46 protein-coding genes and 1 pseudogene (2 of these 47 cut by a window edge) are annotated in these 57671 nt (G+C 54.6%); 29 read left to right on the top strand and 18 right to left on the bottom strand.

The genetic code is table 11. The annotated features are described in order from the left end of the window. A protein-coding gene (gene gntU / locus VSR74_RS17470) for a gluconate transporter (RefSeq protein ID WP_347795886.1) crosses the window boundary here: on the top strand, positions 1 to 209 show its final stretch. It extends 1132 nt beyond the left edge of the window; only the last 209 of its 1341 coding nucleotides appear in the window; the start codon falls outside the window, past its left edge; it ends in the stop codon at positions 207 to 209. A gap of 83 nt (positions 210 to 292) precedes the next feature. On the opposite strand, the gene VSR74_RS17475 is transcribed toward gntU, so the two are convergent. After that, positions 293 to 886 (bottom strand): YhgN family NAAT transporter, encoded by a 594-nt coding sequence (locus VSR74_RS17475; protein ID WP_347795887.1) that lies wholly within the window; start codon positions 884 to 886, stop codon positions 293 to 295. Positions 887 to 1117: 231 nt separating this feature from the next. On the opposite strand from VSR74_RS17475, the gene asd reads away from it, so the two are divergent. The 9 genes and pseudogenes from asd to VSR74_RS17520 all read left to right on the top strand — a co-directional run bounded on the left by asd (position 1118) and on the right by VSR74_RS17520 (position 14744). Beyond that, positions 1118 to 2224: an aspartate-semialdehyde dehydrogenase gene (gene asd, locus VSR74_RS17480; protein WP_347795888.1), complete on the top strand. Its 1107-nt coding sequence runs from the start codon at positions 1118 to 1120 to the stop codon at positions 2222 to 2224. A 259-nt stretch (positions 2225 to 2483) separates the two neighbouring features. Continuing rightward, entirely contained in the window at positions 2484 to 4670 is a 2187-nt protein-coding gene (gene glgB / locus VSR74_RS17485) for a 1,4-alpha-glucan branching enzyme (RefSeq protein ID WP_347795889.1), read from the top strand. Beyond that, the gene (glgX, locus tag VSR74_RS17490) at positions 4667 to 6643 is read left to right on the top strand and encodes a glycogen debranching protein GlgX (protein ID WP_347795890.1); all 1977 of its coding nucleotides are present in this window, start codon (positions 4667 to 4669) and stop codon (positions 6641 to 6643) included. The genes glgB and glgX overlap by 4 nt, the downstream gene beginning before the upstream one ends. A gap of 55 nt (positions 6644 to 6698) precedes the next feature. Further along, entirely contained in the window at positions 6699 to 7994 is a 1296-nt protein-coding gene (gene glgC, locus VSR74_RS17495; RefSeq protein WP_347795891.1) for a glucose-1-phosphate adenylyltransferase, read from the top strand. Next, positions 7994 to 9427 carry a glycogen synthase GlgA gene (glgA, locus tag VSR74_RS17500; RefSeq protein ID WP_347795892.1) on the top strand — a complete coding sequence of 478 codons (1434 nt, stop codon included), beginning with the start codon at positions 7994 to 7996 and terminating at the stop codon, positions 9425 to 9427. The genes glgC and glgA overlap by 1 nt, the downstream gene beginning before the upstream one ends. A 17-nt stretch (positions 9428 to 9444) precedes the next feature. Then, positions 9445 to 11892: a glycogen phosphorylase gene (gene glgP / locus VSR74_RS17505; RefSeq protein WP_347795893.1), complete on the top strand. Its 2448-nt coding sequence runs from the start codon at positions 9445 to 9447 to the stop codon at positions 11890 to 11892. Positions 11893 to 12085: 193 nt separating this feature from the next. Next, entirely contained in the window at positions 12086 to 13090 is a 1005-nt protein-coding gene (locus VSR74_RS17510; RefSeq protein WP_347795894.1) for a PstS family phosphate ABC transporter substrate-binding protein, read from the top strand. A gap of 923 nt (positions 13091 to 14013) precedes the next feature. Continuing rightward, positions 14014 to 14142, top strand: a pseudogene (locus VSR74_RS23265) (PstS family phosphate ABC transporter substrate-binding protein); the annotation flags it as partial. 173 nt (positions 14143 to 14315) lie between these two features. Further along, positions 14316 to 14744, top strand: coding sequence for a hypothetical protein (locus tag VSR74_RS17520; RefSeq protein WP_347795896.1), 429 nt, complete (start codon positions 14316 to 14318; stop codon positions 14742 to 14744). Positions 14745 to 14788: 44 nt separating this feature from the next. On the opposite strand, the gene glpD is transcribed toward VSR74_RS17520, so the two are convergent. Continuing rightward, entirely contained in the window at positions 14789 to 16294 is a 1506-nt protein-coding gene (gene glpD / locus VSR74_RS17525; protein WP_347795897.1) for a glycerol-3-phosphate dehydrogenase, read from the bottom strand. Between the two features lie 201 nt (positions 16295 to 16495). Here glpD and glpE point away from each other — a divergent pair, with 201 nt between their 5' ends. The 3 genes from glpE to VSR74_RS17540 are packed head-to-tail and all read left to right on the top strand — an operon-like array spanning position 16496 to position 18495. Next, positions 16496 to 16825, top strand: coding sequence for a thiosulfate sulfurtransferase GlpE (glpE, locus tag VSR74_RS17530; RefSeq protein ID WP_347795898.1), 330 nt, complete (start codon positions 16496 to 16498; stop codon positions 16823 to 16825). 56 nt (positions 16826 to 16881) lie between these two features. Further along, a complete protein-coding gene (glpG, locus tag VSR74_RS17535; RefSeq protein ID WP_347795899.1) occupies positions 16882 to 17712 on the top strand; it encodes a rhomboid family intramembrane serine protease GlpG in 831 nt (276 codons plus the stop codon). A gap of 18 nt (positions 17713 to 17730) precedes the next feature. Beyond that, positions 17731 to 18495 carry a DeoR/GlpR family transcriptional regulator gene (locus VSR74_RS17540; RefSeq protein WP_347795900.1) on the top strand — a complete coding sequence of 255 codons (765 nt, stop codon included), beginning with the start codon at positions 17731 to 17733 and terminating at the stop codon, positions 18493 to 18495. Positions 18496 to 18539: 44 nt separating this feature from the next. On the opposite strand, the gene VSR74_RS17545 is transcribed toward VSR74_RS17540, so the two are convergent. Together VSR74_RS17545 and malT are read right to left on the bottom strand one after the other, a co-directional pair. Continuing rightward, positions 18540 to 19898 (bottom strand): glycoside-pentoside-hexuronide (GPH):cation symporter, encoded by a 1359-nt coding sequence (locus tag VSR74_RS17545; RefSeq protein WP_347795901.1) that lies wholly within the window; start codon positions 19896 to 19898, stop codon positions 18540 to 18542. A 144-nt stretch (positions 19899 to 20042) separates the two neighbouring features. Then, positions 20043 to 22748: an HTH-type transcriptional regulator MalT gene (gene malT / locus VSR74_RS17550; RefSeq protein ID WP_347795902.1), complete on the bottom strand. Its 2706-nt coding sequence runs from the start codon at positions 22746 to 22748 to the stop codon at positions 20043 to 20045. Between the two features lie 627 nt (positions 22749 to 23375). Between malT and malP the strand changes: the two genes are divergently transcribed. Continuing rightward, positions 23376 to 25766, top strand: a complete 2391-nt coding sequence (gene malP / locus VSR74_RS17555) for a maltodextrin phosphorylase (protein WP_347795903.1) — start codon at positions 23376 to 23378, stop codon at positions 25764 to 25766. Positions 25767 to 25776: 10 nt separating this feature from the next. Beyond that, positions 25777 to 27858 carry a 4-alpha-glucanotransferase gene (gene malQ / locus VSR74_RS17560; RefSeq protein ID WP_347795904.1) on the top strand — a complete coding sequence of 694 codons (2082 nt, stop codon included), beginning with the start codon at positions 25777 to 25779 and terminating at the stop codon, positions 27856 to 27858. Between the two features lie 134 nt (positions 27859 to 27992). On the opposite strand, the gene gntT is transcribed toward malQ, so the two are convergent. The 3 genes from gntT to gntX form a co-directional block, all read right to left on the bottom strand. Next, complete coding sequence (gene gntT / locus VSR74_RS17565; protein ID WP_149464137.1) at positions 27993 to 29309, bottom strand: gluconate transporter; 1317 nt, start codon at positions 29307 to 29309, stop codon at positions 27993 to 27995. A 394-nt stretch (positions 29310 to 29703) separates the two neighbouring features. Next, entirely contained in the window at positions 29704 to 30279 is a 576-nt protein-coding gene (gene nfuA, locus VSR74_RS17570) for a Fe-S biogenesis protein NfuA (RefSeq protein ID WP_015962666.1), read from the bottom strand. Positions 30280 to 30337: 58 nt separating this feature from the next. Further along, positions 30338 to 31009, bottom strand: coding sequence for a DNA utilization protein GntX (gene gntX, locus VSR74_RS17575; RefSeq protein ID WP_347795905.1), 672 nt, complete (start codon positions 31007 to 31009; stop codon positions 30338 to 30340). Between the two features lie 37 nt (positions 31010 to 31046). Here gntX and bioH point away from each other — a divergent pair, with 37 nt between their 5' ends. Beyond that, the gene (bioH, locus tag VSR74_RS17580) at positions 31047 to 31820 is read left to right on the top strand and encodes a pimeloyl-ACP methyl ester esterase BioH (RefSeq protein WP_347795906.1); all 774 of its coding nucleotides are present in this window, start codon (positions 31047 to 31049) and stop codon (positions 31818 to 31820) included. A gap of 120 nt (positions 31821 to 31940) precedes the next feature. Continuing rightward, positions 31941 to 32210, top strand: a complete 270-nt coding sequence (locus tag VSR74_RS17585; protein WP_347795907.1) for a YdgH/BhsA/McbA-like domain containing protein — start codon at positions 31941 to 31943, stop codon at positions 32208 to 32210. Between the two features lie 35 nt (positions 32211 to 32245). Here the strand turns inward: VSR74_RS17585 and feoC are convergent, their stop codons facing one another. The 5 genes from feoC to greB all read right to left on the bottom strand — a co-directional run bounded on the left by feoC (position 32246) and on the right by greB (position 38357). Further along, entirely contained in the window at positions 32246 to 32482 is a 237-nt protein-coding gene (gene feoC, locus VSR74_RS17590) for a [Fe-S]-dependent transcriptional repressor FeoC (protein ID WP_347795908.1), read from the bottom strand. Positions 32483 to 32492: 10 nt separating this feature from the next. Beyond that, complete coding sequence (feoB, locus tag VSR74_RS17595) at positions 32493 to 34808, bottom strand: Fe(2+) transporter permease subunit FeoB (protein WP_347795909.1); 2316 nt, start codon at positions 34806 to 34808, stop codon at positions 32493 to 32495. Positions 34809 to 34838: 30 nt separating this feature from the next. Beyond that, the gene (gene feoA / locus VSR74_RS17600; protein ID WP_347795910.1) at positions 34839 to 35066 is read right to left on the bottom strand and encodes a ferrous iron transporter A; all 228 of its coding nucleotides are present in this window, start codon (positions 35064 to 35066) and stop codon (positions 34839 to 34841) included. Positions 35067 to 35446: 380 nt separating this feature from the next. After that, positions 35447 to 37780 carry a Tex family protein gene (locus VSR74_RS17605; RefSeq protein ID WP_347795911.1) on the bottom strand — a complete coding sequence of 778 codons (2334 nt, stop codon included), beginning with the start codon at positions 37778 to 37780 and terminating at the stop codon, positions 35447 to 35449. A gap of 103 nt (positions 37781 to 37883) precedes the next feature. Next, positions 37884 to 38357: a transcription elongation factor GreB gene (greB, locus tag VSR74_RS17610; RefSeq protein WP_015962674.1), complete on the bottom strand. Its 474-nt coding sequence runs from the start codon at positions 38355 to 38357 to the stop codon at positions 37884 to 37886. A gap of 215 nt (positions 38358 to 38572) precedes the next feature. Between greB and ompR the strand changes: the two genes are divergently transcribed. Genes ompR through VSR74_RS17625 form a run of 3 tightly spaced genes read left to right on the top strand, consistent with a single transcriptional unit; the run spans position 38573 to position 41135 of the window. Continuing rightward, positions 38573 to 39292, top strand: a complete 720-nt coding sequence (gene ompR / locus VSR74_RS17615) for an osmolarity response regulator transcription factor OmpR (RefSeq protein ID WP_001157751.1) — start codon at positions 38573 to 38575, stop codon at positions 39290 to 39292. Continuing rightward, positions 39289 to 40641, top strand: a complete 1353-nt coding sequence (envZ, locus tag VSR74_RS17620; RefSeq protein ID WP_347795912.1) for a two-component system sensor histidine kinase EnvZ — start codon at positions 39289 to 39291, stop codon at positions 40639 to 40641. The genes ompR and envZ overlap by 4 nt, the downstream gene beginning before the upstream one ends. A 17-nt stretch (positions 40642 to 40658) precedes the next feature. Then, positions 40659 to 41135, top strand: a complete 477-nt coding sequence (locus VSR74_RS17625) for a hypothetical protein (protein WP_347795913.1) — start codon at positions 40659 to 40661, stop codon at positions 41133 to 41135. A gap of 11 nt (positions 41136 to 41146) precedes the next feature. Here VSR74_RS17625 and pckA read toward each other — a convergent pair whose 3' ends face one another. Then, the gene (gene pckA / locus VSR74_RS17630) at positions 41147 to 42763 is read right to left on the bottom strand and encodes a phosphoenolpyruvate carboxykinase (ATP) (RefSeq protein WP_347795914.1); all 1617 of its coding nucleotides are present in this window, start codon (positions 42761 to 42763) and stop codon (positions 41147 to 41149) included. A gap of 378 nt (positions 42764 to 43141) precedes the next feature. On the opposite strand from pckA, the gene VSR74_RS17635 reads away from it, so the two are divergent. Next, positions 43142 to 44869: a DUF4153 domain-containing protein gene (locus VSR74_RS17635; protein ID WP_347795915.1), complete on the top strand. Its 1728-nt coding sequence runs from the start codon at positions 43142 to 43144 to the stop codon at positions 44867 to 44869. 51 nt (positions 44870 to 44920) lie between these two features. On the opposite strand, the gene hslO is transcribed toward VSR74_RS17635, so the two are convergent. The 4 genes from hslO to VSR74_RS17655 all read right to left on the bottom strand — a co-directional run bounded on the left by hslO (position 44921) and on the right by VSR74_RS17655 (position 49124). After that, entirely contained in the window at positions 44921 to 45799 is an 879-nt protein-coding gene (gene hslO / locus VSR74_RS17640; protein WP_347795916.1) for an Hsp33 family molecular chaperone HslO, read from the bottom strand. Between the two features lie 23 nt (positions 45800 to 45822). Next, positions 45823 to 46224 (bottom strand): ribosome-associated heat shock protein Hsp15, encoded by a 402-nt coding sequence (gene hslR, locus VSR74_RS17645; RefSeq protein WP_347795917.1) that lies wholly within the window; start codon positions 46222 to 46224, stop codon positions 45823 to 45825. 10 nt (positions 46225 to 46234) lie between these two features. After that, positions 46235 to 46903, bottom strand: a complete 669-nt coding sequence (yrfG, locus tag VSR74_RS17650) for a GMP/IMP nucleotidase (protein WP_347795918.1) — start codon at positions 46901 to 46903, stop codon at positions 46235 to 46237. A 73-nt stretch (positions 46904 to 46976) separates the two neighbouring features. Next, positions 46977 to 49124, bottom strand: a complete 2148-nt coding sequence (locus VSR74_RS17655; protein WP_347795919.1) for an intracellular growth attenuator family protein — start codon at positions 49122 to 49124, stop codon at positions 46977 to 46979. Positions 49125 to 49429: 305 nt separating this feature from the next. Between VSR74_RS17655 and nudE the strand changes: the two genes are divergently transcribed. Then, positions 49430 to 49990 (top strand): ADP compounds hydrolase NudE, encoded by a 561-nt coding sequence (gene nudE / locus VSR74_RS17660; protein ID WP_347795920.1) that lies wholly within the window; start codon positions 49430 to 49432, stop codon positions 49988 to 49990. A gap of 108 nt (positions 49991 to 50098) precedes the next feature. On the opposite strand, the gene mrcA is transcribed toward nudE, so the two are convergent. After that, positions 50099 to 52651: a peptidoglycan glycosyltransferase/peptidoglycan DD-transpeptidase MrcA gene (gene mrcA, locus VSR74_RS17665; protein WP_347795921.1), complete on the bottom strand. Its 2553-nt coding sequence runs from the start codon at positions 52649 to 52651 to the stop codon at positions 50099 to 50101. A 119-nt stretch (positions 52652 to 52770) separates the two neighbouring features. Here mrcA and VSR74_RS17670 point away from each other — a divergent pair, with 119 nt between their 5' ends. From VSR74_RS17670 to aroB, 7 genes are all read left to right on the top strand, one after another. Beyond that, positions 52771 to 53559, top strand: coding sequence for a pilus assembly protein (locus VSR74_RS17670; RefSeq protein ID WP_347795922.1), 789 nt, complete (start codon positions 52771 to 52773; stop codon positions 53557 to 53559). Continuing rightward, positions 53556 to 54092 carry a PilN domain-containing protein gene (locus VSR74_RS17675; RefSeq protein WP_347795923.1) on the top strand — a complete coding sequence of 179 codons (537 nt, stop codon included), beginning with the start codon at positions 53556 to 53558 and terminating at the stop codon, positions 54090 to 54092. The genes VSR74_RS17670 and VSR74_RS17675 overlap by 4 nt, the downstream gene beginning before the upstream one ends. Next, entirely contained in the window at positions 54079 to 54519 is a 441-nt protein-coding gene (locus VSR74_RS17680) for a HofO family protein (RefSeq protein ID WP_347795924.1), read from the top strand. The genes VSR74_RS17675 and VSR74_RS17680 overlap by 14 nt, the downstream gene beginning before the upstream one ends. Beyond that, the gene (locus tag VSR74_RS17685; RefSeq protein WP_347795925.1) at positions 54506 to 54907 is read left to right on the top strand and encodes a HofP DNA utilization family protein; all 402 of its coding nucleotides are present in this window, start codon (positions 54506 to 54508) and stop codon (positions 54905 to 54907) included. Before VSR74_RS17680 ends, VSR74_RS17685 begins: the two co-directional genes overlap by 14 nt. Then, positions 54825 to 56057 (top strand): DNA uptake porin HofQ, encoded by a 1233-nt coding sequence (gene hofQ, locus VSR74_RS17690; RefSeq protein ID WP_347795926.1) that lies wholly within the window; start codon positions 54825 to 54827, stop codon positions 56055 to 56057. Before VSR74_RS17685 ends, hofQ begins: the two co-directional genes overlap by 83 nt. Before the next feature lie 270 nt (positions 56058 to 56327). Continuing rightward, the gene (gene aroK, locus VSR74_RS17695) at positions 56328 to 56849 is read left to right on the top strand and encodes a shikimate kinase AroK (RefSeq protein ID WP_015962691.1); all 522 of its coding nucleotides are present in this window, start codon (positions 56328 to 56330) and stop codon (positions 56847 to 56849) included. A gap of 72 nt (positions 56850 to 56921) precedes the next feature. Next, positions 56922 to 57671 carry the 5' portion of a 3-dehydroquinate synthase gene (gene aroB, locus VSR74_RS17700; protein ID WP_347795927.1) on the top strand. 345 nt of this gene lie beyond the right edge of the window, so the window shows 750 of its 1095 coding nt (coding positions 1–750); its start codon is at positions 56922 to 56924; the stop codon falls past the right edge of the window.

The following is a 57671-nucleotide window of genomic DNA, read 5'->3' on the forward strand; positions in this document are numbered from 1 at the left end:
ACAACGGCGCGCAGATGGCGGCACTCTCTATCTGTATCGCGGGCGGCTCGATTGTGGTCAGCCACGTGAACGACGCCGGTTTCTGGTTATTCGGTAAGTTTACCAACGCTACCGAAGCGCAAACCCTGAAAACCTGGACCATGATGGAAACCATCCTCGGTACCGTGGGCGCGATTGTCGGTATGATTGCGTTTACCCTGCTGAGCTAGGTTTTACAGAACGCTATTGCGAAAGGGCTTCCTGATGGAAGCCCTTTTTTATTGGCGAAATCACCCGGTGGCGCTACAGGACATCACCCCTTCATCCACATCCGAATCCCGTCCAGGAACATCTGCGTCGCCATCATCACCAGTATCAGCCCCATCAGGCGTTCCAGCGCGTTAACGCCTTTCTCGCCCAGCAGTCGCAAAAATAGCGACGATTGCAGCAGAATGGCCACTGTGCCGCCCCAGGCGATCAGCAGGGCGATAACGAGATGGCTCATATTGTTGGGATATTGATGTGACAGCAGCATCAGGGTTGCCAGCAGCGTTGGCCCGGCTACCAGCGGGATCGCCAGCGGCACAATAAATGGCTCTTCGCCCGCGGGTAAACCGGAACTGTTCTCCGTGCTGCTGGGGAAAATCATTTTAATGGCAATCAAAAACAGAATGATGCCGCCGGAGATGGAAACTGTCTCGGCGCGCAGGTTTAAAAAGGCCAAAATCTTTTCGCCGGCAAACAAAAAAATCAGCATGACCAGAAGTGCGATTAAAAGCTCACGTATCATGATCGCTTTGCGGCGCCTGGGTTCCGTGTGTTTTAGCACCGACATAAAAATCGGCAGGTTTCCCAGTGGATCCATAATCAGGATCAACAAAACGGATGCAGAAAAGATTTCATTCATAACTCAAATTCCCTGATAATCACTAAGGATTTTCTGATGAGCACGAGACCAATGGAATGGTGACGTAAGTGGTTCGTGCTGACTCCCAAATAGGGAGTAATAAGTTGCGTTTCTGATTGCATAGCAATCATTGATTAATTTCACTTGCGACTTTGGCTGCTTTTTGTAATGTGAGGGATGTCGCACCGGAACTGGTGGCATTCACAGCACATCTCTGCAGGAAAAAACGTTATGAAAAATGTTGGTTTTATCGGCTGGCGCGGTATGGTCGGCTCTGTACTCATGCAACGCATGGTTGAAGAGCGCGATTTCGACGCCATTCGCCCGGTCTTCTTCTCCACCTCCCAGCTTGGGCAGGCCGCGCCATCTTTTGGCACAACCAGCGGTGGTACGCTTCAGGATGCTTATGATCTTGACGCGCTGAAGGCTTTAGACATTATTGTCACCTGTCAGGGCGGCGATTATACCAACGAAATCTATCCAAAGCTTCGTGAAAGCGGTTGGCAGGGCTACTGGATTGACGCTGCCTCTTCGCTGCGCATGAAAGATGACGCCATTATCATTCTTGACCCGGTTAATCAGAAAGTCATCACCGATGGCCTGAATAAGGGTATCAAAACCTTTGTCGGCGGTAACTGTACCGTCAGCCTGATGCTGATGTCTCTCGGCGGTCTGTTTGCCAATGACCTGGTGGAGTGGGCATCTGTTGCGACTTATCAGGCGGCTTCCGGTGGTGGCGCACGTCATATGCGCGAACTGCTGACCCAGATGGGCCTGTTGCACAATCACGTCGCTGATGGCCTGGCGAACCCGGCTTCCGCTATTCTCGATATTGAACGCAAAGTTACCGCATTGACCCGTAGCGGCGATCTGCCGGTAGACAACTTTGGCGTACCGCTGGCCGGTGGCCTGATTCCGTGGATCGATAAACAGCTTGATAACGGCCAGAGCCGTGAAGAGTGGAAAGGCCAGGCCGAAACCAACAAAATTCTCGCCACCTCATCTGTCATTCCGGTGGATGGTTTGTGCGTGCGCATCGGCGCGCTGCGCTGCCACAGCCAGGCATTCACCCTGAAGCTGAAAAAAGACATTTCCATTGCGACCGTCGAAGAGTTGCTGGCTGCACACAACCCGTGGGCGAAAGTGATTCCGAACGAGCGCGAGATAACCATGCGTGAGCTGACCCCAGCGGCTGTGACGGGCACGCTGACTACGCCGGTCGGGCGCTTGCGTAAGCTGAATATGGGGCCGGAGTACCTCTCTGCCTTTACTGTCGGCGACCAGCTCCTGTGGGGGGCGGCGGAACCGCTACGCCGCATGCTGCGTCAGTTGGCTTAATATTCTCAGGGGGGCTTTATGTCCCCCTGTTTGTATCTGATAGGTTTTGCGTACTACAAGGAGTAAAACGCGTTGTTTCAATTATTCACAGAGGTTAAATAGAGCTTTGGCTATGCTGTAAGCAAGGTACAAATTTTGCAGCCTTGACTGAAGGTTGGATGGAGCAGAGAGGAAGCACATTGTGCTGCACCATTCAGGTCAAAAAATGTCGCCCAATGCACTGGAACGAGGCGACACACATACAACAGGATGATGAACCATGTCTGATCGTATTGATAGAGACGTGATTAACGCGCTGATTGCGGGCCATTTTGCGGATCCCTTTTCCGTTCTTGGTATGCACAGCACCGAATCCGGGCTGGAAGTCCGGGCACTGTTACCCGATGCCACCGATGTCTGGGTTATTGAACCCAAAACCGGGCGTAAGGTCGGTAAGCTCGAGTGCTTAGACTCGCGCGGTTTCTTTTGCGGCGTTCTGCCGCGTCGTAAAAATCCTTTTCGTTACCAACTGGCGGTCATCTGGCATGGCCAGCAAAATCTGATCGACGATCCGTATCGCTTCGGCCCGCTGCTGCAGGAGATGGATGCGTGGCTGTTGTCGGAAGGTACCCACTTGCGTCCCTATGAAACGCTGGGCGCGCATGCCGACACGATGGATGGCGTCACCGGGACGCGCTTCTCGGTGTGGGCGCCAAACGCGCGCCGCGTCTCCGTGGTGGGGCAGTTCAACTACTGGGATGGTCGCCGTCATCCGATGCGTCTGCGCAAAGAGTCGGGTATCTGGGAACTGTTTGTTCCAGGCGCTCATAACGGACAGCTCTACAAATTTGAGATGGTCGATGCGCACGGCAACCTGCGCATCAAAGCGGATCCTTACGCCTTCGAAGCCCAGATGCGTCCGGAAACGGCCTCGCTGATTTGCGGCCTGCCAGAGAAAGTCGTGCAGACGGAAGAGCGCAAAAAAGCGAATGACTTCGATAAACCTATCTCCATCTATGAAGTGCATCTCGGCTCCTGGCGTCGTCATACGGATAACAACTTCTGGTTGAGCTACCGCGAGCTGGCAGACCAGTTAGTGCCATACGCTAAATGGATGGGCTTCACGCATCTGGAATTGCTGCCGGTTAACGAGCATCCCTTCGACGGTAGCTGGGGTTATCAGCCAACCGGGCTTTACGCGCCAACCCGTCGTTTCGGCACACGCGAAGATTTCCGCTACTTCATTAATGCCGCGCACGCCGCCGGGCTGAATGTGATCCTCGACTGGGTGCCAGGACACTTCCCCTCTGATGATTTTGCGCTGGCAGAGTTCGACGGCACCAAACTCTACGAACATAATGACCCGCGTGAAGGCTACCATCAGGACTGGAATACCCTGATCTACAACTACGGCCGCCGGGAAGTCAGCAATTTCCTGGTGGGTAACGCTCTGTACTGGGTCGAACGCTTTGGTATCGATGCGCTGCGTGTGGATGCGGTAGCTTCCATGATCTACCGCGACTACAGCCGCAAAGAGGGAGAGTGGATCCCCAATGAATTTGGGGGGCGTGAAAATCTGGAGGCGATTGAATTTCTGCGCAATACCAACCGTGTGCTGGGAGAGCAAGTTCCCGGCGCAGTAAGTATGGCGGAGGAATCGACCGATTTTGCGGGGGTTTCGCGCCCGCAGGATTCCGGCGGCCTTGGGTTCTGGTACAAGTGGAATCTGGGCTGGATGCACGACACGCTCGACTACATGAAGCTTGACCCGGTACATCGCCAGTATCATCACGACAAAATGACCTTCGGGTTGCTTTACAACTACACGGAAAACTTCGTTCTGCCGCTGTCGCACGATGAAGTGGTTCACGGCAAGAAATCGATTCTCGACCGTATGCCGGGCGATGCGTGGCAGAAGTTTGCCAACCTGCGCGCATACTACGGCTGGCTGTTTGCATTCCCCGGCAAAAAGCTGCTGTTTATGGGTAATGAATTTGCCCAGGGGCGTGAGTGGAACCACGATGGCAGCCTCGACTGGCATCTGCTGGAAGGCGGCGACAACTGGCACCACGGCGTTCAGCGGCTGGTTCGTGACCTCAACCACACCTATCGCCACCACAAAGCGCTGCACGAGCTCGACTTTGACCCGTATGGATTCGAATGGCTGGTGGTGGACGATCACGAGCGTTCTGTCTTTATTTTTGTCCGTCGCGATAAGCAGGGTAATGAACTGATCGTCGCCAGTAACTTCACTCCGGTTCCGCGTCACGATTATCGCTTTGGCATTAACCAGCCGGGCCGCTGGCGTGAAGAGCTGAATACTGACTCCTCCCATTACCATGGTAGCAATGCCGGAAATGGCGGGGTGGTGCACAGTGACAATATCGCCAGCCACGGTCGTGAGCACTCCCTGAGCCTGACGCTGCCGCCATTGTCGACTATCTGGCTGGTTCGGGAGGGGGAATGACCGTTCTCGCAGCAGGAACACCTGCGCCGTTAGGCGCACGCTATGACGGTAAGGGCGTGAATTTCACGCTCTTCTCTGCCCATGCTGAACGGGTGGAACTCTGCGTATTTGACGCTCAGGGCAATGAGTCTCGCTACGACTTACCTGCGCGCAGCGGCGATATCTGGCACGGTTATCTGCCACAGGCGCGGCCAGGGTTGCGCTATGGCTATCGTGTTCATGGGCCGTGGGAACCCTCGCAAGGGCACCGGTTTAATCCGGCGAAACTGTTGCTCGATCCCTGCTGTCATCAGGTTGATGGCTGGCTCAAAGATGACCCGCGTCTGCACGGCGGCTACGATGCGCCAGACCACCGCGACAGCATGGAAATCGCGCCGAAATCGGTAGTGGTGGCGCTGGACTACCACTGGGAAGATGACGCCCCGCCGCGCACTGCGTGGGGGAAAACGGTGATTTACGAAGCGCACGTGAAGGGGCTGACTTATCGCCATCCGGGTATCCCGCAGGAGATCCGCGGCAGCTACAGAGCGCTTGCTCATCCGGTGATGATCGACTACTTCAAAACGCTGGGTATTACCGCGCTGGAATTAATGCCAGTGGCGCATTTTGCCAGCGAACCGCGTCTGCAACGCATGGGATTAAGCAACTATTGGGGCTACAACCCGATGGCGATGTTTGCCCTGGAATCGCGCTACGCCAGTTCGCCGGAACGTGCGCTGGATGAATTTCGCGATGCGATAAAAGCCCTGCATCGCGCCGGAATCGAAGTGATCCTCGACGTGGTGCTTAACCACAGCGCGGAGATAGACCTCGATGGCCCTACCTTCTCCCTGCGCGGAATCGACAACCGTAGCTATTATTGGATCAGGGAAGATGGCGATTACCACAACTGGACGGGGTGTGGAAACACGCTCAACCTCAGCCATCCCGGCGGCGTTGAGTACGCCCGCCAGTGCCTGCGTTTTTGGGTAGATGTCTGTCATGTGGATGGTTTCCGCTTTGATTTAGCATCAGTAATGGGGCGCACACCAGAGTTTCGTCAGGATGCGCCACTGTTTGAAGCCATTAAACGCGACCCGGTTTTGTCTGCAGTGAAGCTGATTGCTGAGCCGTGGGATATCGGGATGGGCGGTTATCAGGTCGGTAATTTCCCGCCGCTGTTTATGGAGTGGAACGATCATTTCCGCGATGCGATGCGCCGTTTCTGGTTGCAGGAAAATCTCTCGTTGGGCGAATTTGCTCAACGTTTTGCTGCTTCCAGCGATGTGTTTGCGCGAGAAGGTCGTAACCCGTCAGCGACGGTAAATCTGGTGACGGCGCACGATGGCTTCACGCTGCGAGACTGCGTTTGCTTCAATAATAAGCATAACGAAGCTAACGGTGAGGAAAATCGCGACGGTACTAGCAATAACCATAGCAATAATCATGGTATAGAAGGGTTAGGTGGTAACCTGGATATTGTGGAACGTCGTCGGGCGAGCCTGCATGCTTTGCTGACGACGCTTTTGCTCTCTCAGGGGACGCCGATGTTGCTGGCGGGTGACGAACACGGTCACAGCCAGCACGGTAATAACAACGCCTACTGCCAGGACAATCCGTTGACCTGGCTGGATTGGGAAAATGCCAATGCCGGGCTGACCGCATTTACCGCCGCGCTGATTCATCTGCGCCAGAAAATCCCTGCGTTAACGCAGGATGGCTGGTGGCAGGAGGGCGATGGTAGCGTGCAGTGGCTTAATCAGCATGCGCAACCGCTGCATCCTGATGAGTGGCAAAACGGCGCCAGGCGGATGCAAATCCTGCTTTCCCATCGCTGGCTTATTACGCTCAATGCGACGCACGACGTGGCTACACTCGTTTTACCTGAGGGGGAGTGGCGCGCTGTTCCCCCCTTCGCCGGAGAGGATAATCCGGTCGTCATGGCTGTCTGGCATGGGCCCGCGCACGGAGTGTGCGTATTTCAAAGGTCATAGGCTCTGAGGTATTCCGCGGATGGCGGATGCAGACGAGCAACAAAAGGAGTTAATCATGGTTAGGCTGGAAAAAAACGATCCCTTAATGCTGGCGCGCCAGTTGCCGAATAAAACGGTTGCGCTGATCCTCGCTGGCGGCCGCGGTACGCGTCTGAAAGACCTCACCATTAAGCGGGCGAAACCGGCGGTACACTTTGGCGGAAAATTCCGCATCATCGACTTTGCATTGTCGAACTGTATCAACTCAGGGATCCGTCGTATTGGCGTGATTACGCAGTATCAGTCCCACACGCTGGTACAGCATATCCAGCGTGGCTGGTCATTCTTCAGCGAAGAGATGAACGAATTTGTTGATCTGCTGCCCGCACAGCAGCGCGTACACGGCGAAAACTGGTATCGCGGCACGGCTGATGCGGTAACCCAGAACCTCGACATCATCAATCGCTATAAAGCGGAATATGTCGTTATCCTCGCGGGCGACCATATCTACAAACAAGATTACTCGCGCATGCTGATTGACCACGTCGAAAAAGGCGCGCGCTGCACCGTGGCGTGCATGCCGGTGCCCATTGAAGAGGCAACGGCGTTTGGCGTTATGGCCGTCGACGAAAGCGAGAAGATTATTGAGTTCGTCGAAAAACCGGCGAACCCGCCAGCGATGCCGAACGATCCGAATAAATCGCTCGCTAGTATGGGTATCTATGTCTTTGATGCAGATTATCTTTATGAACTGCTGAAAGAAGACGACCAGGATGAGAACTCCAGCCACGACTTTGGCAAAGACATCATCCCGAAAATCACCAAAGCTGGCATGGCTTATGCACATCCTTTCCCACTCTCCTGCGTACAGTCTGACCCAACAGCAGAACCGTACTGGCGCGATGTCGGAACCCTGGAGGCGTACTGGAAGGCGAACCTCGACCTGGCGTCCGTAACGCCGGAACTCGATATGTATGACCAGAACTGGCCGATTCGTACTCATATGGAATCTCTGCCGCCGGCGAAGTTTGTTCAGGACCGCTCCGGTAGCCACGGCATGACTCTGAACTCGCTGGTTTCCGGCGGCTGCATTATTTCAGGCTCGGTGGTGGTGCAATCGGTGTTGTTCCCGCGCGTGCGGGTAAATTCATTCTGTAATATTGATTCGGCAGTCTTATTACCGGACGTCTGGGTAGGGCGTTCGTGCCGCTTACGCCGTTGCGTTATCGACCGTGCCTGCGTCATCCCGGAAGGTATGGTGATTGGTGAAAATGCTGAAGATGATGCGCGTCGTTTTTACCGCTCGGAAGAGGGGATTGTACTGGTGACGCGTGACATGCTGCGCAAACTGCAGGTCAAACAGGAGCGATAATGCAGGTTTTACATGTTTGTTCAGAGATGTTCCCGTTACTGAAAACTGGCGGTCTGGCGGATGTTATCGGTGCCCTGCCCGCAGCGCAAATTGCCGAAGGTACTGATACGCGCGTACTGCTGCCTGGATTCCCGGACATCCGTCGGGGCATTACGGATGCGCAGGTGGTTACGCGCCGTGAAACGTTTGCCGGGCCGATTTCGCTACTGTTCGGTCACTTTAACGGTGTGGGAATTTACCTGATCGACGCCCCGCACTTATACGACCGCCCAGGGAGCCCGTATCACGACACCAATTTGCATGCCTATACCGATAACGTGCTGCGTTTTGCGCTGCTGGGCTGGGTGGGGTGTGAAATGGCCTGCGGGCTCGACCCATTCTGGCGCCCGGAAATTGTACACGCGCATGACTGGCATGCGGGCCTGGCACCGGCATACCTTGCGGCGCGCGGGCGTCCGGCTAAGTCAGTCTTTACGGTGCATAACCTGGCCTATCAGGGGATGTTCTACGCGCATCATATGAATGAGATCCAGTTGCCGTGGTCGTTCTACAACATGCACGGGCTGGAATTTAACGGCCAGATTTCATTCCTGAAAGCGGGGCTTTACTACGCCGATCACATCACGGCGGTGAGCCCTACCTACGCGCGCGAAATAACTGAGCCGCAGTTTGCCTACGGCATGGAAGGTTTGTTGCGCCAGCGTCATCAGGAAGGCCGCCTTTCCGGCATTCTCAATGGTGTGGATGACAAGGTATGGAGTCCAGAAAAGGACTTGCTACTGGCATCGCGCTATAACCGCGATACTCTTGAGGAGAAAGCGGAAAACAAACGCCAGCTACAAATTGCGATGGGGCTTAACGTCAATGACAAAGTTCCGCTATTTGCCGTCGTGAGCCGTTTAACCAGCCAGAAAGGGCTGGATCTGGTGCTGGAAGCGCTGCCGGGTTTACTGGAGCAGGGCGGTCAACTTGCGCTGCTGGGGGCCGGCGATCCGGTGCTCCAGGAAGGTTTCCTGGCGGCGGCGGCAGAACACCCTGGGCAGGTTGGCGTCCAGATCGGTTATCACGAGGCCTTCTCGCACCGCATCATGGGCGGCGCGGATGTCATCCTTGTACCGAGTCGCTTCGAGCCTTGCGGCTTAACGCAGCTCTACGGGCTGAAGTACGGCACACTGCCGCTTGTACGTCGTACCGGGGGCCTGGCGGATACCGTCTCTGACAGTTCACTGGAAAACCTGGCCGACGGTGTCGCCAGTGGTTTTGTCTTTGAAGACAGTAATGCCTGGTCGCTGCTAAGAGCCATCCGGCGTGCTTTCGTGTTGTGGTCTCGCCCATCGCTCTGGCGCTATGTACAGCGCCAGGCAATGAGCGTGGATTTTAGCTGGCAAGTCGCGGCGCACTCGTACCGCGAGCTTTATCAACGCTTGATGTAATCACAGGAACCATTTCTATGAATGCACCATTTACTTACGCATCACCGACTCTTAGCGTTGAGGCTCTCAAGCACTCTATTGCCTATAAGCTGATGTTCACGATTGGCAAGGATCCCGCTATCGCGAACAAACATGAGTGGTTGAACGCCACACTGTTTGCGGTTCGTGACCGTATGGTTGAGCGCTGGTTACGTTCTAACCGTGCGCAACTTTCTCAGGAAACACGGCAGGTTTATTACCTGTCGATGGAGTTTTTGATTGGCCGCACCCTTTCCAATGCGCTGTTATCCCTCGGCATCTATGAAGATGTTAAAAACGCGCTGGAAGGGATGGGGCTAGACCTCGAAGAGTTGATCGACGAAGAGAACGATCCAGGGCTTGGTAACGGCGGCTTAGGCCGACTGGCGGCCTGCTTCCTGGACTCCCTCGCCACCCTTGGCCTGCCGGGGCGCGGCTACGGTATTCGTTACGACTACGGCATGTTCCGCCAGAACATCGTCGAGGGTCGCCAGAAAGAGTCGCCGGATTACTGGCTGGAATACGGTAATCCGTGGGAGTTTGAACGCCACAATACGCGTTATAAAGTGCGCTTTGGCGGGCGTATCCAGCAGGAAGGCAAAAAGAGCCGCTGGGTTGAAACCGAAGAGATTATCGCCGAAGCCTACGACCAAATCATTCCGGGTTATGACACGGACGCGACCAACACGCTGCGCCTGTGGAGTGCCCAGGCGAGCAGCGAAATCAACCTTGGTAAATTTAACCAGGGTGACTACTTCGCCGCCGTGGAAGACAAGAACCACTCGGAAAACGTCTCGCGCGTACTTTACCCGGATGATTCCACCTATTCGGGGCGTGAACTACGTCTGCGTCAGGAGTATTTCCTCGTCTCCGCCACTGTGCAGGATATTTTGAGCCGCCATTACCAGTTGCATAAAACCTATGCCAATCTGGCGGACAAAATCGCTATTCACCTCAATGACACCCACCCGGTGCTGTCTATCCCTGAGCTAATGCGCCTGCTGATTGATGAGCACAAATTTAGCTGGGACGATGCCTTTGAAGTGACCTGCCAGGTCTTCTCTTACACCAACCACACGCTGATGAGCGAGGCGCTGGAAACCTGGCCGGTGGATATGCTGGGTAAAATTCTGCCGCGTCACCTGCAAATCATCTTTGAGATCAACGACTACTTCCTTAAGACCCTGCAAGAGCAGTATCCGCAGGATATGGGGTTACTGAGCCGCACCTCAATTATTGATGAATCTAACGGTCGCCGTGTACGCATGGCCTGGCTGGCAGTAGTGGCAAGCCACAAGGTGAACGGCGTGTCTGAACTGCACTCCAACTTGATGGTGCAATCGCTGTTTGCTGACTTTGCCAGCATCTTCCCGATGCGTTTTACCAACGTTACCAATGGCGTAACGCCGCGTCGCTGGCTGGCGCTGGCGAACCCATCATTGTCGGAGGTGCTGGATGAGAACATTGGCCGCACCTGGCGTACCGACCTCAGCCAGCTCAGCGAACTGGAGCAGCACATCGATTACCCGACGGTGAATCAGGCCGTGCATCATGCCAAACTGGAAAACAAAAAGCGGCTGGCGGCGGCGATTGCCCAACACCTCAACGTGGTGGTGAACCCGAATGCGCTGTTTGATGTACAAATCAAGCGTATCCACGAGTACAAGCGCCAGTTAATGAACGTGCTGCACGTCATCACCCGCTATAACCGCATCAAAGCTGACCCGACGGCGGACTGGGTGCCGCGTGTAAACATCTTTGCCGGTAAAGCGGCCTCGGCGTACTACATGGCGAAGCACATCATTCACCTGATCAACGACGTCGCTAATGTGATCAACAACGATCCGCAGATTGGCGATAAGCTGAAAGTCGTCTTTGTGCCGAACTACAGCGTAAGCCTGGCGCAGGTGATCATTCCAGCCGCCGATCTCTCCGAGCAGATCTCGCTGGCGGGGACGGAAGCTTCCGGCACCAGCAACATGAAGTTTGCCCTCAACGGCGCGCTGACCATCGGTACGCTGGACGGCGCCAATGTCGAGATGCAGGAGAAAGTGGGCGAAGACAACATCTTCATCTTCGGCAACACCGCTGAAGAAGTGGAAGAGCTACGTCGTAACGGTTACAAACCGCGTGATTACTACGAGCAGGATGAAGAGCTACATCAGGTGCTGACGCAAATCGGCAGTGGGTTGTTCAGCCCGCAAGAGCCAGGGCGTTATCGTGACCTGGTGGATTCACTGATCAACTTTGGCGACCACTACCAGGTGCTGGCGGACTACCGCAGCTATATCGACACCCAGGACAAGGTTGATGAGCTGTACCGCAGCCCGGAAGAGTGGACTACCAAAGCGATGCTTAACATCGCCAACATGGGCTACTTCTCCTCTGACCGCACGATTCAGGAATATGCTAAACACATCTGGCATATTGATCCGGTGAGGCTGTAATTCACTAAAAATGCGAAGGGGCCATAAGGCCCCTTTTTTTATAGGGATTTTTCAGAAAAGTGCGTGGGGGGTTGAGGTGTCTCAGTGATTTATAATTGCCCTGACGCAGGGAATTGCAGGGGCGGGTGATGAAAAACGCAAAGTCCGATCGAGTGGTTTTAGGCCCGCAGCGGCGGGTAAAGGAAGGGTAGAGATGAAGTTGCCGCTGAAACGCCGTAGTGCATCTCTGCTGGTCGCCCTCTCCCTGTTTGTTACCGCCGGATGTATCGATCGCGAAGGATACTATAACCGTGTCGCAGAAGACGATTCCCATGAATTGACCGGGACGCGGGAAGCGCCAACGTTGCGCTACAGCAACGACTGGCAAAAATGGCCGACAGTGTATGGTGCGACGGCGTTATATCCCTTATACGCTTCCGCTTATTATCAGTTAGTCCCCAAACCGCAAGAGCCTAACCATCGTGCGCCAGTGTGGGGGAAATATTACTTACATCAGACCCGCACACCAGAGGCCTATGACCATCTTATCAACGGCAATGCCGATATCATTTTTGTCGCCCAACCTTCTGAAGGGCAGAAAAAACGGGTGGCGGAATCGGGCGTTAAACTGATCTACACGCCTTTCGCTCGCGAAGCTTTTGTCTTTATCGTCAATATTAATAACCCGGTGAACTCTCTTACCACGCAGCAGGTACGGGATATTTTTAGCGGCAAAATTACCCACTGGAATCAGGTCGGCGGCAGCAATGAGCGTATTAAAGTCTGGCAGCGTCCGGAGGATTCCGGCAGTCAGAGCGTGATGACCGGGCTGGTGATGAAAGAGACACCGATGCTGCGGGCAAAAAAATCGACGGCTATCGATCTGATGGGAGGCCTGGTGAGTGAAGTGGCGGCCTACCAAAACGCACAATCATCCATCGGTTACACCTTCCGCTATTACGTCACGCGGATGAACGCGAATATGCTCAGAATGCGCAAGCAAATCAAACTGCTGGCCATTAACGGTATTGCGCCGACGGAGGAGAATATCGGCAACGGCACTTATCCCTATAGTGTGGATGCGTATATGGTGACTCGGGAAAACCCGACGCCGGAAACACAGCAGTTTGTGGCGTGGTTTTTAAGCCCGCAGGGGCAGCAACTGGTGCAGGATGTGGGGTATGTGCCGTTGAATAACGGCAAAGGAGTAGGGCAATGAAAGGAAATTCAAAATATATCATTACGACGTTATTCATGAGTTTTATTGTATTACCCCTGATAACGACGTTGGCCGTATTTATTCTCACATCAATTGTGCAGCAGTTTGAAATCACTATTTTTTCATTGATAATCACGATCATTATTGGTTCAGCACTCCCCTTTGCGTTGGGTTACGGCTGGCGACGTATCCTCAAACCCGCAGAAAATGAGACGTTGCGTTATGCCATTCTATCTTTGCCACTGTTTTACTACTCGCTGGTGTGGGTGATTGTGGCGACATTTAGTTATATGAATCTTGTTGATCCGCTGATTAAAATTCACTATTACCTGATTTTTATTTATTCAGGTTATCAATGGGTCTCTTTCTATCATGGGATATTGTATGGCGGTACCGCCATGGCACTCGCGACACAGCTACTCTTTGTGGTGGGTTATTACCTGGCTGAACGGCGAAAATATCCGGCTGTCCATTTAGCGACAGCGCAACGCAATATATTTCTTCCTGCTGCTGGCTGTCTGTTATTAGCCATTGCTCTGATGGTCGTCCGCCCTGCAAAAATTGCTGCACCCATAGCGGAACGCTCCGACAGTGAACAGATATTAACGGCGGCCTGGAAGGAGAAGCCGGATCTGAAAATTGAGCGCAACTGGCCGCGACTGGATGGCGAAGAGGGAAGCTGGCCGCTGTATGCCGCGGCATTTTATCGCTTGTATCGTGGGGTGCATGACGAGAGCGACTATCTGAACTGTCATGCTGAATGGGCATTGGAAGAGTTGTTAATGGGCACCAGCGATCTATTGATCTCTGATGTCGAACCCGCATGGGCGCAGGCACGGGCCAGGAAACGAGGGTTTGAGCTAAAGATAACGCCTGTTGCGCAGATGAAAGAGAGTACACAACCGTCTCAACCCGGCAGAACGCTTTATCTGGTTACCTGGGAAAACCCAACGCCGGAGACGCAAAAACTGGTGGCCTGGTTTTTAAGCCCGCAGGGGCAACAACTGGTGCAGGATGTGGGGTATGTGCCGATGCAGAAGGCATTGCCTTAAATAAGGATAACGAATGGGGCTCGTTGATACGCTTTTGCCCGGCTGGATGACGCTAATGTTTATGCGCCACGCTCGGGATAACAGAATGGCCAGGCTAAGTCCGGAATCGGATGCTTCACCCGGCTGCCGAAAGAGCACAATAGCAACGTAATCATCACATGGAGAAAGGAAGCATGAAAGTGAAAGTGACATTTGTGGCAGCCTTGTGCTGTGCACTGGCTGCCCCGGTGCTGGCAGATACCCTGCTTGACCAGAATGGAAATACGGTTGGGTCGGTTGTCAGCGATTCCAACGGCAGAAAAAGCTATCGGGATCGTAATGGCAACGATGTTGGCTCTTCCATAACGGACTCCAGAGGAAATACGACAATCAGAGATCGTAATGGCAATACCATGGGGAGTGCACAGACTGATTCAAGGGGAAATGTTTCCTTTCGCGACGCGAATGGCAATACCAAAGGAACGGCACAAACCGATTCGTCGGGCGTGACGACTTACCGTGATGCCAACGGCAATACGATAGGCACCTCCACGGTTGATTCTTCCGGTAGAAAAACCTTCAAAGACAGAAACGGTAATCAGGTTGCCAGCCTGACTAAATAAGCAGATGAGCGTGCCCGGAAGCGTCATCGCCTCCGGGCAACTGTTTACGACGCCAGCGACAGCCGCTGCTGCGTATGTTCGCCCAGCCACTGGCTTACGCGAGATTGCTGTTCCGCATTCAGCCACATGCCCTGTTTCGTTCTGCGCCACAGCGCATCGTCGGCGCGGCGCACCCATTCATGTTCAACCAGATAACGCAGTTCCGCTTCATAAAACTCATGGCCAAATTCTTCTCCTAAATCAGCCACGCTTTTCGCCTCGCCGAGCAGCAGTTCACTGTTGCTGCCGTAGGTGCGGGCAAAATGGCGCGCCAGCGATTCGCTGATAAACGGATAGCGACGGCGCAGGCTGGCGGCATAGTCGTCGCGGTCGCCGTGGATATCACCGCCGGGCAGCGTGGCGTTTTGGGTCCAGGCCGGGCCGATGTTTTTATAGTACGGCGCCAGTTTTTCCAGCGCATGTTCGGCAAGCTTACGATAGGTGGTGAGCTTACCGCCAAATACTGACAGCAGCGGTGCCTGGTTATCGACGTCGTGGACGTCCAGCGTATAGTCGCGGGTGATGGCCTGCGGTGAGTCGGATTCATCATCGCACAGCGGACGCACGCCGGAGTAAGTCCAGACAATATCATCGCGGCCAAGCTGTTTTTTGAAATGCGCGTTATAGACCTTCAGCAGATAGCTGATTTCCCCTTCGTCGATTTCGACATTTTTCGGGTCGCCGCGATACTCCTGGTCGGTGGTGCCAATAATTGAGAACTCATCCATCCAGGGGATCACGAACACAATACGTTTATCTTCGTTTTGCAGAATGTAAGCCTGTTTTTGCGTATGCACGCGCGGCACCACAATGTGGCTGCCTTTGATCAGGCGGATGCCGTAAGGCGAGGGCAGATGCATGCCGTCATCGAAGAACTGTTTCACCCACGGGCCGGTGGCGTTGACCAGGCCGCGCGCCTGCCAGGTGTATTTTTCCCCGGTATCGATATCTTCTGCTTCGACAATCCACAGGCCATTTTCGCGGCGCGCGGAGGTGGCGCGGGTTCGGGTCATCACTTCGCCGCCTTTACGTGTCACCATCTGAGCATTGGCCAGAACCAGACGCGCATCGTCCACCCAGCAGTCAGAATATTCGAATCCGCGCACGATTTCAGGTTTGAGAACCGATTCTGCGCCAAAACGCAAACTGGTTGATCCTGGCAGACTGGTGCGTTTTCCCAGGTGATCGTACATAAACAAACCAATGCGGATCATCCACGCCGGACGCAGATGCGGGCGATGAGGCAGACGAAAACGCATCGGGAAAGCGATGTGCGGGGCCATTTTTAGCAAGACTTCACGTTCAGCAAGCGCTTCGCTCACCAGACGAAATTCGTAGTGTTCAAGGTAGCGCAGGCCGCCATGGATAAGTTTAGAACTGGCGCTGGAGGTGGCGCATGCCAGATCCTGCGCTTCCAGCATCAAAACGGATAAACCGCGCCCGGCGGCATCCGCTGCGATCCCTGCGCCGTTGATCCCGCCACCTATCACAATCAGATCTTTGGTTTCCATGCTCGCTACCTCGTTCACTTTCGTTATAGCTCAATAATGCTCGATAACGAAAATAATAGCAAATAAACGCGCGTTCGGTAACATCAAAAAAACAATTTACAGTGATGTGTGTAACATATTAGCGTTTCACTGCCGTCAGGACGTACACTTGGCGGTAAAATGGCGTGAGCTCGCCCACCTGCAATAAAGAGAAGAGAAACCATGGAACAGTTTGAGTGTATCAACGTAGAAGAAGCGCACCAGAAGCTGCGACAGCAGAGCGCGGTGCTGGTGGATATCCGTGACCCGCAGAGTTTTGCTCTGGGCCACACCCCGGGCGCGTTTCATCTGACTAACGATACGCTGGGCGCGTTTATGCGCGATAACGATTTTGACACCCCGGTGATGGTGATGTGCTACCACGGCAACAGCAGTAAAGGCGCGGCCCAGTATCTGCTGCAACAGGGTTACGATAAAGTTTATAGCGTCGACGGCGGATTTGACGCCTGGCATCGTCATTTCCCGGCAGAGGTTGAGCACGTCGCGCTTTAGGCATTTGATTGCGATGTTATACTGTCCCCCTTTGTGTGGAATAAGCGACCCTCTGCATGTTGATGATTACCTCTTTTACTAACCCTCGCGTCGCTCAGGCATTTGTCGACTATATGGCGACGCAGGGCATTATTCTGACGATACAGCAACATACTCAGAGTGATGTCTGGCTGGCGGATGAAAGCCAGGCGGAGCGCGTACATGCGGAACTGGCGCGGTTCCTTGAGAATCCGGCAGACCCGCGCTATCTGGCGGCAAGCTGGCAATCGGGCCACACCAATAGCGGCCTGCATTATCGCCGTTTCCCGTTTCTGGAAACGCTGAAAGCGAATGCCGGGCCGGTCACGATGTCGGTGATGATTGCCTGTATTCTGGTATTCGTGCTGATGAATATTGTGGGCGATCAGGCAGTGATGCTGTGGCTCGCGTGGCCTTATGACAGCTCGGTAGAATTTGAAGGCTGGCGCTACTTCAGCCATGCGCTGATGCACTTCTCGGTGCTGCATATTCTGTTTAACCTGCTGTGGTGGTGGTATCTCGGCGGAGCGGTGGAGAAACGCATTGGCAGCGGTAAACTGGTGGTGATCACTGCCATCAGCGCGTTGTTAAGCGGATTCATTCAGCACCAGTTTAGCGGCCCATGGTTTGGCGGGCTGTCCGGCGTCGTGTACGCGTTGATGGGCTATGTCTGGCTACGCGGTGAGCGCGATCCGGATAGCGGAATTTACCTTCAGCGCGGGTTGATTATTTTTTCGTTGGTCTGGCTGGTTGCCGGTTGGTTTGATCTTTTTGGCATGTCGATTGCCAATGGCGCACATGTTACCGGCCTGGTGGTTGGTCTGGCGATGGCGTTTGTCGATACGCTAAATGCGCGAAAGCGCGCGTAATACTTTCAGGGACTCACCATGAAACAAACACAGCGTCATGATGCGATAATTGAACTGGTCAAATTGCAGGGTTATGTCAGTACCGAAGAGCTGGTGGAGCACTTTTCCGTTAGCCCACAAACCATTCGCCGTGATTTGAACGACCTGGCCGAGCAGAAGATGATCCTGCGTCATCACGGCGGCGCAGCCATGCCTTCCAGCTCGGTGAATGCCTCCTGGCACGATCGTAAATCGACGCAAACGGCAGAGAAAGAGCGCATCGCCCGTAAGGTTGCCAGCGAAATTCCCAATGGCTCTACCCTGTTTATCGATATCGGTACTACGCCGGAAGCGGTCGCTCACGCACTGCTTAACCACAGCGATCTGCGCATTGTCACCAACAACCTGAACGTGGCGAACACGCTGATGGTGAAAGAGGATTTCCGTATTATCCTCGCGGGTGGAGAGCTGCGCAGCCGCGACGGCGGCATCATCGGTGAGGCCACGCTCGATTTTATCTCCCAGTTCCGCCTCGATTTCGGCATTCTGGGCATCAGCGGTATCGATAGCGATGGCTCTTTACTGGAATTTGATTACCACGAAGTGCGCACTAAGCGGGCGATCATTGAGAACTCGCGTCATGTGATGCTGGTGGTCGATCATTCCAAGTTTGGCCGTAACGCGATGGTGAATATGGGCAGCATCAGCATGGTCGATGCGGTCTATACGGATACGTTACCGCCGGATGGGGTGATGAAAGTTATTACCGAGAACAATATCCAACTGGAGTTGTGCCGGGAGTAACGGTGGAGAGTGCCGGACAGGGCGTAGCCGCCATCCGGCATTCGTTACATCTGGAACTGACCCTTGCTAAGGTCTGCGACAATCGCGTTCATTCTCTCTTCCGTCAACTGATAGTAGCGAATGGCGATCGCCGTAATCAGGTAGAAAATAGCGGGCAGCACGGTGAAAAGAATCAGTACGCCGCGAATCGCTTCCGCGGATTGCTGTTCCACGCCCGCCTGGTAGCCATAAAATGCCAGCCCCCATCCAGTGAGTGCTCCCCCAATTGCCACCCCCAGTTTGATAATGAATATATTGGCCGCGACGTTCATTCCGGTGATACGACGCTGGGTTTTCCATTCGCCATAGTTGTTGGCATCGGTGATCATTGACCACTGTAATGGGGCGTTAATTCCCTGCAATACGTTCAGCACAATGTGTACGATAAATGCCGGCACCCAGTATTCACTCGGCAGAACAAGAAACAACAAGCCAATTAACGCACTCAGAACGTTTACCCATACGGAAGCGCGGATTTTACATACTTTTGAACCCAGTGGTTTTGCGATCAGACTACCCACCACTGCGGCTACCGTTGTTGCCAACATAAACATGGAAATAATACTGCTGCCCTGTTGAAGAATATATTGTACGAAATAAACCAGCAGGCTTCCGCGGACAACGACGCCACATAACATCGCAAGGTTATAGATGGAAAGAATGCACCACTGATCGTTTTTCACAAGAATTCGCACGTCGCGAAGAATATTCAGGTTTTCTTCTTTTACTGGCTCAATACGCTCTTTCGTGGTCGCAAAGCACACCAGAAACATCACGCAGCCGATGACGCCGAAAATGCCCATCGCCCACTGCATCCCGCTTGCCCGGTCTCCTGGCGCGAGGAAATCCGCCAGCGGAAGGATGAGTGCCGTGCCCATTGCGCCGCCGATAGGGGCAATGGCAAAACGCCAGGATTGCAGAGAGAGGTTTTCTGACGGGTCTGCGGTAATGGCCGCGCCCAGTGAGCAGTAAGGGATATTAATTGCGGTATACATCAACGTCATAAATATATAGGCGATGACCGCGTAAACAATTTTCCCTGTCTGTTCAAAGTCTGGTGTTGAATAAACCAGAATACAGCTTACGGCGAAAGGAACGCAGATAATTAACAACCAGGGTCGGAAACGCCCCCAGCGGCTTTTCGTTTGATCGGCAATCGCCCCCATGATTGGGTCGGTAATTGCATCGAGGACTCTGACCACCAGAAATAATGTCCCCATGACTGCCGGGGGTAAGCCATAAATATTGGTGTAGAAGTATGCCAGAATAGCCACGGAAGAATCGAAAACAATGTGGCTTGCGGCATCGCCCAATCCAAATCCAAATTTCTCTTTAGCGCTAATTTTTTCGGTTAATGCCGACATATATTCACCTTTTATAACCTGCCAACATGCGACATTAGTTATAAAAGGTGAACGGCAGAAGAAGTATTCTAATTTTTCACAATTGATTTATGTTTCTTCTCTAATGTGACCTGGCTATCTCTTCTGCAGCAAAAATTTAATAAATTAAACGCCGTAACCCATCATTTTCAGCAATTGTTGCGCGTGTTGTACTGCATCCTGACGATGGGCTACGCCCAGTTTCTGATACAGGTTGCGAATATGGGTCTTGATGGTGGTGGCGGCCACATCAAGCTCCCCGGCAATCTGCTCATTGCTGTAGCCTGAATAGATAAGCCCCAGCACCTGCCATTCACGCTGGGTGAGCGGGCTGGTGCGAATAAGCTCCGGCACTTCCGGGTGATTAAGCAGACGTTCGACGAAGTTTTCGTCAAAGTGCGCGAACTTATGCCGGTGATGCTGGTTTATTTCGCGCAGAATGCGTTGCGCACGGTGTTGATCGAGCTCCGGCAAGGTGTTGAGCTGAATTAACTGGCGCAACTGCTGCGCCATGGCTTCGCCTTCAATCACGAAGTGGCTAACAAAACCGGTGCGATTCGCCAGGGTCAGCGCTTCCAGCAGCGTGCGCTGGGCTTCATTCTTGCGTCCGGCCTGCCAGTAAAGTTGGTTCAGCAACAGCAGATTACGGTTGAGATCGCTCATCAGACGCAGCGAACGCGCATTTTCGTTCAACTCTTCCAGCACCATCTCTGCGGCATCAAACTCGCCAAGCAGGATCTGTACACGGGCGATGTTGCGCCACTGGCTTTGCAGGAAGTGGTTGTTGGCAAACGCCGGTTTTGGCGTATGGCGCAGCCAGTTGGCGGCGGATTTTTTGTCGCCGACCATTTGCCAGTAAATCACCCGCACTTTATCGGCGTTAGAGACCCAGTCGCTGTGGTACGGGCCATTGCCGAGTAAATTTTCCAGACGGTTCAGGTGGCTGCGGGCATTGTCGAGGTCGCCGCGCGCCAGCGAGCACTGCACCAGTAATGCCAGACACTGAAGTTGCTGTTGCGGCTGGTAATTCACCAGCACATCCATGCCGGTGCGGGCAGAGGCTTCCGCTTCATCGAGACGCGCCCACGCCCACAGTAACTGCGCGCGAATGCGCAGCAGGAACTCGTGCATGGGAAGTTGTTCCAGATGCTGATCGCGGATGAGCTGGAACGCCTTTTCCTGGCACTCCCAGGCCGCCTGTAAAAAGCCCTGGGCAAACAAAATTTCACTTTGTTGGATCAAGCTCCACAGGGCGTAATGCCAGACATCATGACGGCGCGCCATCTGCTCCGTCTGCTGCATAACGGAGAGCGACTGCCCCAGTTGCCCTTTGCAGTGCAGTACTTCGCCATGCACCGAGGTCGCCACGATGCGGCTGTAGAAGCTGGCCAGCGGCAGTTCATCCAGCGCAACCATCGCCAGACGTTCCGCTTCTTCCGGGTCGCCATCGTTAATGGCGACCTGTGCGCGCAGGGCGTTGAAATCGCCATGCAGAGCTTTGTCCATTTCGAAGTCCATCTCCTGCTCAGCACGCGCCAGCAGGGTGTTCACTTCGCTATAGCGGTGCTGGCTCTGCATCAGCCACGCCTGTAACAGCACCAGGCGAGGATTTTCCAGCAGGCTTTCCCATGGCAGAGCGGAGAGGGATTCTTCCAGTAGCGCCAGTTCACTGTGATGGAACAGGCCCCAGGCGTGATTCAACAGAATATCACGCAGCATTTTCGGGTCGCCCGCGGCAAGGGCGTGGTGAATCGCCTCGCTCGGGAAGCCTTGCGCCATCCAGCTTTCAGCGGCGGCGCGGTGAATATCGGGTAACTCTGTCGCCAGTTCCCACTGACAGCGCTGGCGCAGGAAGCTACAGAACAGCGGGTGATAGTTAAACCATTCGCCCGAGTCATCCATACGCTGCAGGAATAACCCCTGACGTTCAATCTCTTCCAGCCGCATCTGGCCGTTTTCTTCGCCGGTGACGCGCACAATCAAAGCGTCGTTCATTGAGCGCAGCAGCGAGCTTTTTAGCAGGAAGTTACGCGTCGCGGGCTCGACGTTATCCAGCACTTCATCGACCAGGTAATCGGAAAGATGGCTGGCGTTAATGCCGGAAAGACGGCGGGCGGAGTGTTGGGTGGCGTTATTGCGCTGACGTGCCGACAGGGCGATTAACTGTAGCGCCGTTGCCCAACCGGCCACGTCGTCGCACAGACGGCCGCTTTCAGCCAGCTCAATAGGCGAGGTGAGGCGGCAGTCGAAGAATTGTTTGGTTTCGCAATGGTTAAAGGCCAGTTGCTGACTGCCGATTTCCAGCAGTTGATCGCGCACGCGCAGGTTGGCGATACCCAACTGCGGCAGGTTGCGTGAAAGTACGACCAGCGTCAGGTTTTCCGGCTGATGACGCAGGAAAAAACGCATGGCATCGTGGATCACCGGATTGGTGATCAGATGATAATCGTCAATCACCAGATACAGCGGTTTCTGCCATTCGCTCAGTTCCACAAAAAGCTGAGAGAACAGCGATGACAGGCTCGCATACTGGCGTTTTTGCACCATGTTTTCACTGGCGCTGCAATGGCCGCCCGTCGCCTGCTGAATGGCGGCGATAAGGTAGCTGGCGAACCGTTCCTGCTGGTTATCCCCCTCATCAAGGGAGTACCAACCCAGTTCGTTTTTTCCCGCCGCCCACTGTGAAATGAGCGTCGTCTTGCCATAACCTGCAGGGCTGGTGATCAGCGCCAGACGATAATTGTTCGCGCCTGAAAGCTTCGCCAGCAGCCGTTCCCGAATCACTGTGTGTTCAAGACGGACGGGTCGACTTAATTTTGACGGAATCAACATAGCAATCACTTCACTGTGAGGAGAGAAAAATATTTTTTTTAGGGCTCGTAATTAATCAATACAAAGGTCGGCCAAATGACAATTTATTGCAAGTTATGTCCGGTTTTGATGTCTGCGAATTTGCACTCTGTCACAATTCTACTTATTCCCACATTTAATGAACGGAGACCGGTTACAGGGCGCGTGGTGCCTGAGTTTGTCAGTATGAGTAAAACACCTAAAAGGAATTGAAAAGCATCCGGTTAATAAAACCGCTACTAATAATATTATCCGCTGGGTTATTTGCCTTATGAATCATCTTATTTCAGTAACTGATTATTTCATAATGGCAACTATTTCCTTGCGTGCATAATTGATTAAAAAACACCATTTCATTTTTATGACATACCGCGCGGATATCTTTGCTCTGATGTCTGAAACTGCCGCCTGGCAGAAAGGATTGCCGCCTGTTGCTGTGCAAAAAATGTCCATGCCGGGGATTAATAATTCGCGTAATAGTGTCTGCGATCACACTTTTCGCTCATCCCTGCGACTCCTCCCCGCCTAATCCGGGACGGGAGGAGGAAGTCACACAGTCAGCCAGGCAAACTATCATTAACGTTTATGCAAAAAGGACTCTAATTCCCTATGTCACAGCCAACCTTCAATAAAGAACTGTTTCAGGCTGCCCTGACGCGTCAGTGGCAACGATTTGGTTTACAGGCTGCTTCTGAGATGACCTCTCACCAGTGGTGGCAGGCTGTGAGCGGCGCTCTGGCAGAAATGCTGTCCGCTCAACCCATAGCGAAACCGGCGAAGGATCAACGCCATGTGAACTACATCTCCATGGAGTTTCTGATTGGTCGTCTTACCGGCAATAACCTGTTGAATCTGGGCTGGTACGAAGGCGTCAGCGATGCGCTGAAGCCGTTCGATATTCATCTCACCGATCTGCTGGAAGAGGAAACAGACCCGGCGCTGGGCAACGGTGGCCTGGGGCGTCTGGCAGCCTGCTTCCTCGACTCGATGGCAACTGTCGGCCAGTCGGCGACGGGCTATGGCCTGAACTATCAATATGGTCTGTTCCGCCAGTCTTTCGAAGACGGTCAGCAGATGGAAGCGCCGGATGACTGGCAGCGCGGTAGCTATCCATGGTTCCGCCACAACGCCGCGCTGGACGTGCTGGTTGGCATTGGCGGTAAAGTCAGCAAAGAGGGCCACTGGACGCCGGCATTCGAAATTACCGGTGAAGCCTGGGATTTGCCGGTGCTCGGCTACCGTAACGGTGTCGCACAGCCGCTGCGTCTGTGGCAGGCGAAACATGCGCATCCGTTTAACCTGACTAAATTCAACGACGGTGACTTCCTGCGCGCAGAGCAGCAGGGCATCGACGCGGAAAAACTGACAAAAGTGCTCTACCCTAACGACAACCATACGGCGGGTAAGAAACTGCGTCTGATGCAGCAATACTTCCAGTGCGCCTGTTCGGTGGCGGATATTCTGCGTCGCCATCACCTTGCGGGACGTAAGCTACACGAACTGGCTAACTTCGAAGTCATTCAGCTCAACGATACCCACCCGACCATCGCGATTCCTGAACTGCTGCGAGTACTGCTCGATGAACACCAACTGAGCTGGGACGATGCCTGGGCTATCACCAGCAAAACCTTCGCCTACACCAACCACACGCTGATGCCGGAAGCGCTCGAGTGCTGGGACGAAAAACTGATTAAAGCGCTGCTGCCGCGCCATATGCAGATCATTAACGAAATCAATGCCCGCTTTAAGAAGCTGGTTGATAAAACCTGGCCGGGCGACAAAGCCGTCTGGGCAAAACTGGCGGTGGTGCACGACAAGCAGGTACGCATGGCGAACATGTGCGTGGTCAGCGGCTTTGCGGTGAACGGCGTGGCCGCGCTGCACTCCGACCTGGTGGTGAAAGATCTGTTCCCGGAATATCACCAACTGTGGCCGAACAAATTCCACAACGTCACCAACGGCATTACGCCGCGTCGCTGGATCAAGCAGTGCAACCCGGCACTGGCTGCGTTGCTCGATAAGTCGCTGAAGAAAGAGTGGGCCAACGATCTCGACCAGTTGATCAACCTTGAGAAATTCGCTGATGACGCGAAATTCCGCCAGACCTACCGCGACATCAAGCAGGCCAACAAAGAGCGGCTGGCTGAGTTCGTGAAAGCGCGTACCGGCATTGAAATCAATACCCAGGCGATTTTTGATATTCAGATCAAACGCCTGCATGAGTACAAACGTCAGCACCTGAACCTGTTGCACATTCTGGCGCTGTATAAAGAGATCCGCGAGAACCCGCAGGCAGACCGCGTACCGCGCGTATTCCTGTTTGGTGCGAAAGCAGCGCCGGGCTACTACCTGGCGAAGAACATCATTTTCGCGATTAACAAGGTGGCAGAAGCCGTCAACAACGATCCGAAAGTGGGCGACAAGCTGAAAGTGGTTTTCCTGCCGGATTACTGTGTTTCGGCGGCGGAAAAACTGATCCCGGCGGCGGACGTCTCCGAACAGATCTCTACCGCAGGCAAAGAAGCGTCTGGTACCGGCAACATGAAGCTGGCGCTGAACGGTGCGTTGACCGTCGGTACGCTGGACGGTGCGAACGTGGAAATCGCGGAAGTGGTCGGCGATGAAAACATCTTCATCTTCGGTAACACCGTTGAACAGGTGAAGGCGCTGAAGGCCAAAGGCTACGATCCGCTGAAATGGCGTAAGAAAGACAAACTGCTGGACGCGGTGCTGAAAGAGCTGGAGAGCGGTAAGTACAGCGATGGTGACAAACACGCGTTCGACCAGATGCTGCACAGCCTGCTGAAGGGTGGCGACCCGTACCTGGTACTGGCCGATTTTGAAGCCTACGTGGCAGCGCAGAAACAGGTCGATGAGCTTTATCGTGACCAGGAAGCCTGGACGCGCGCCGCTATCCTGAACACTGCGCGCTGCGGCATGTTTAGCTCCGATCGCTCCATTCGCGATTATCAGAAACGTATCTGGCAGGCAAAACGCTAAGGACAGGCCTATGGAAGGCAAACGCCTCGACAATGCCGCGCTGGCGGCGGGGATCAGCCCCAACTATATCAATGCGCACGGTAAACCGCAGTCTATCGGTGCTGACACCAAACGGCGTTTGCTGGACGCGATGCACGCTACCGCCACGAAAGTGGCGGTGACGCCAGTCCCGAACGTTATGGTCTGGACGCACGGCAAAAAAATGGCTCTGACCGTGGAAGGTAGCGGTGAATTTCACTGGCTGCTGACCACTGAAGAGGGCAAGCAGTATCAGGGCGAAGCGACGGGTGGGAAAAGCCTGGCGCTGCCCGCGCGTCTGCCTGAGGGTTATCACTCCCTCACGCTGACCCAGTCTGATGAGCGCTGGCACTGCCGGGTGATTGTTGCACCTGAGCGCTGCTATGAACCGCTGGCGCTGAAAGAAAAAGAGAAACTGTGGGGGGCCTGCGTACAGCTCTATACCCTGCGTTCGGAAAAAAACTGGGGGATTGGCGACTTTGGCGATCTGAAAGCGATGCTGCCGGAAATCGCTAAACGCGGTGGGGCGTTTATCGGCCTCAACCCGATCCACGCGCTCTATCCGGCGAACCCGGAAAGCGCCAGCCCGTATAGTCCCTCTTCACGTCGTTGGCTGAACGTGATTTATATCGACGTCAATGCGGTGGAGGATTTTCACCTCAGCACTGAAGCACAGAGCTGGTGGAAAAAACCGGCGACACAAAAAGCGCTGCAAGCCGCCTGTGAGGTGGAGTGGGTCGATTATACGGCAGTAACAGAACTGAAAATGACCGCGTTGCGCATGGCGTGGAAAGGTTTTGCCAAACGTGACGATGCGCAGATGACCCAGTTCCGCAATTTTGTGGAACGTGAAGGTGAAAGCCTTTACTGGCAGGCGGCGTATGACGCGCTGCATGCAAGCCAGGTGAAAATCGACAAATTGCGCTGGGGCTGGCCTGCGTGGCCGGAAGCCTATCAGGATGTTGAGAGCCCGGAAGTCCGTGCCTTTTGCGAACAGCATGCCGATGAGGTGGATTTCTATCTCTGGCTGCAATGGCTGGCGTACACCCAGTTCGCGGCCTGTTGGCAGGAGAGCCAGCGTTATGACATGCCGATTGGCCTTTATCGCGACCTCGCCGTGGGCGTGGCGGAAGGCGGCGCGGAAACCTGGTGTGACCGTGAGCTTTACTGCCTGAAAGCGTCAGTGGGCGCACCGCCGGATATTCTCGGGCCGCTGGGGCAAAACTGGGGTCTGCCGCCGATGGATCCCCATATCATTACCGCGCGTGCCTACGAGCCGTTTATCGACCTGCTGCGCGCGAACATGAAAAACTGCGGCGCACTGCGTATCGACCATGTGATGTCCGTGCTGCGTCTGTGGTGGATCCCCTATGGTGAAACGGCGGATCACGGCGCCTACGTCCATTATCCCGTCGACGATCTGCTATCGATTCTGGCACTGGAGAGCAAGCGCCACCACTGTATGGTGATTGGCGAGGATCTCGGCACGGTACCGGTGGAGATTGTCGGCAAACTGCGCAAGAGCGGAGTTTACTCATACAAAGTGCTCTACTTCGAAAACGACAGCGACAAAACCTTCCGCGCGCCGAAAGCGTATCCGGAGCAATCCATGGCCGTCGCCACGACGCATGACCTGCCGACGCTGCGCGGTTATTGGGAAAGCGGCGACCTGACACTTGGACGTGCATTGGGTCTCTATCCTGACGAAGTGGTGCTGCGCGGTTTGTATCAGGATCGCGAACTGGCGAAGCAGGGCTTGCTGGATGCGCTGCACAAATATGGCGTGTTGCCAAAACGTGCCGGGCATAAGGCCAGCTTAATGAGCATGACCGACACGCTCAATCGCGGTATGCAGCGTTATATCGCTGACAGCAACAGTGCGCTGCTGGGCCTACAGCCGGAAGACTGGCTGAATATGGAAGAGCCGGTCAATATTCCCGGTACCAGCGATCAGTACAAAAACTGGCGGCGCAAGCTGGCAACCAATCTTGAGCAGATGTTTGCCGATGAACGGGTGAATAAGCTGATTAAGGATCTGGACAAGCGGCGGAAAGCGGCAGGTAAGAAGAAGTAAAAGCGAATCAAAATATTCCCCTCACCCCGGCCCTCTCCCTTAGGGAGAGGGTGAAAACCGTATATACCTACCATTGGCACAATCGGTTCCCTCTCCCTGCGGGAGAGGGTTAGGGTGAGGGGCAAAACCTCACATCAAACAACCATTCCCAGCAGCAGACAACCAACCAGACCACACACGGAGATGATGGTTTCCAGCATCGACCAGGACTTGATGGTCTCGCCGATAGTCAGGTTGAAGTACTCCTTGAACAGCCAGAAGCCCGGATCGTTCACGTGAGAGAAGATAACGCTACCGGAACCAACTGCGATAACCATCAACTCCGGGCTGACGCCCGTGGTGGCAATCAACGGGGCGGCGATACCACCGGCAGTGATGGCTGCAACGGTCGCTGAACCCAGTGCGATACGCAGCACGGCGGCGATAGACCAGGCCATCAGCAGCGGAGAAACATTGGAACCGTGCATCATAGAGGCGATGTATTTATCCACGCCGCTATCAACCAGAACCTGTTTGAATGCACCGCCACCGCCGATGATCAACAGCATCATGGCGATAATTTTGATGGAAGAGGTCAGGGTATCGTTCACCTGGTCCATGTTACGCCCGCGGTTCAGACCGAAGGTGAATACAGCAATCAGAACTGCAATCAACGTAGCCATTACCGGGTCGCCGAAAAATTCCGCATACGGCAGTACCGCATGGCCTTTTGGCAGCACCATTTCAGCAATCGCGCGCAGAGCCATCAGGATAACCGGCACCAGAGCCGTCCAAACGCTCACGCCGAAAGAAGGCATCTCTTCTTCGGTGAAGGTTTTCGGGTTATGCAGACCTTCCGGAATCGGCTTGTCGATGCTTTTCAGGCAGCGCGCGTAAACCGGGCCTGCCAGAATCACGGTCGGGATAGCCAGCAGCGTACCGTACAGCAGGGTTTTACCCATATCTGCGTGGAAGATGGTGGCAATCGCGGTCGGGCCCGGGTGCGGCGGCAGGAAGCCATGGGTTACGGACAGCGCGGCGGCCATCGGCACACCGATATACAACAGCGGAATACGTGCGGAAGCGGCGATGGTGAAGACCAGCGGCAGCAACAGAACGAAACCAACTTCATAGAACAGGGCAAAACCGACGGTAAAACCGGTCAGAACCACTGCCCACTGAATGTTTTTGCGACCGAACTTTTCGATAAGCGTGGTGGCGATACGCTGAGCACCGCCGCAGTCTGCCAGCAGTTTTCCGAGCATTGCGCCGAAGCCCATAATCAGCGCGAGGCTGCCCAGGGTTCCACCCACACCGTTTTTGATGGAGACGATGACCTTGTCGAGCGGCATACCCTGCATCAACCCGACGGCGAGGGCCACCAGGATAAGGGCAATAAAGCCGTTCATTTTAAAACGGATCATCAGCAGTAATAACAGGATAACCCCGATAGCTACTATGACTAATGGCATGATGCACCTGGCCTTAAATTTATATGGGTAACGTCATTGTTTCAGTGACAACGTCCAGTCATCCCTGGAGAGGGTGGACACACTTCATTGCGTCGGAATCTCACTTTTGCCCTGCTAAAGGATAGCTGGCTATGGATTTGCGTGACGACGCTATGGGGCGGATGATACGGGTAACATGCAGAGGTGAGAATTACCCAGGCAGCATAAATGTAAAAATTGAGACGAATGTCATACTATTTGCTGGGTTTTTGCAAAGATGTGTATAGGGAATTGCGAGCAATGTTGCACGGTAACATTGCGCAGGTGGATTGGTGCAGATGAAGTATTTTCCCGGTAAGGGCGAAATGCAGGCCCGGTAAGCGGAGCGCTACCGGGCAAAAGAGCAGGGTAAAACTTAGTAGTAGGAGTGTTCGCCGCGCTGGTGTTCGGTCAGGTCGCGAACGCCTTTCAGTTCCGGAAATTCTGCCAGCAGTTGCTTTTCAATCCCTTCTTTCAGCGTCACGTCTACCATCGAGCAACCGTTACAGCCGCCGCCGAATTGCAGGATGGCATAACCTTCATCGGTGATTTCCATCAGCGTGACTCGACCGCCGTGCCCCGCCAGTTGTGGGTTCACCTGCGCCTGAATCATATATTCCACGCGTTCCATCAGCGGAGCGTCGTCAGACACTTTACGCATTTTGGCGTTAGGGGCTTTCAGGGTGAGCTGAGAACCCAACTGATCGGTAACAAAATCGATTTCCGCATCTTCCAGATACGGAGCGCTCAGCTCATCGACATAGGCGGTGAGTTGTTCAAATTTCAGGGCAGTGTCACTTGCTTCCACCGCATCCGGCGGGCAATAAGAAACGCCACATTCTGCGTTTGGCGTGCCAGGGTTGATAACAAATACGCGGATTTGTGTACCTTCTTCCTGATTTACCAGCAGTTTGGCAAAGTGCGCTTGTGCAGCATCGGAAATACGGATCATAGCTTTGGCCTAATAGTTGACTACTTTAGTTGGTTATAATACGCCCATCAGAGGGGGTCTACAAGGTGCGACACAGGCACCATACCTGAACGCTCGCCGCGCCGTTTCGCAAAAGCAGGCGGGAAATTTCAGCGACAGTGCTGCCTGTGGTGACGACATCATCCACAATCACTATATGGAGCCCTTTTACCGGTAATTCAAGCCGGAAGGCATTTTTCAGGTTACGAGCGCGCAACCTTGCGCTGAGTTGATGTTGGGTGGCGGTTTTTCGCACGCGCTTGATGGCATCCGGATGCCAGGTGCAACCGAGCCAGCCCGCCAGTGCCCGACACAGCAGGTCGCTTTGATTAAATCCCCGTCGCCAGTGGCGTCGCTGCCAGAGCGGCACGCTCACGAAGCTATCTGGCCGCGGGAGCCCTGACTGGCGGGCCTTTAATAGCAACAACCGCGCCAGTACTGGCGCAAGCTCCGCCTTGCCGTTGAATTTAAACTGATGAATCAAGCCGCTGAGCGGCGGCGTATAATCGTTGACGGCGATAAGCCTGTTCCAGGGCGGCGATTTGCGCAGACAGCGCCCGCAAACCAACGCGCCTCCCGCAGCCGGAAGCCCGCACTGAGGGCAGCGCGGCTGAGTCGTGAATAACGTCCGCGAGCAGCGGGAGCAGATGCCCCAATGGGGTATCGCCAGCGGCATTTGACATAGCCAGCATAAGCTGTGGACTGTTAGCATATTGCACCTCGAAAGCTGGATCTGGGAACAATAACTGATGAACAACGTTTGGTGGCAAACCAAAGGTGAAGGAGATCGTCATCTTGTGCTGCTGCACGGATGGGGGCTGAACGCGCAGGTGTGGGATTGCATAACGCCGGAACTGAGCGCGCATTTCACGCTGCATCTTGTCGACCTGCCAGGCTTTGGCCGCAGTCGTGATTTCGGCGCGATGTCGCTGGAAGAGATGGCGGAGCGGGTTCTCGTACAGGCACCCGAAAGGGCGGTTTGGCTGGGCTGGAGCCTGGGCGGGCTGGTGGCGAGCCAGATAGCCCTGACGCACCCGCAGCGTGTCCAGGCGCTGGTGAGCGTCGCGTCATCGCCGTGTTTCTGTGCACAGGACGACTGGGCAGGTATCAAGCCGGAGATTCTGGCCGGTTTCCAGCAACAGCTTAGCGAAGATTTTCAGCGTACCGTTGAGCGCTTCCTCGCACTGCAAACGCTGGGTACTGAGAGCGCAAGGCAGGATGCGCGTGCGCTGAAGAGTGCGGTTTTAGCGTTGCCGATGCCAACGGTCGATGCGCTGAATGGTGGGCTGGAGATCCTGAAAACCGCTGATTTACGTCAGGCGCTGACCTTGCTGGACAAACCTTTCCTGCGTCTTTATGGCCGACTGGATGGCCTGGTGCCGCGCAAGATAGTGCCCCAACTCGATGCCCTGTGGCCGCAGAGTGAATCATATATTTTTGCCAAAGCCGCTCATGCGCCGTTTATTTCTCATCCGGCTGAATTTTGTCAGGTAATTTGCGAGTTTGTGGACGCCAAAATTTAATTTTGCGTCCACATGGCAAAAGTTTCAAAGCGGAATAATACTTATCCTGCCGGTACGCTTAGTTCGTTGATAGCCGTTGCGTACTGCATATAAAACAAAAACTTATATAGGGATAATGCTATGAAACTCGTTACAAGTATTGCTGCGACTCTGGTTATGGGTGCACTCTCTTTTGGCGCGCTGGCGGCGCAAGAGATTCAGAAAGAGGATGTCGCGAAGATGAATCTGACTAAGGTCGGTGAAATTACCACCTCGCGCACCACTTCGCCGATGGATGCGAAGCGTGACTTGTCGAAAAAAGCGGATGAGCTGGGCGGGAAGTACTATGTGATTATCGCCGGTTCAAAGAATGAGAAAACCGTTCACGGTAATGCGGACGTGTATAAATAATTAAAAAAGCGGGCCTTCGGGCCCGCTTTTGCGTTTTAACAGAGAACCCACCATTCGCTCAGGCAGGCTCGCCCTTCAGGGCATTGCTTACAACTTCCCGAAAGACACCCATCGGCGTTTTCCTGAACCCGACGCGCTTTTCCCATTGCTTCCAGGCGTTCCAGCATGGCATCGATCATCGGTTGCGGCGTGTGTAACTGCGCGCTGAGCTGCGATGCGCCCATGCGTCCCTGCAGTGCCAGCAAATCGCGAACCTCAATTAACGATGCCATGGCTATCTCCTTAGTGACAACTGCTGCCGGAAGTGCCGTTGGCGTGTACGGTTTTGCGCGTCGCCAGCAGATTCACATCCACGCGGCTGCGCGCCCGGCGCAGCGCGCCAATGACAATCACGTTGAACAGGATCACCGCCAGAATGCACACCAGGCTGTACTGCGGATGTTGTTTAAAACTGGTGGCCTGATAGAACAGCGTCGAGAGCGAGTAGGCGATGTTCAGCCCCCACAGCACCGAGAAGCCCATCCAGCCGCGGCTGGATTCGCGGGCAATTGCGCCCATCACCGAAATGCACGGAATGTAGAGCAGAACGAAAATCAGGTAGCTGTAGGCCGCCGCCGCGCTGCCGAATTTACTGCTCATCACGCCCATTGCGCCCGTCGCCATTTCTCCGTCGCCTTTACTGGCTTCGATTGGGTTCGCCAGCACGCTCAGGCTGAAGGTGTCTTTCAGGCTCTGCCAGGTTTCATCGGCTGCGCCCAGAAGCTCATCGGTCAGGCTAAAGGTGGCCGGGTCGAAATCTTCTTGCTGGATATTTTCAGCGGTGTAGAGCGTGTTCAGCGTACCGACCACCACTTCTTTCGCCATCGCCCCGGTGAACAGGCCAACCGCTGCCTGCCAGTTGTCTTCATGCACACCAATCGGTTTCAACAGCGGCGTTAACTGACGGCTCACTGACGCAAGGGCGGAGTCGTTGATGTTATCGACCGCCTGGCCGCTCAGCGAGAAGCTGTTCAGGGCGCTCAGGAAAATACTGACAATCACGATGACTTTACCGGCACGAACCACAAAGCCTTTCAGGCGCTGCCAGGTCTGGATAAACAGGCTCTTCAGATGCGGGATGTGATAAACCGGCAGCTCCATCACGAACGGTGACGCTTCACCGCGCATGATAGTGTATTTCAGCATCAGACCGGTCAGGATCGCCATCACGATCCCCAGCACGTAAAGCGAGAACACCGCCAGCGCGCCCTGCTGACCAAAGAAGGCCGCCGCGAAGACGGCGAAGATTGCCAGACGTGCGCCGCAGGACATAAACGGCGCCATCATGATGGTCATCAGACGTTCACGTGGGGCATCCAGCGTGCGTGCGCCCATCACGGAAGGCACGTTACAGCCGAAGCCAACAATCAGCGGCACAAAGGATTTGCCCGGCAGCCCCAGTGATTGCATCAAACGATCCATGACAAATGCCGCACGCGCCATGTAGCCGGAGTCCTCAAGGAAGGAGAGGAACAGATACATCATGCCGATTTGTGGCACTAACGGCAGCACGGTATTGATCCCGCCGCCAATCCCCTGGGCGAGGAAAATTGTCAGCCATTCCGGGAAGTGCAGCGTTGCGCCAATCCACTGGATACCGTGAATAAAGATAGCGACGGAGCCGCCATCGAAAATAGGTTGTAACGCGCCGCCTATGTTAATCGCCAGCAGGAACATCAGGTACATCACAAACAGGAAAATCGGCAATCCCAGTACGCGATTGAGCACGATTTTATCCACGGCAGCGGTAAAGCGGCTTGGCTCGGCGGTCAGCGTATTGCTCACACTGTCGCAAATTGCGGAGATGCTCTGGTAGCGCGCATCAGCGATATGTAGCGCCGGGTCATCCAGTTCGTCACTTAGATTCGCGAATGCGATATCCAGCTTATCCGCCGCTTCACCCGCATAGGCGCGGCTGTAGATATCGCCTTCCAGCATCTGCATGCCGAGCCAGTGGCGCTGTTTTACCGGGATAGCTTCCGGCATTGCGCGCGCCAGATTTTCAGCTTCGCGCAACAGCGGGGCGGCGTAGTGCACCAGTTCAATTTCATCGTTGCTTTGATAGCGGTCAACCGCCAGCTTCAGGGCGTCGATCCCGCGGCCACGCGTGGATACCAGCGGAACCACCGGGCAACCCAGACGCGCGGAGAGGGCGTCGATATCAATGCGGATTTGCTGTTTCTCAGCGATATCCAGCATGTTGAGCGCCACGATGCAGGGGATGCCAAGCTCCAGCAGTTGCAGCGTCAGGTAGAGGTTGCGCTCAAGGTTGGAGGCATCGACGACGTTAATCAGCAGGTCAGCGTCGCCGCTCAAAATATAGTGGCAGGCGATTTGCTCATCGAGCGAGGTTTGCGAGGAGATAGTGGTCAGGGAGTAAGTCCCTGGCAGGTCGACCAGCGTCACGCTGTGATCGGTGGTTGAAAACGACCCTTCTTTACGCTCGACCGTCACCCCAGACCAGTTACCTACGCGCTGACGCGCACCGGTTAATTGATTGAATAATGTTGTCTTGCCGGAATTAGGATTACCAATTAAGCCAATGGTTAGTTTTTTCATTTTTGTGAACTCTATAACAGCTAAATCGGATTAACGAGAAACGGATTCAAGATCCAGAAATTCCAAATCTTTTTTGCGTAGGACTAAACTGACTCGACGCGTTTCAATATGAATGGGATCGCCTAATGGCGCGACACGCACAACCTGGAAAGAGGAGCCGGGCAACATGCCGAGCGACAGCAGTTTCTGACGCCATGCCGGGCTGATGTCACGGGAGAAGCCAGTGATTTTCCATGCACTATCAGGAGTAAATTGCATAGGGCCTACTTATATCATCGCGAGTCACTGTCGCGCGGGTTCAACAGAAACGAACGGAAAGGCGCGCGAACATGAGAGAGGTTAATTAATCTACAATACGATGATAATGAGAATAGTTTGTATCTTCAATAGATAAAATGTGACCGAATGTTCTTTCTGAGAATAAAGTGGCGCAAAGTTGATTTGGCGCAAAACAATTCGGGTAAACCGGATGTTTGTTTATTTCGTTGAATGTTAATGCGGTGATAATAATGCTAAATATAAAAACGTTTAATATATTTCCGAAATAAAAAGCCCGATGGCGAAATCGGGCTTACAGACGTTTATATTTTGTAGGCCGGGTAAGCGTCAGCGCCACCCGGCAAAACAAACCGCACGATTTAGCGTTTTTTCCCCATCGCCGCCGCCAGTGCATCCATCATTGCGCTGTTGCCCGCCGGTTGCGCATCACGACCACGCGGTTTAGCCGCTTTCGCTGCCGGGCGATTGCCCTGGCTGCGTTCATTGCTGTTACCGCCGCGACGGGCGTTCGTTTCACCCGGCTGCTCGTCCAGACGCATGGTCAGCGCGATACGTTTACGTGGCAGGTCTACTTCCAGCACCTTCACTTTCACGATATCCCCGGCTTTCACTACGGTGTGCGGGTCTTCCACAAACTTATCCGCCAGTGAAGAGATGTGGACGAGACCATCCTGATGGACGCCGATATCCACAAACGCACCGAAGTTGGTGACGTTGGTGACTGCGCCTTCCAGAATCATTCCTGGTAGCAGGTCGTTCATGGTTTCGACGCCATCGGCGAATTTCGCGGTTTTAAACTCAGGGCGCGGGTCACGACCCGGCTTTTCCAGCTCTTTGATGATATCGCTGACCGTCGGTACGCCAAAACGCTCGTCGGTAAACTCAGAGGCCTTCAGGTTACGCAGCTCGCTGCTGTTGCCCATCAGATCTTTCAGCGCCTGCTGCGTGGCCGCCAGAATACGCTCAACCACCGGGTAGGCTTCCGGGTGCACCGTAGAGGCGTCCAGTGGGTTATCGCCGTGGTTGATACGCAGGAAGCCTGCGCACTGTTCAAAGGCTTTCGGCCCCAGGCGGCTCACTTTCAGCAACTGCTGGCGGTTCTGGAACTGACCGTTCTCATCACGCCAACTGACAATATTCTGCGCCATCATGCGCGTCAGGCCTGCTACGCGGGTCAGCAGCGGTACGGAAGCGGTATTGAGGTCAACGCCGACGGCGTTTACGCAGTCTTCCACTACCGCATCCAGCTTACGCGCCAGCGAGGTCTGGCTGACGTCATGCTGATACTGGCCGACGCCGATGGATTTCGGATCGATTTTCACCAGTTCTGCTAAAGGATCCTGAAGGCGGCGGGCGATAGATACTGCGCCGCGCAGGGAGACGTCGAGATCCGGGAACTCCAGCGCCGCCAGTTCGGAGGCCGAGTAAACGGATGCGCCCGCTTCGCTGACGATCACTTTCTGCGCCGTCACTTTCGGGAACTGTTTTTGCACATCGAGGAAGAAGCGTTCTGTCTCGCGGGAGGCGGTGCCGTTACCGATCGCGACCAGTTCAACGTTGTGCTTCTCGCACAGCGCCGCCACCGCAACGGCTGCTTTCGCCGCCTGCCCGGTATGCGGGTAGATGGTGTCGGTGGCGACCAGTTTCCCGGTACCATCGACCACAGCGACTTTCACGCCGGTACGCAGGCCAGGATCGAGGCCCATTGTTGCGCGCAGGCCCGCAGGCGCGGCCATCAGCAGGTCGTGCAGGTTACGGGCGAAGACGTTAATTGCTTCGTCTTCCGCGCGTTCACGCACGGTGCCCATCAGTTCGGTTTCCAGATGCATCAGCACCTTAATGCGCCATGTCCAGCTTACGACACCTTTGCGCCAGCTATCCGCCGGGGCGTTGTTCAGGCGCAAGTCGAGGTGGTTCATAATAATCTGTTCGCCGTGGCTCTCTTTCGGCGGCTCGTCGAACTGCGGGTCGGCATTTAAAGAGAGTTGCAGAACACCTTCGTTGCGGCCGCGGAACATTGCCAGCGCGCGGTGGGACGGCACGGTAGAAATCGGTTCGTGATGGTCGAAGTAGTCGCGGAACTTCGCACCTTCTTCCTCTTTGCCTGCCACCACGGTCGCCACGATGTGGGCGTTTTTCCACAAATAGTCACGCACTTTCGCCAGCAGGGCGGCGTCTTCGGCAAAACGCTCCATCAGAATGTAGCGAGCGCCATCCAGCGCGGCTTTGGTGTCGGCCACGCCTTTGTCGGCGTCGATAAATTTGGCCGCTTCCGTTTCCGGGTCATGTGACGGTTCGTTCCACAGCAGCTCAGCCAGCGGCTCGAGCCCGGCTTCAATGGCGATTTGCCCGCGCGTGCGACGTTTTTGTTTATACGGAAGATAGAGGTCTTCCAGTTCGGTTTTGCTCAGCGTGCCGTTGATGGCTTTTTCCAGCGACTCAGTCAGTTTCCCTTGCTCGCTGATAGACTTGAGGATGGTCTGGCGACGATCTTCCAGTTCACGCAGATAGCCCAGTCGGGACTCCAGATTACGCAACTGCGTGTCATCCAGACCGCCGGTGACTTCCTTACGATAACGTGCAATAAACGGCACGGTATTCCCATCATCAAGCAGGCGAACGGCGGCTTCCACCTGTTCTGCGCGTGCCTGAAGTTCACCCGCAATAATGCGGCAGAGCGAATCATTCATCATGGTGTTGTCATCTGTTGGGTCGAAAAAATCAGGGGATAGTTATACGGACTGACCGGCAAAAATGCCAGTCACCGCCGTATTCTCTCGGATAGTTCCAGGTGTGTTACTTCACATATTCGATCTCATTGATGTACCAACTCGCTTCACCGGCGGGCGTTTGCACCACCGCCAGGTCTCCGACCTCTTTTTTTAGCAGGCCGCGCGCCATCGGTGAATCAATAGAGATGTAATCGTTACGACCAAAAATTTCATCGTAGCCGACAATACGAAAGCGCTTCACATCGCCGTCGTCGTTTTCAATTTCCACCCATGCGCCAAAGAAAACTTTTCCTTCCTGCTGCGGTGAATAATCGACAATCTTCAGATTTTCCAGACATTTGGTGAGATAACGCACGCGGCGGTCGATTTCACGCAGGCGCTTTTTGTTGTACTGGTAATCGGCGTTTTCACTGCGATCGCCCAGGCTTGCTGCCCAGGTCACTTTTTTGGTGACTTCCGGGCGTTCCTCGCGCCAGAGGTAATCCATCTCTTTCTTCAGTTTTTCATACCCTTCACGGGTAATTAAAGGCGTTTTCATCCGCGTTTCCTGCCTTCTGCTGGCCTGTTGGAAAGCACAAAAGAGTCCAACAGGATGAATAAGTTGTCTTATGATTAGATGTATACTTAAGCCGCTGTTAAATATGCTTTGTAACAATTTAGCTCGGAATTTATACCAGATTTAGCTGGTGAGCGGCTTACGCTTTTTTGAGAATACACACTGATTATTGTTGCGAACCTTTGGGAGTAAAAACAATGCAAGAGAATTATAAGATTCTGGTGGTCGATGACGACATGCGCCTGCGTGCGCTGCTTGAACGTTATCTGACCGAGCAGGGTTTCCAGGTTCGAAGTGTCGCCAACGCCGAACAGATGGATCGCCTGTTAACTCGTGAATCCTTCCATCTTATGGTACTGGATTTAATGCTCCCGGGCGAAGACGGTTTGTCTATCTGCCGCCGTCTGCGCAGTCAAAGCAACCCGATGCCAATCATCATGGTGACGGCGAAGGGCGAAGAAGTCGACCGTATTGTCGGCCTGGAAATCGGCGCTGACGATTATATTCCGAAGCCATTCAACCCGCGTGAACTGTTGGCCCGAATCCGTGCGGTGCTGCGTCGTCAGGCGAACGAACTGCCGGGCGCGCCATCCCAGGAAGAGGCGGTAATCGCCTTCGGTAAGTTCAAGCTGAACCTTGGTACGCGTGAAATGTTCCGTGAAGATGAACCAATGCCACTCACCAGTGGGGAATTTGCCGTTCTGAAAGCGCTGGTCAGCCACCCGCGTGAGCCGCTCTCCCGCGATAAACTGATGAACCTGGCGCGCGGGCGCGAGTACTCCGCAATGGAGCGTTCCATCGACGTACAAATTTCCCGTCTGCGCCGCATGGTGGAAGAAGATCCGGCTCATCCGCGCTACATCCAGACCGTTTGGGGCCTGGGTTACGTCTTTGTCCCGGACGGTTCTAAGGCATGAGGCGACTGCGCTTCTCGCCGCGAAGTTCGTTTGCCCGCACGTTGTTGTTGATTGTCACCCTGCTGTTCGTCAGCCTGGTGACAACCTACCTGGTGGTGCTGAACTTCGCGATCCTGCCGAGCCTCCAGCAGTTTAATAAGGTTCTGGCCTACGAAGTGCGTATGCTGATGACCGATAAACTGGAACTGGAGGACGGAACGCAGTTGGTGGTGCCGCCTGCGTTCCGTCGCGAAATCTATCGCGAACTTGGTATTTCGCTCTATTCCGATGAAGCTGCGGAAGAGGCGGGGCTACGTTGGGCGCAACACTATGAATTTTTAAGCCATCAGATGGCGACTCAGCTTGGCGGCCCGACGGAAGTGCGCGTCGAGGTTAACAAAAGCTCGCCGGTCGTCTGGTTGAAAACCTGGTTGTCTCCCAACATTTGGGTTCGCGTTCCTCTTACCGAAATCCATCAGGGTGACTTCTCACCGCTGTTCCGTTACACCCTGGCGATTATGCTGCTGGCGATAGGCGGAGCCTGGCTGTTTATCCGTATACAGAACCGCCCCCTTGTTGACCTGGAACATGCCGCGCTACAGGTGGGTAAAGGGATGATCCCGCCGCCGTTGCGTGAATATGGCGCATCAGAAGTGCGTTCAGTGACGCGCGCCTTTAACCATATGGCCGCTGGTGTGAAGCAGCTTGCTGATGATCGAACTCTGCTGATGGCGGGCGTCAGCCACGACCTGCGCACGCCGCTCACCCGTATTCGTCTGGCGACGGAAATGATGGGCGAGCAGGATGGCTATCTGGCGGAGTCTATCAATAAAGATATTGAAGAGTGCAACGCCATCATCGAGCAGTTCATCGACTACCTGCGCACCGGGCAAGAGATGCCGATGGAAATGGCCGATCTGAACGCCGTGCTGGGCGAAGTGATTGCTGCCGAAAGTGGCTATGAGCGTGAAATTGAAACCGACCTGAAAGCCGGGGAAATTCTTCTGCGCATGCACCCGCTTTCCATCAAACGCGCGCTGGCCAATATGGTGGTGAATGCCGCCCGCTACGGCAATGGCTGGATCAAAGTCAGCAGCGGTAGCGAGCTCAACCGCGCCTGGTTCCAGGTGGAAGACAACGGCCCGGGAATCAAGCCTGAGCAACGTAAACACCTGTTCCAGCCGTTTGTGCGCGGCGACAGCGCCCGCAGTACCAGCGGCACAGGGCTTGGGCTGGCAATTGTACAGCGTATTATCGACAACCATAATGGCTTGCTGGAAATTGACGCCAGCGAGCGTGGCGGGTTGCTGATCCGCGCCTGGTTGCCGGTGCCAGTTGCTCATGTTCAGGGGCCTGTGAAAGAGAGTTGATAGATTTGGATGACATCATGCGATCGGACGCCCTTGCCGATCGCATGCTTGCCGCTGGGCGACCTGACGCTTACCTCGACCTTTTCGATCAACTGGTGCTGGATGCCGCGATCCACCGTCTGCTAAACGCGCCTGCATCGACGCCTGGGCGCGAACTTCTCCATCAGTTGTTGCTTTCCCCTGTACACCGTTGCCATCAGCAGGTTGTCCGTCGCCTGCGGCAGTTGGCCCATCCGGACAGCGTTGTCTGTGTGGAACAGGTGCTGAAGAACGGTTTTGATTATCTCGCCTATACGGGACTCACATCCGCTGAGATCGCGACATGGTTTAGCCGTCTGTTGTGGGCGATTGGTACACCGCGGGCATTTGCGCTGATACGTGTCCAGGCTTGCTCTGCGGATGAAGGGATTCGTACTGAGATGACGCGCTGGTTAAAACGCATTGCGGCGTCAGAGACGCCGCAAGAGAAGGGGGACGCCGTTATCGGTGGATAACGGCGTAAGGTTTACAATTTCGGGCCCGCACTCACCAGTGCAGCACCTGCCGGAGTATCGGTATATTTCTCGAAGTTCTCGATAAACAGTTTCGCCAGCGCGGTGGCTTTTTCCTGCCACTGTTCCGGGGAACCATAGGTGTTACGCGGATCGAGAATGTGAGTATCTACACCCGGCAGTTCGGTTGGGATCTGCAAATCGAACATCGGCAGGGTGAAGGTTTCTGCGTTATCCAGCGAACCGTTCAGGATGGCATCGATAATGGCGCGGGTATCTTTGATAGAGATACGTTTGCCGGTGCCGTTCCAGCCGGTGTTGACCAGATAGGCCTGCGCGCCCGAATCCTTCATACGTTTTACCAGCACTTCCGCATACTGCGTTGGGTGCAGCGACAGGAAGGCCGCGCCGAAGCAGGAGGAGAAGGTTGGAGTCGGTTCGTTGACGCCGCGCTCGGTACCCGCCAGTTTGGCGGTGAAGCCAGACAGGAAGTGATACTGGGTTTGATCGGCGGTCAGACGAGAAACCGGAGGTAGTACGCCAAAGGCATCCGCCGTCAGGAAGATAACCTTGGTGGCGTGGCCCGCTTTGGAAACTGGCTTAACGATGTTATCGATGTGATAAATCGGGTAAGAGACGCGGGTGTTTTCGGTTTTCGAGTTGTCGTCGAAATCGATGGTGCCGTCGGCGCGTACCACCACGTTTTCCAGCAGCGCATCGCGGCGGATCGCGTTGTAAATTTCCGGCTCCGCCTCTTTGGATAACTTGATGGTTTTCGCGTAGCAACCGCCTTCGAAGTTGAAGACGCCGTCGTCATCCCAACCGTGCTCGTCATCGCCAATCAGGCGACGCTTCGGATCGGTGGACAGCGTGGTTTTACCGGTGCCGGAAAGACCAAAGAAGACCGCTACATCACCTTTCTCGCCCACGTTCGCCGAGCAGTGCATGGACGCGATGCCTTTCAGCGGCAGCAGGTAGTTCATGATCGAGAACATCCCTTTTTTCATCTCGCCGCCGTACCAGGTACCGCCAATCAACTGAATGCGCTCGGTCAGGTTAAAGGCAATGAAGTTCTCAGAGTTCAGACCCTGCTCTTTCCACTGCGGGTTAGTGCATTTTGCGCCGTTCATTACGATAAAGTCTGGCTTAAAGGTTGCCAGTTCTTCCTCGGTCGGGCGAATAAACATGTTTTTGACGAAGTGCGCCTGCCAGGCCACCTCGGTGATGAAGCGCACGGAAAGACGGGTGTCTTCGTTCGCGCCACAGAAAGCGTCGATAATAAACAGACGCTTGCCGGAAAGTTGTTTTGAAACGAGTCCTTTCAGGTGCTGCCAGGTTTCCTGAGAGAGCGGCTTGTTGTCGTTCTTTCCTTTGCCTTTATCAGACCACCAAACGGTATCGCGGGTTGTGTCGTCACGAACGATGTACTTATCTTTCGGGGAACGGCCGGTAAAGATACCGGTGTCGACGTTGATAGCACCGAGATTAGTCAGGACGCCACGCTCGTAACCTTCCAGGTCAGGAGCCAGTTCTTCCTGATACAGGGTGTCGTAATCCGGATTGTAGACAATCTCCTGTGCGTCGTTGATACCATAAGCCTTGAGATCCTGCGGAGTTAAACCATTGCGCATTTCACTGCTCCTTAGCCAATTGTATTGCTACAAATTCTATGGGTATTTTAGGGGTGTTGACCGCGACCAGGCTCATAGATTTACGTATCCCGACAAAACGTCTACTTACGAATTCATTGTGACTCCTGTCACGAAGCGGCACCGATTATGGCAGGAAAAAGGCCGGAATTGGGGTAAATGTTCTTAATTGGTTAAAAAATAGTTTAAAATACGATGTTTATGTGAATGTAATCGCATTTCTGAAAGAAAATTACGTAACTCTTTCATGTAAAAAATCGATTCACCACGCTGAGCAATTTTCCGAATCTCCACATAGCATGAGCCAGTGACCAGACCTGATGCGATAATCAGGTTCTCTCCCATTTTGTGGATACCGACATGGATAACGTTGAACTCTCTCGCGCCACGCGCTGGGGAATGATCGCCACCGGGCTGACACAGGGGCTGCTGTGCTACCTGTTAATTACCTGGCTTGCGCCGAAAAATAGCGGATGGTTGTTTTATGGGCTACCCGCGACGATTGCGCTTTCCTCAACGCTGCTGTTTACGGTTGTGTCATTTAAGCAGGCGCGACTATGGGCCTGGCTGGCGCTAATGTTCCTGGCGGTGCTGGGCATGAGCGGCTGGCTGAAGTGGCAGGCCGCCGGGAGCAGCAGTTGGATACTTTACTCACTGCTGTGGAATTTTGGTTGCGCTCTCCTGATGATGGCAATGCTGTTGCTGCCCTGGATGCAGCAGAACCTTAACCCTCGTCTGGTCACGACGCGCTATACGCGTTTTTATAACCTTGCCTGGCATAACGTACTGACTCTCCTGGTGATATTCATCGCCAATGGCCTGACCTGGCTTGTGCTGTTGTTGTGGAGCGAACTCTTCAGGCTCGTGGGTATCACATTTTTCAAAACACTCTTCTTTGATACCGACTGGTTTATGTATGTGGCGATAGGCGTCATTACGGCGCTGGCGGTCATTCTGGCTCGCACCCAGTCGCGGCTGATTGCCTCCATTCAAAAGCTGCTGACGCTTATTGCCACCGGCCTGTTGCCGCTGGTGTCGCTGTTAACGTTGTTGTTTATCGTCACGCTGCCTTTTACCGGCCTGAGTGCGATTTCCCGCCACGTTTCGGCGGCGGGACTGCTTTCCGTGTTGGCGCTGCTGTTGCTTATGCTGATGGCGGTGGTTCGCGATCCGCAGAAAACATCGCTGCCCTATACTGGCGTACTGCGCTGTTTAATTAAAACGTCGCTGCTGATTGCGCCTGTTTATGTGCTGATTGCCGCATGGGCCTTGTGGCTGCGCGTGAATCAATACGGCTGGACGCCGGAACGCCTGCATGGCGCGCTGGTGGTGGTTGCGCTGTTGGTATGGTCGCTGGGGTATTTCGTCAGTATTGTCCGCAGAAAAGGGCAGAATCCCCTCGTTGTTCAGGGCAAGGTAAATCTTGCCATGTCGCTGCTGGTGCTGGTCATACTGGTGTTGCTCAACTCTCCGGTGCTGGACAGTTGGCGTATTAGCGTGAACAGCCATATGGCGCGTTATCACAGCGGGCAGATCAAGGCAGAGCAGGTGTCGATTTATTTACTCGATCAAAGTGGTCGCGCCGGGCGCGAGGCGCTGGAGTCGCTGAAGAACGATGCGGAGTATATGAAAGATGCGAAGCGCAAGCGGGAATTGCTGAGGATATTAAGCGGAGATCGGGATCTCAAAGAGCAGGTGTCTGCGAAAATTCTGGCGGAGAATGTCGCCATTGCGCCGGGCACGACCCAACCGGATGAAGCCTTTTGGTCTGTCGTGTTTGAAAGGCGCTATGACCTGACATCCTGTATTGAAAAAAATGCCTGCTTACTGGCGAGCCAGGATTTGAATAATGACGGCCAGCCAGAACGCATAATCTTTACCTTCGAAGGTGGTGCGAGCCTGGTTTATGCCTACGATCCTGCAAAAAAAGTCTGGGCTAAAAAAGGTGATCTGAAGTTACCGGTAAGCATGACGAAAGAGCAGGTTATGCGGGCAATCAGTGACGGGAAAACAGGCGTTAAACCAAAATCGTGGCAGGATTTAACGATGGGTAGTGAAACGCTGGAAGTGGATTACCGTGAGTGGTAGATAAAAAAAGCCCGGTAGCGCAGCGCGTCTACCGGGCTTGCAGATGGTAATTTAATGCACCTGCGGGTCTGCCGGAGACGCGTTATTACGAATCTCGGCGATATCCATTGCGTTAAAGACGTAGTGACTGCCGCAGTAATCGCAGTGCATGTCGATTTCGCCTTCATCGGCCAGGATGCTATCGATCTCTTCATCCGGCAGCGTTTTCAGCGCACCAGCGCAACGTTCACGGGAGCAGGTGCATTTGAACTCCACGTCCTGCGGGTCGTAAATCGTCACTTCTTCTTCGTGATACAGACGCCACAGCACATCGTTCGCTGGCAGGGTGAACAGCTCTTCGCCTTTGATGGTCTCGGTCAGCGCCGCCAGGTGATCGAAATCATCACGCTGTGCGTCCTGCGCTGGCATCACCTGCAACAGCATACCGCCCGCCGCAGGCTTACCGTTCGCTTCGCCAGTGCGGATAAACAGACGCGTCGGCAACTGCTCAGAGCGCTGGAAGTAATCTTCCAGGCATGCCGCCAGCGTATCGCCTTCCAGACCCACCACGCCCTGATAGCGCTCACCCTCTTCCGGGGTGATGGTGATTACCAGATAACCGTTGCCGATCAGGGTTTTCAGGTCAGCATCTGCCGGTACATCGCCCTGAACGCGAGCCACGCCGCGCAACTGCTGCTGGTTATTGCCGTTGATGACTGCCAGCGTCATCGGGCCGTCACCCTGCAATTGAACGGTAATATCGCCGGCGAACTTCAGCGTTGCGGTCAGCAGGCTGGTGGCGACCAACAGCTCGGCCAGCACGTTTTTCACCGGCTGCGGATAGTCGTGGTTCGCGAGGATCTGTTCGAGGGTATCTGATACAGTGACCAGTTCGCCACGGACGGCATAGTTTTCAAACAGATAGCGATGTAATTGATCGTGTTGAGTCATAATTTTCTCTCTTGAGGCAACAGTCACTCACTGTCGCCATATTTAAATCTCATCAGGTCGCGGCGCTCTTTTTTATCCGGGCGTCGATCCGGATGCGGCATCGTCAGCGCGTTGAGTTTACGTGCCAGCGCGACTTTCTCGCGCTTCTCAATGCTTTCCGCTGTCTCTTCATAAAGCAGCATGGCTTCGCTTGCCGGACGGCGCTGTTCGGTAATGTTTTTCACTACCACTACGCGTTCATCGTTGCCCTGACGTAAGGTTATCTGCGCGTTCAGTTCGACTATCTTGCTGGGCTTGCTGCGCTGCCCGTTATAGTGAACCTTGCCGCCGTCAACCATCTCCCTCGCCAGCGCCCGGGTTTTATAGAAACGCGCGGCCCATAGCCATTTATCCAGCCGAACGCCCGCTGCGGATTTCTCTTTCATGGTCGCTCCTTCACGTGAGTGAGGGGATCAGACGACGGTAATCATTCAGGGCGGGATGACGCAAATAGCTTTTTTCCGCCAGACCGGAGTCCGGGTTGGTGACGCCTAAACAGTAGCGAATACCAAATGTCGCCGCTGCGTCCAGAATCGCTTCGCTATCGTCGATAAACAGCGTGCGCTCCGCTTTCAGCCCCGTATGTTCCGCTACCGCCTGCCACAACCGCTGATCCTCTTTCGGATAACCAAATGTGTGGGTGGAAAGTAATAAATCAAGGTGTGCATCAAGACCGGTATGCGAAAGCTTGACGGAAAGGTTGTGTGGATGGGCGTTAGTCAGCAGGATGCGTCGCTTACCACTCGCCTGTAAGGCGTTGAGAAACGGCACGGTATCTTCACGCAGCACGGCGCGTGATCCCTGCTCGCTGGTCATCGCACGAATATCCAAACCCAGCCGATCGCTCCAGTAATCAAGACAGTACCAGTTTAGCGTATGTTGCACATCGTGGTACTCCTGGCGCAGAGCATCGCGCGCCTGCTGTGGCGAAAGGCCTTTCAGGGTGCCGTAAGTTTCAGGAACCAGCGTTTGCCAGAAGTAGTTGTCGAATGCGAGGTCGAGCAGCGTACCGTCCATATCCAGCAGAACCGTGTCGACGTCCTGCCAGGCGATATCAAAGTGCATGGTGAGCCTCCAGCGAAAGAAATGCGCGACAGGTTAGCATAACCTGTCGCGCTCTGCTTAATGCCAGATTTGGTTACTCGTGCGGCAGATCCCGCTCGTAATCTTCAGGACTGGAGAGCAGAACAGGATTGGTGCAGCTTTCGTAATATTTCTGTATTTCGATCAACCGCTCGCGATGACGCTGATAACGGCGCAGGGCCTGAACGCCGTTATAGACGGCGCAGATAATCATCGCAATCATCAGCAGGGTGGTTGCCAGATAGCGCCACAGGCCACTGCTGTCCGGCATGCGATGCAGGTTAATGTGCTGTGTGCCATTGGCGTCGGTATAGATATTGGTGACGATGCCTTCTGCATGGAATGGCGTGTGCATTAGCATCCCAGCCAGGCGCTGAAACTCGTTCCATTGCTGGTGGGCAGGATAATCGTAGAGGGTCATCGTCGGATAAGGCTGGGTGACTAAATCACTGCCTTCATCGCTGGTGACCAGAAAGCCGCCGGGAGCCGGGCTGTTAAGCGCCTGCGCGGCGCGGGCGGTCTCACGCAAAATAAACGGCGCTGTAGAGGTATCAACCAGATTATCCAGCGATTCGGCACTTACCGGGCGTAGCAGGACGTTCACGCCATCCAGCCGACCGGAATTAGCTCGCTTCACCAGCGTCTCCCAGTCGCGCGTGTTGCCCAGGTTGACCAGCGCATTTTTCAGACGCGAGCACTCATCGGCGGCTGAACAGAGATCTTTGGTTTTCAGCACGATCTCGGCAAAGTCATCCAGCAGCACCATGCCGGATTTCTGAATAGCAGAACGCAGCGCCGGGCTTACACGCGAGTTATCCTCAGGCGTCGGATGCAACTGACGGTTAACCGCCTGAACCAGCGCCATCGCTTTGGTTACGATATCTGATTCCGGTAGCGGCAGGCGTGGCGCATTGTTCCAGATGATTTGTGAACAATCGAACGGCAGAAAAGGAGAGCTCTGCTGCGCAGTCCAGGTGCCAGGCGAATGAATATTACACATCCCGGTTCCCTGAAGTTGTAGCGTATCGCCCACGCGAACACCCGCTTTTTCGAGCTGATCGACGGTCGTCGCTTCAATTACCTGCGCGCCTTTCAGCCAGGAGAGGGTGAACTTAAAGGGCATGTTAAGCGGTACGCTCATCCACAGCATCACGACAACCAGCAGTGCGCCACCGGCGATGACGGCGCTGCGTAACCAGTGCTGAAGCGGGAAATTTTTAACTTCGTCGTGCAGCGACAAAAAACGTCCCTGGCGCACAACATGCCGGTCAAGATAGATATCGATATCGGTTTGCTGGCCCAGATCCTGCGCGATGAACGGTTGCCAGTGACGTGGGTAGATTAAGTCGATAATCCCCAGTGAGATGTTGTTAATGTGCTCCTGGTCGTTTTCGCCAAATAATCCCCAGCGCTTAGGCGTCCCGCGCAAGCAGTGGATCTCGCGCAGCGCGGTTTTGGTTGGCGGCGCAAATAACCCCCACATTCCGGCGAGCAGCAGCAGCACCGCACCGCCCAGCAGCCAGGGCGTAAAGACGGCAGGTAGCACCAGACTACAATAGAAAAAGAGAAATGCGCCGACAATCAGCAGCGCCTCACGCAACCCATCCGGGCGGCTGAGTGCGTACTCCTCATGGGTTTCCTGGCGAATATTGAGCAGTTCAATCTGCTCGCTCTCTTCTCCACGAATGGAGGCCTGTGTTGAGGTTGGGGACTCCAGCGCCTTACGTTGGCCTTCAAGCGTGTACTCTTTCAGCGTGTAGCCGTTGAGCGCAATCACCAGCGGAATGTCATCGGTGACGATAAGCTCAATGCTGTTTTCGTCATTGATGTGTTGCTCCCAGAAAGGCGGTAAATGGACTTCGATGGAATCCAGGAAGTAGCGCCATTTGTTGGGGTCGTCGGTGGTGATGCCGTAGCGGGTAATGGCGCGGGTTAGCGCAAAAACGGTATTGCTTTGGGCATTCAGGGAGAGCAGCGTCGGCGCAATAGTTGAACCCGATGCCGGGAGTTGCTGGCTCTGGTTGAGATCTTCGAGATAGTTCTCTATGCCGCGACGTTCTTCGTCGGTCAGTTTACGAGTGGTTGCGCCAGGAAACGCATGGAGCCAGGGTAAGCGGCGTCGCTTTGCTCGCATGCGCAATAACCAGACCGCCAACAGTGCACAGACCAGCAACGCAGCGGTAAAGAGAGTCAAGGTGCCCATGCTATTGCCATTATCCTTATTCTTACAGGTCGCTTCATTCGCCTTTTTTATTATTAACTCTTAATGCGAATGACCCAAGTCTTAAAAGATTTGTTGCACACTATCGTAACTCGTGAGGATAACAAACCCCTGATGTCGGTAATATCAGCAAATTCTCAAATTTGTTTCAATTTCTTGACTTTTTTGTGCAAATGGGGATGGATAAAAACAATAGTTACGAAAATGTAAATAACGGTCTTTTTAAATTGCCGGAATGCAGCGGCTGGCCCACAATGACAGCAGTTATCACAGCAAAGAACGGTCAAATGAGTAAACCATTACAAAAACCCACGATTCTCCATGTTGAAACGGTCGCTCGCTCCCGTTTGTTTAATGTTGAAAGCGTGGATCTGGAGTTTAGTAACGGAGTACGTCGCGTATATGAGCGCATGAAACCGTCGACGCGCGAAGCCGTCATGATTGTGCCGGTGGTCGACGATCACTTAATCCTCATCCGCGAATACGCCGTTGGTACAGAATCCTACGAGCTGGGTTTCTCAAAAGGGTTGATCGATCCCGGCGAATCCGTTTTTGAAGCGGCTAACCGTGAACTGAAAGAAGAAGTGGGGTTCGGAGCGAACAATCTGACCTTCCTGAAGCAGCTCAGCATGGCGCCGTCTTACTTCTCCAGCAAGATGAATATTGTGGTGGCGGAAGATCTTTATCCTGAATCGCTGGAAGGGGATGAACCCGAGCCGCTGCCGCAGGTGCGCTGGCCGATTGCCAATATGATGGAGCTGCTCGAAGAGCCGGACTTCAGCGAAGCCCGTAATGTGAGTGCGCTGTTTCTGGTGCGGGAGTGGTTGAAGGGGCAGGGCAGGCTTTAAAGAAAGTTGCCGTTTTGCCGGGTGGCTTCGCTTACCCGGCTTGCTTGTTTGCTCGTTCGGTTCCCTCTCCCAGTGGGAGAGGGTGAGAGTGGGGAGGCAAAACCCCACTCAGAACAATTCCTGCGTTTCCCCGTTATCGATAATCTCCGTGCCCACCTCGCGAATCGACTGATGCGTTGGCTGAGTCCCTTCGATAAAGTACTCGGCACGGCTGTTGCCGCCGCTGGCCAACTGGCCGGTGCTGCGGTCGATATTGATAGTGACGATACCCGGCGGCGGTGTTAACGGCTGTTCCGGCACTCCGGCCAGAATGGCTTTCATAAACGCGTCCCACGCGGGTTGCGCACTCTTGGCTCCCCCCTCGTAACCGGAAATCTGATCTTTAATGACACCTGACGCCGAGGTTCTTCCCAGGTCGCGGCGGTGATCGTCAAAGCCAATCCACACAGAGGTGACAGCGCCCGGGCCATAGCCTGAGAACCATGCATCTTTCGAACTGTTAGTCGTCCCGGTTTTCCCACCGATATCATGACGTTGCAGGTCACGACCTGCGCGCCAGCCGGTGCCCTGCCAGCCCGGTTCGCCGAAGACGTTAGTATTCAGCGCGCTCTTAATCAGGAACGCCAGCGGGGTGTTGATCACATGCGGGGCGTACTCCTGCGCGCCTGTTTGGGCAACCAGAGACTGATTAGCCTGCTCAAGCTGCGGCATGGGGACGCTGGCATTCTGCGGTATTTGCGAGGAGGCAACATCTTCGACGTTTTGGTTTTCCAGCACGCCGGATTTCTGCGTTTCGCCGTAAATCACCGGAATATTGCACTCCGGACAAGCGATTTTAGGTTTTGCCTCGAAAATGACGCCGCCCTGATCGTTCTCGATCTTGCTGATAAAGTACGGATCAACCAGGAAGCCGCCGTTTGCCATCACTGCGTAGCCGCGTGCGACCTGTAGTGGCGTGAAGGAAGGCGAACCCAGCGCCAGAGATTCCGTGCGGACGATATTTTCTGCCGGGAAGCCGAAGCGCTGGAGATACTCCGCTGCGTAATCGACCCCCATTGCGCGCATCGCGCGAACCATCACGACGTTTTTCGACTGACCTAAACCCTGACGCAGACGAATTGGCCCTGCGTATTCGTTCGGTGAGTTTTTCGGACGCCAGTCAGAGCCGGCACCAGCATCCCAGCGGGAGATAGGCACATCGTTAAGAATGCTGGCGAGCGTTAAGCCTTTGTCCATCGCCGCCGTATAGAGGAACGGCTTGATGTTGGAGCCCACCTGACGCAGCGCCTGAGTGGCGCGGTTAAATTTGCTCTGGTTGAAATCGAAACCGCCGACCAGCGCAATAATCGCGCCATTCTGCGGGTTAACGGACACCAGCGCCGAGTTGACATCCGGTACCTGTGATAACCACCAGCCTCCGCCAACCTGACGAACCCAAATCTGCTGACCGGCCTGCACCACTTCGCTGACGCGGCGTGGGGTTGGCCCCTGCGCGGTGTCGGAACGGTAAGCGCGCGCCCAGCGAACGCCCTCCATCGTCAATGACACCGTACTGCCATCGGCCAGTTGCGCGGTGGCTTCCGTGGCGCTGGCGGACATGACGACGGCCGGACGCAGCGGCCCGTATGTCGGCAAGGCTTTCAGAGAGTCGGTGATTTTCTTGCTGTCCCACGGCGTCTCGCCCACTTTCCACAACACATTAGACGGGCCGCGATAGCCGTGACGCATGTCGTAATCCATCACGTTGGTGCGAACGGCTAATTGTGCCGCCTGCTGGTTTTTACGTGTGATGGTGGTGTAGACGCGATAGCCATCTTCATACGCCTGCTCGCCGTAGCGCTTCACCATCTCCTGACGCACCATTTCGCTAAGGTACGGGGCAGAGAAGGCGATTTCCGGCGCATGGTAATCCGCATCGATAGCTTCGCCGCGCGCCTGATCGTACTGCGCCTGGCTGATATAGTTTTCACTCAGCATACGCGAAAGCACCACATTACGCCGTGCGGTAGCGCGCGCCATAGAGTAAAGCGGGTTGAAGGTGGACGGGGCTTTTGGCAAACCGGCGATCACCGCCATTTCGCTCAGGCTGAGTTGATCGATAGATTTGCCAAAGTAGACGTGCGCTGCCGCACCCACGCCATAGGCGCGGTAGCCGAGATAAATTTTGTTCAGGTAGAGTTCGAGGATCTCATCTTTGCTCAGCAACTGCTCGATGCGTATCGCCAGGAACACTTCCTTTACTTTACGCATCAGCGTCTTTTCAGGGCTGAGGAAGAAGTTACGCGCCAGTTGCTGGGTGATGGTACTCGCACCCTGCGAGGCATGGCCGGAGAACAGCGCGACGCTGGCGGCACGGAAAATCCCCACCGGGTCAACCCCGTGGTGCTCGTAGAAACGGCTATCTTCCGTGGCGATAAACGCCTTCACCAGTTCAGGTGGCATCTGGCTGAGAGTGACCGGAATACGCCGCTTTTCGCCATATTGGGCGATTAGCTCGCCATCTGCGCTATAAACCTGCATTGGAATTTGCAGACGCACGTCTCTGAGCGTCGCAACATCAGGAAGCTGGGGCTCAATATACTTGTAGAGGCCATAAATCGAGCCTGCTCCCAGCAGAATGCAACAGACTGCAAGGATTAATAAATACTTTACGAACTTCACCGGAGATTTCCCATTTAGTTTCATTTGGGCAGTTTATAAACAAACGCGCGGTAGTATAAAGGCAAGCCAGATGCATTGATATAGCCGTCACTATGATGGCGTTTAAGGGATATCACGAAATGGCTTTCGGATGCTGGCAAATTGGTCTTCATATTCAACAGGATAAAATTGCGGCTCTCGCGCTCCAGCGTGTGCGCGGCGGCTGGGCGCTGCGTCGCTGGTGGCTTCTCCCGCTTCCCGCCGATTTTTCCTCTCTTTCACCTCCACAGACGGAAAACGCGCTGGTGGCGACTCTCTCGCCCTGGCGGCGTGAGCTTCCGTGGCAACACGCGGTAAGCCTGGCTTTTCCGGCGAATCGCACACTGCAGAAAACCCTTCCACAGGCCGCCATGACCTTGCGCGACAGCGAACAGGCACAGTGGATCGCCAGTGCGATGGCGCAGCAGGTGGCGATGGAGCCCGGGGCGCTGTGTTTTGATTATCAACAAAGTCCGCAGGCAGACGGCTGGAGCGTGACTGCTGCCCGGCGCAAGGATGTCGAGCAGCTACAACGTGTTGCGCGCGCCCTGCGTTTGCAGGTGACGGCGGTAACGCCCGATGCCAGCGCATTACGGCAGTTCCTCCCCTGGCTTTCCGCTGAGTGGAATGGGCTGGCGTGGCATGACGCAAATCAGTGGCTATGGGCCAACGCGACGGGCTGGGGGAGTGCTGAACTTGAACAGACGCCATCGCTGTCTCACCTGGAGGCGCGGCTGGCGACGACGGGGCTGGTTCAATGCACGACCCACGTTGGTGGGGCCATCTGTTTTGACCCCTGGAGTGTAATCGGGCAGAAGTATCCCCCTCTGCCGGGCGAAGGCGATGACTTTGCCGTGGCTATCGCTCTGGCATTGGGGGCACAGGCATGACGACACGGGTTAATTTTCTTCCCTGGCGGCAATCTCGTCTGCGAAGGCGACGCTTTCGCGGGTGTCTGATTGTGGCAGGCATGCTGTTATTGGCAATGGTCACAGGCGGTATCCGACTGGGGGATCTGCGCCTCAGCAACGCCGCTCTGGCGCAGAAAATCGAGGCGGAGCGCCAGTTGCTGCGCGCGCTGACCCTGCGCGAAGAACAACTCAATGCGCGGCAGCAGGCGCAGAAGCTATTACAGCGTGAAGCGTCCGCCCGCCTGAAAACTCTTGCCTGGCAGGCGCGCTTACAGGCGCTCGCCGCTCAACTGCCTGAACAGGCATGGCTTACCGGGCTTGGTTATCAGAATGACGTATTGACGCTTTCCGGCGTACTGAACCGCTTTTCTGCCCTGCATGCGCTCGATGAGACGATGCAGCACATTGCGGAGTTTCATCCGGCTGTTGCCGGAAAGATGACGCGCGATGATGCGGGACGCTGGCTGTTTAATTACCAGATCAAAAGGAGCGTCGCCGATGCAGCTCCCTGAACGCTGGCAAGCAGGGCTCGCCGGAATCGTGTCGATAGCGGCGATCGGTATGCTGGCGCTATTGCGCCCGGAATCAACGTTGCAGGAGGCGCAGCGCACTGCGTGGCAGCAACAACAAGCTTTACGGGCTGCGCGCTGGCAAAGCGTGATGTCACGGCAAAGGGCACTTCTGCCTATAGAAGAGAAAACTGTGGCGGCGGGTAAGCCATTTTCCCCTGTTGATTTTCAACGCCAGGGTTCTGAACTGGTGAGCTGGACGCCCGCTGGTCGCGGCGGCGAGTTGGCGCTGGAAATTGAGTGGAACCAAATACCTTCCGTTTTTGCACTGCTTGCCGAACGTGACATGCAGGTCATGGCCTTTTCGATTAAAGCTGGCGTAGTGCGGCATATGCTGACGCTACAACTGGAGGGGCATGATGGGGATTGATCCACGCTGCGTAATAGTGCTGCTCGCCCCATTGCTACTGGCAATGCGCGATCCCTTTGTTCCGGTTGACGACCCCTGCCATACCGCGCAGCTCAGCCTGCTGCAATACGCCGGGCATGTTGATGACGGGCTGCGGCAGATTGGCTTTTTGCGTGATGAAAAAGGCCAATGGCGACGCGTGGAGCGCGATGCGATGCTCAATTCACGCTGGCGCATTGCAGAGATAACGGCAGAAAACCTGACCCTCAATCTTGGGGCAGAGTGTGACCCCTCGCACTGGCGAGTCATCAAAGGAGAAAATACGAATGATAAAAAGGATAAGCCTGCTGGTGCTGTTACTGCAGCCACTGTTGGCAGCCAGCAAAAACGTGTCGCTGGTGGTGGATGATGTCCCAATCGCACAGGTGCTGCAAAGCCTGGCGGATGTCGAACAGCGCAATATGGTTATCGCACCGGATGTGCAGGGCGTACTGTCGTTGCAGCTTAAAAATGTGCCCTGGAAACAGGCGCTACAAACCGTGCTGACCAGCGGTGGGCTCACGATGACGCAGCAGGGGAATGTAATATCCATCCACTCTCAGGCCTGGCAGGAGGCGCGTCAGCAAAAGGCGCAAGCCGAGCAGGAGAAGCGCCAGCAGACACTGCCGCTGAAAAGCCGCAGTATCGTGCTGTATCACGCCGATGCGGCTGAGCTTGCCAAAGCCGGAGAAAAACTATTGAGCCCGCGTGGTACGCTCACTGTCGATAAACGCACCAATCGGCTTATTTTGCGCGACGATGAAAAGCATTTACCGCTTTTCGATAGCTGGGTCAGTGAAATGGATATCCCCGTAGGGCAGGTTGAGCTGGCGGCGCATATTGTCACTATTAATGAAAAGAGCCTGCGTGAGCTTGGCGTAAAATGGACGCTGGCGGACGCGGCAAATCCGCCGGGGCTCGGGAAAATCACCTCACTCAGTAGCGATCTTTCGGTGGCGGATGCAACCACCCGTGGCGGGTTTAATATTGGCCGTATCAATGGTCGCCTGCTGGAACTGGAACTTTCGGCGCTGGAGCAAAAGCAGCAACTGGAGATTATCGCCAGCCCTCGCTTGCTGGCTTCTCACCTACAACCCGCCAGCATCAAACAGGGCAGCGAAATACCCTATCAGGTCTCCAGCGGGGAAAGCGGCGCGACGTCGGTAGAATTTAAAGAGGCGGTACTGGGAATGGAGGTGACACCGACGGTGCTGCAAAAAAATCGTGTTCGCCTGAAACTGCACATCAGCGAGAATATGCCTGGTCAGGTGCTGCAACAGGCTGATGGCGAAGTGCTGGCGATTGATAAACAGGAAATTGAAACCCAGGTGGAAGTGCAGAGCGGGGAGACGCTGGCGCTGGGCGGAATTTTCTCGCAAAAAAACAAAACTGCGCGTGATGGTGTACCTTTACTGAGCGATATTCCGTTATTGGGGCAACTTTTTCGCCATGATGGCAAAGATAATGAGCGACGGGAGCTGGTGGTGTTTATCACGCCGAGGATCATTTCAGCCCGATAATCGCTGAAATTTCTTTACGAACTGGCGTCAGGTGTTTGACGTGAGGGCCGATTTAGCATACAAGGAGTACCGATTTGAGCGTCGGCGCACTCTATTCGGTCTCCTCCGGGGCGGTAATTTAATCTGTTGCCAAACCAGCCGGAGTATTGAGATAATTTTCAGTCTGACTCTCGCAGTATCGCACAAGAGGTTTCAGTTCATGTCCAGCGACGCCAAAGTATTTGCGGCGCGGATTTATCATTAACGAATAGTCTTAGTAGTACCAAAAAAATGGCAGAGAAACGCAATATCTTTCTGGTTGGACCTATGGGTGCCGGCAAAAGCACTATTGGGCGCCAGTTAGCCCAACAGCTCAATATGGAATTTTACGATTCTGATCAAGAGATTGAGAAAAGAACAGGCGCTGACGTGGGCTGGGTCTTTGATGTCGAAGGCGAAGAAGGTTTCCGTGACCGCGAAGAAAAGATCATCAACGAGTTGACGGAAAAGCAGGGCATTGTTCTGGCGACAGGCGGTGGCTCTGTGAAGTCTCGCGAAACGCGCAATCGTCTCTCCGCCCGCGGCGTGGTTGTCTATCTCGAAACGACCATCGAGAAACAGCTTGCGCGCACGCAGCGCGATAAAAAACGTCCGCTGTTGCAGGTTGATGCGCCGCAGCGCGAAGTCTTCGTTGCGCTGGCTGATGAGCGTAACCCGCTGTATGAAGAGATTGCCGATATCACTATCCGTACTGATGATCAGAGTGCGAAAGTGGTCGCGAACCAGATCATTCATATGCTGGAAAGCAACTGATACTGACCCGCGAGCAAAGCGTCAGCGTAAAGCGTATAAGCGAATATAAGTAACCAAGGTGGACGTCGCGTTATGGAGAGGCTTACTGTAACTCTCGGGGAACGTAGTTACCCGATAACCATCGCGGCTGGTTTGTTTAACGATCCAGCTTCCTTCTTACCGCTCAAGTCTGGCTGCCAGGTTATGCTGGTCACCAACGAAACGCTGGCGCCGCTCTATCTTGATAACGTCCGTTCTGTGCTGGAACAGGCTGGCGTTAAAGTGGACAGCGTGATCCTTCCCGATGGCGAGCAGTACAAGAGCCTGGCGGTGATGGATACCGTGTTTACCGCATTACTGCAAAAACCGCACGGTCGCGACACGACCCTGGTGGCTCTTGGCGGCGGCGTCATCGGCGACTTAACCGGGTTTGCGGCGGCGAGCTATCAGCGCGGCGTGCGCTTTATTCAGGTTCCCACCACTCTGCTTTCGCAGGTGGACTCCTCGGTTGGCGGCAAAACGGCCGTAAACCACCCTCTCGGTAAAAATATGATTGGCGCGTTCTGGCAACCGGCTTCTGTGGTGGTTGATCTGAACTGCCTGAAAACGCTGCCGGCTCGTGAACTCTCCTCCGGCCTCGCCGAAGTTATCAAATATGGCATTATTCTCGATGCGCCGTTCTTCGACTGGCTGGATGAGAATATCGATGCGTTGATGGCGCTTGACGAAAAAGCGATGGCGTACTGCATTCGTCGCTGCTGTGAATTAAAAGCAGAAGTTGTCGCCGCGGACGAGCGAGAAACCGGCTTACGTGCTTTACTCAATCTTGGACATACTTTTGGA

The sequence above is a fragment of the Pseudocitrobacter cyperus genome, assembly GCF_039889165.1.
Classification (GTDB): domain Bacteria; phylum Pseudomonadota; class Gammaproteobacteria; order Enterobacterales; family Enterobacteriaceae; genus Pseudocitrobacter; species Pseudocitrobacter cyperus.

What these genes read in the sequence shown, in the direction of transcription:
- VSR74_RS17475 (WP_347795887.1), bottom strand. Translation starts at nt 886, where the DNA reads ATGAATGAAATCTTTTCTGCATCCGTTTTGTTGATCCTGATTATGGAT.
- asd (WP_347795888.1), top strand. Translation starts at nt 1,118, where the DNA reads ATGAAAAATGTTGGTTTTATCGGCTGGCGCGGTATGGTCGGCTCTGTA.
- glgB (WP_347795889.1), top strand. Translation starts at nt 2,484, where the DNA reads ATGTCTGATCGTATTGATAGAGACGTGATTAACGCGCTGATTGCGGGC.
- glgX (WP_347795890.1), top strand. Translation starts at nt 4,667, where the DNA reads ATGACCGTTCTCGCAGCAGGAACACCTGCGCCGTTAGGCGCACGCTAT.
- glgC (WP_347795891.1), top strand. Translation starts at nt 6,699, where the DNA reads ATGGTTAGGCTGGAAAAAAACGATCCCTTAATGCTGGCGCGCCAGTTG.
- glgA (WP_347795892.1), top strand. Translation starts at nt 7,994, where the DNA reads ATGCAGGTTTTACATGTTTGTTCAGAGATGTTCCCGTTACTGAAAACT.
- glgP (WP_347795893.1), top strand. Translation starts at nt 9,445, where the DNA reads ATGAATGCACCATTTACTTACGCATCACCGACTCTTAGCGTTGAGGCT.
- VSR74_RS17510 (WP_347795894.1), top strand. Translation starts at nt 12,086, where the DNA reads ATGAAGTTGCCGCTGAAACGCCGTAGTGCATCTCTGCTGGTCGCCCTC.
- VSR74_RS17520 (WP_347795896.1), top strand. Translation starts at nt 14,316, where the DNA reads ATGAAAGTGAAAGTGACATTTGTGGCAGCCTTGTGCTGTGCACTGGCT.
- glpD (WP_347795897.1), bottom strand. Translation starts at nt 16,294, where the DNA reads ATGGAAACCAAAGATCTGATTGTGATAGGTGGCGGGATCAACGGCGCA.
- glpE (WP_347795898.1), top strand. Translation starts at nt 16,496, where the DNA reads ATGGAACAGTTTGAGTGTATCAACGTAGAAGAAGCGCACCAGAAGCTG.
- glpG (WP_347795899.1), top strand. Translation starts at nt 16,882, where the DNA reads ATGTTGATGATTACCTCTTTTACTAACCCTCGCGTCGCTCAGGCATTT.
- VSR74_RS17540 (WP_347795900.1), top strand. Translation starts at nt 17,731, where the DNA reads ATGAAACAAACACAGCGTCATGATGCGATAATTGAACTGGTCAAATTG.
- VSR74_RS17545 (WP_347795901.1), bottom strand. Translation starts at nt 19,898, where the DNA reads ATGTCGGCATTAACCGAAAAAATTAGCGCTAAAGAGAAATTTGGATTT.
- malT (WP_347795902.1), bottom strand. Translation starts at nt 22,748, where the DNA reads ATGTTGATTCCGTCAAAATTAAGTCGACCCGTCCGTCTTGAACACACA.
- malP (WP_347795903.1), top strand. Translation starts at nt 23,376, where the DNA reads ATGTCACAGCCAACCTTCAATAAAGAACTGTTTCAGGCTGCCCTGACG.
- malQ (WP_347795904.1), top strand. Translation starts at nt 25,777, where the DNA reads ATGGAAGGCAAACGCCTCGACAATGCCGCGCTGGCGGCGGGGATCAGC.
- gntT (WP_149464137.1), bottom strand. Translation starts at nt 29,309, where the DNA reads ATGCCATTAGTCATAGTAGCTATCGGGGTTATCCTGTTATTACTGCTG.
- nfuA (WP_015962666.1), bottom strand. Translation starts at nt 30,279, where the DNA reads ATGATCCGTATTTCCGATGCTGCACAAGCGCACTTTGCCAAACTGCTG.
- gntX (WP_347795905.1), bottom strand. Translation starts at nt 31,009, where the DNA reads ATGCTAACAGTCCACAGCTTATGCTGGCTATGTCAAATGCCGCTGGCG.
- bioH (WP_347795906.1), top strand. Translation starts at nt 31,047, where the DNA reads ATGAACAACGTTTGGTGGCAAACCAAAGGTGAAGGAGATCGTCATCTT.
- VSR74_RS17585 (WP_347795907.1), top strand. Translation starts at nt 31,941, where the DNA reads ATGAAACTCGTTACAAGTATTGCTGCGACTCTGGTTATGGGTGCACTC.
- feoC (WP_347795908.1), bottom strand. Translation starts at nt 32,482, where the DNA reads ATGGCATCGTTAATTGAGGTTCGCGATTTGCTGGCACTGCAGGGACGC.
- feoB (WP_347795909.1), bottom strand. Translation starts at nt 34,808, where the DNA reads ATGAAAAAACTAACCATTGGCTTAATTGGTAATCCTAATTCCGGCAAG.
- feoA (WP_347795910.1), bottom strand. Translation starts at nt 35,066, where the DNA reads ATGCAATTTACTCCTGATAGTGCATGGAAAATCACTGGCTTCTCCCGT.
- VSR74_RS17605 (WP_347795911.1), bottom strand. Translation starts at nt 37,780, where the DNA reads ATGATGAATGATTCGCTCTGCCGCATTATTGCGGGTGAACTTCAGGCA.
- greB (WP_015962674.1), bottom strand. Translation starts at nt 38,357, where the DNA reads ATGAAAACGCCTTTAATTACCCGTGAAGGGTATGAAAAACTGAAGAAA.
- ompR (WP_001157751.1), top strand. Translation starts at nt 38,573, where the DNA reads ATGCAAGAGAATTATAAGATTCTGGTGGTCGATGACGACATGCGCCTG.
- envZ (WP_347795912.1), top strand. Translation starts at nt 39,289, where the DNA reads ATGAGGCGACTGCGCTTCTCGCCGCGAAGTTCGTTTGCCCGCACGTTG.
- VSR74_RS17625 (WP_347795913.1), top strand. Translation starts at nt 40,659, where the DNA reads ATGCGATCGGACGCCCTTGCCGATCGCATGCTTGCCGCTGGGCGACCT.
- pckA (WP_347795914.1), bottom strand. Translation starts at nt 42,763, where the DNA reads ATGCGCAATGGTTTAACTCCGCAGGATCTCAAGGCTTATGGTATCAAC.
- VSR74_RS17635 (WP_347795915.1), top strand. Translation starts at nt 43,142, where the DNA reads ATGGATAACGTTGAACTCTCTCGCGCCACGCGCTGGGGAATGATCGCC.
- hslO (WP_347795916.1), bottom strand. Translation starts at nt 45,799, where the DNA reads ATGACTCAACACGATCAATTACATCGCTATCTGTTTGAAAACTATGCC.
- hslR (WP_347795917.1), bottom strand. Translation starts at nt 46,224, where the DNA reads ATGAAAGAGAAATCCGCAGCGGGCGTTCGGCTGGATAAATGGCTATGG.
- yrfG (WP_347795918.1), bottom strand. Translation starts at nt 46,903, where the DNA reads ATGCACTTTGATATCGCCTGGCAGGACGTCGACACGGTTCTGCTGGAT.
- VSR74_RS17655 (WP_347795919.1), bottom strand. Translation starts at nt 49,124, where the DNA reads ATGGGCACCTTGACTCTCTTTACCGCTGCGTTGCTGGTCTGTGCACTG.
- nudE (WP_347795920.1), top strand. Translation starts at nt 49,430, where the DNA reads ATGAGTAAACCATTACAAAAACCCACGATTCTCCATGTTGAAACGGTC.
- VSR74_RS17670 (WP_347795922.1), top strand. Translation starts at nt 52,771, where the DNA reads ATGGCTTTCGGATGCTGGCAAATTGGTCTTCATATTCAACAGGATAAA.
- VSR74_RS17675 (WP_347795923.1), top strand. Translation starts at nt 53,556, where the DNA reads ATGACGACACGGGTTAATTTTCTTCCCTGGCGGCAATCTCGTCTGCGA.
- VSR74_RS17680 (WP_347795924.1), top strand. Translation starts at nt 54,079, where the DNA reads ATGCAGCTCCCTGAACGCTGGCAAGCAGGGCTCGCCGGAATCGTGTCG.
- VSR74_RS17685 (WP_347795925.1), top strand. Translation starts at nt 54,506, where the DNA reads ATGATGGGGATTGATCCACGCTGCGTAATAGTGCTGCTCGCCCCATTG.
- hofQ (WP_347795926.1), top strand. Translation starts at nt 54,825, where the DNA reads ATGATAAAAAGGATAAGCCTGCTGGTGCTGTTACTGCAGCCACTGTTG.
- aroK (WP_015962691.1), top strand. Translation starts at nt 56,328, where the DNA reads ATGGCAGAGAAACGCAATATCTTTCTGGTTGGACCTATGGGTGCCGGC.